At 37.1% G+C, this 55,924-nt stretch carries 68 protein-coding genes (2 of these 68 only partly in view); 52 read left to right on the top strand and 16 right to left on the bottom strand.

The window, feature by feature from the left end; all coding sequences use genetic code 11:
- From ACFYKT_RS05390 to ACFYKT_RS05420, 7 genes are all read left to right on the top strand, one after another.
- Positions 1–992: the 3' portion of a YceG family protein gene (locus ACFYKT_RS05390; RefSeq protein WP_389216527.1), read on the top strand. 646 nt of this gene lie to the left of the window's left edge; 992 of the gene's 1,638 nt are visible here — the last part of the coding sequence; its start codon lies beyond the left edge, outside the window; it ends in the stop codon at positions 990–992.
- A 13-nt stretch (positions 993–1,005) separates the two neighbouring features.
- Positions 1,006–2,106, top strand: coding sequence for a toxic anion resistance protein (locus tag ACFYKT_RS05395; RefSeq protein ID WP_389217055.1), 1,101 nt, complete (start codon positions 1,006–1,008; stop codon positions 2,104–2,106).
- Positions 2,107–2,191: 85 nt separating this feature from the next.
- Positions 2,192–2,809 (top strand): TerD family protein, encoded by a 618-nt coding sequence (locus tag ACFYKT_RS05400; RefSeq protein ID WP_389216529.1) that lies wholly within the window; start codon positions 2,192–2,194, stop codon positions 2,807–2,809.
- A 275-nt stretch (positions 2,810–3,084) separates the two neighbouring features.
- Positions 3,085–3,786: an anthrax toxin lethal factor-related metalloendopeptidase gene (locus ACFYKT_RS05405; RefSeq protein ID WP_389216531.1), complete on the top strand. Its 702-nt coding sequence runs from the start codon at positions 3,085–3,087 to the stop codon at positions 3,784–3,786.
- 70 nt (positions 3,787–3,856) lie between these two features.
- Positions 3,857–4,651: a thymidylate synthase gene (locus ACFYKT_RS05410; protein ID WP_389216534.1), complete on the top strand. Its 795-nt coding sequence runs from the start codon at positions 3,857–3,859 to the stop codon at positions 4,649–4,651.
- Positions 4,648–5,133 (top strand): dihydrofolate reductase, encoded by a 486-nt coding sequence (locus tag ACFYKT_RS05415; RefSeq protein ID WP_389216537.1) that lies wholly within the window; start codon positions 4,648–4,650, stop codon positions 5,131–5,133. The genes ACFYKT_RS05410 and ACFYKT_RS05415 overlap by 4 nt, the downstream gene beginning before the upstream one ends.
- Positions 5,134–5,239: 106 nt before the next feature.
- Entirely contained in the window at positions 5,240–5,971 is a 732-nt protein-coding gene (locus tag ACFYKT_RS05420) for a lysophospholipid acyltransferase family protein (RefSeq protein WP_389216540.1), read from the top strand.
- A gap of 303 nt (positions 5,972–6,274) precedes the next feature.
- On the opposite strand, the gene ACFYKT_RS05425 is transcribed toward ACFYKT_RS05420, so the two are convergent.
- Positions 6,275–6,511 carry a hypothetical protein gene (locus ACFYKT_RS05425; RefSeq protein ID WP_389216543.1) on the bottom strand — a complete coding sequence of 79 codons (237 nt, stop codon included), beginning with the start codon at positions 6,509–6,511 and terminating at the stop codon, positions 6,275–6,277.
- 185 nt (positions 6,512–6,696) lie between these two features.
- Between ACFYKT_RS05425 and ilvA the strand changes: the two genes are divergently transcribed.
- From ilvA to ACFYKT_RS05445, 4 genes are all read left to right on the top strand, one after another.
- A complete protein-coding gene (ilvA, locus tag ACFYKT_RS05430; protein WP_389216546.1) occupies positions 6,697–7,965 on the top strand; it encodes a threonine ammonia-lyase IlvA in 1,269 nt (422 codons plus the stop codon).
- 218 nt (positions 7,966–8,183) lie between these two features.
- A complete protein-coding gene (locus ACFYKT_RS05435; protein ID WP_389216549.1) occupies positions 8,184–8,381 on the top strand; it encodes a twin-arginine translocase TatA/TatE family subunit in 198 nt (65 codons plus the stop codon).
- An 82-nt stretch (positions 8,382–8,463) separates the two neighbouring features.
- On the top strand, positions 8,464–9,222 hold the full coding sequence (tatC, locus tag ACFYKT_RS05440) for a twin-arginine translocase subunit TatC (RefSeq protein ID WP_389216551.1): 759 nt from the start codon (positions 8,464–8,466) through the stop codon (positions 9,220–9,222).
- Between the two features lie 91 nt (positions 9,223–9,313).
- A complete protein-coding gene (locus tag ACFYKT_RS05445; RefSeq protein ID WP_389216554.1) occupies positions 9,314–9,565 on the top strand; it encodes a DUF2535 family protein in 252 nt (83 codons plus the stop codon).
- A gap of 86 nt (positions 9,566–9,651) precedes the next feature.
- Here the strand turns inward: ACFYKT_RS05445 and ACFYKT_RS05450 are convergent, their stop codons facing one another.
- Positions 9,652–10,161 (bottom strand): PCYCGC motif-containing (lipo)protein, encoded by a 510-nt coding sequence (locus ACFYKT_RS05450; protein WP_389216557.1) that lies wholly within the window; start codon positions 10,159–10,161, stop codon positions 9,652–9,654.
- 204 nt (positions 10,162–10,365) lie between these two features.
- On the opposite strand from ACFYKT_RS05450, the gene ACFYKT_RS05455 reads away from it, so the two are divergent.
- From ACFYKT_RS05455 to ACFYKT_RS05475, 5 genes are all read left to right on the top strand, one after another.
- Positions 10,366–11,982, top strand: coding sequence for an ATP-binding protein (locus ACFYKT_RS05455; protein ID WP_389216560.1), 1,617 nt, complete (start codon positions 10,366–10,368; stop codon positions 11,980–11,982).
- A 74-nt stretch (positions 11,983–12,056) separates the two neighbouring features.
- A complete protein-coding gene (locus ACFYKT_RS05460) occupies positions 12,057–13,037 on the top strand; it encodes a nucleoside hydrolase (protein WP_389216562.1) in 981 nt (326 codons plus the stop codon).
- Positions 13,038–13,151: 114 nt separating this feature from the next.
- Entirely contained in the window at positions 13,152–13,730 is a 579-nt protein-coding gene (locus ACFYKT_RS05465) for an SCO family protein (RefSeq protein ID WP_389216565.1), read from the top strand.
- Between the two features lie 177 nt (positions 13,731–13,907).
- A complete protein-coding gene (locus ACFYKT_RS05470; RefSeq protein WP_389216568.1) occupies positions 13,908–14,738 on the top strand; it encodes an SGNH/GDSL hydrolase family protein in 831 nt (276 codons plus the stop codon).
- A gap of 2 nt (positions 14,739–14,740) precedes the next feature.
- Positions 14,741–15,325 carry a YpmS family protein gene (locus ACFYKT_RS05475; RefSeq protein ID WP_389216571.1) on the top strand — a complete coding sequence of 195 codons (585 nt, stop codon included), beginning with the start codon at positions 14,741–14,743 and terminating at the stop codon, positions 15,323–15,325.
- A 26-nt stretch (positions 15,326–15,351) separates the two neighbouring features.
- Here the strand turns inward: ACFYKT_RS05475 and ACFYKT_RS05480 are convergent, their stop codons facing one another.
- Positions 15,352–16,116: a DUF4397 domain-containing protein gene (locus ACFYKT_RS05480; RefSeq protein WP_389216573.1), complete on the bottom strand. Its 765-nt coding sequence runs from the start codon at positions 16,114–16,116 to the stop codon at positions 15,352–15,354.
- Between the two features lie 325 nt (positions 16,117–16,441).
- On the opposite strand from ACFYKT_RS05480, the gene rsgA reads away from it, so the two are divergent.
- From rsgA to ACFYKT_RS05500, 4 genes are all read left to right on the top strand, one after another.
- Entirely contained in the window at positions 16,442–17,506 is a 1,065-nt protein-coding gene (gene rsgA / locus ACFYKT_RS05485; RefSeq protein ID WP_389216576.1) for a ribosome small subunit-dependent GTPase A, read from the top strand.
- A gap of 228 nt (positions 17,507–17,734) precedes the next feature.
- Complete coding sequence (locus ACFYKT_RS05490; protein ID WP_389217058.1) at positions 17,735–17,902, top strand: YjcZ family sporulation protein; 168 nt, start codon at positions 17,735–17,737, stop codon at positions 17,900–17,902.
- Between the two features lie 234 nt (positions 17,903–18,136).
- A complete protein-coding gene (locus ACFYKT_RS05495) occupies positions 18,137–18,358 on the top strand; it encodes a YozE family protein (protein ID WP_389216580.1) in 222 nt (73 codons plus the stop codon).
- 118 nt (positions 18,359–18,476) lie between these two features.
- A complete protein-coding gene (locus ACFYKT_RS05500) occupies positions 18,477–19,184 on the top strand; it encodes a hypothetical protein (protein WP_389216583.1) in 708 nt (235 codons plus the stop codon).
- On the opposite strand, the gene ACFYKT_RS05505 is transcribed toward ACFYKT_RS05500, so the two are convergent.
- Positions 19,181–19,351 (bottom strand): hypothetical protein, encoded by a 171-nt coding sequence (locus ACFYKT_RS05505; RefSeq protein ID WP_389216586.1) that lies wholly within the window; start codon positions 19,349–19,351, stop codon positions 19,181–19,183. The genes ACFYKT_RS05500 and ACFYKT_RS05505 overlap by 4 nt on opposite strands.
- Positions 19,352–19,528: 177 nt before the next feature.
- Here ACFYKT_RS05505 and ACFYKT_RS05510 point away from each other — a divergent pair, with 177 nt between their 5' ends.
- Together ACFYKT_RS05510 and ACFYKT_RS05515 are read left to right on the top strand one after the other, a co-directional pair.
- Positions 19,529–19,702, top strand: a complete 174-nt coding sequence (locus tag ACFYKT_RS05510; RefSeq protein ID WP_389216589.1) for a YozD family protein — start codon at positions 19,529–19,531, stop codon at positions 19,700–19,702.
- A 137-nt stretch (positions 19,703–19,839) separates the two neighbouring features.
- Positions 19,840–20,610 (top strand): sporulation protein, encoded by a 771-nt coding sequence (locus ACFYKT_RS05515; protein ID WP_389216592.1) that lies wholly within the window; start codon positions 19,840–19,842, stop codon positions 20,608–20,610.
- A gap of 69 nt (positions 20,611–20,679) precedes the next feature.
- On the opposite strand, the gene ACFYKT_RS05520 is transcribed toward ACFYKT_RS05515, so the two are convergent.
- Positions 20,680–21,531: a glycerophosphodiester phosphodiesterase gene (locus ACFYKT_RS05520; RefSeq protein ID WP_389216595.1), complete on the bottom strand. Its 852-nt coding sequence runs from the start codon at positions 21,529–21,531 to the stop codon at positions 20,680–20,682.
- Positions 21,532–21,729: 198 nt separating this feature from the next.
- Here ACFYKT_RS05520 and ACFYKT_RS05525 point away from each other — a divergent pair, with 198 nt between their 5' ends.
- Entirely contained in the window at positions 21,730–22,038 is a 309-nt protein-coding gene (locus tag ACFYKT_RS05525; RefSeq protein ID WP_389216598.1) for a hypothetical protein, read from the top strand.
- A gap of 36 nt (positions 22,039–22,074) precedes the next feature.
- On the opposite strand, the gene ACFYKT_RS05530 is transcribed toward ACFYKT_RS05525, so the two are convergent.
- Both ACFYKT_RS05530 and ACFYKT_RS05535 read right to left on the bottom strand, forming a co-directional pair.
- Positions 22,075–22,224 carry a hypothetical protein gene (locus ACFYKT_RS05530; protein WP_389216599.1) on the bottom strand — a complete coding sequence of 50 codons (150 nt, stop codon included), beginning with the start codon at positions 22,222–22,224 and terminating at the stop codon, positions 22,075–22,077.
- Positions 22,225–22,241: 17 nt separating this feature from the next.
- Positions 22,242–22,376 (bottom strand): hypothetical protein, encoded by a 135-nt coding sequence (locus ACFYKT_RS05535; protein WP_389216602.1) that lies wholly within the window; start codon positions 22,374–22,376, stop codon positions 22,242–22,244.
- 132 nt (positions 22,377–22,508) lie between these two features.
- On the opposite strand from ACFYKT_RS05535, the gene deoD reads away from it, so the two are divergent.
- From deoD to ACFYKT_RS05565, 6 genes are all read left to right on the top strand, one after another.
- Positions 22,509–23,213, top strand: coding sequence for a purine-nucleoside phosphorylase (gene deoD / locus ACFYKT_RS05540; protein WP_389216605.1), 705 nt, complete (start codon positions 22,509–22,511; stop codon positions 23,211–23,213).
- Positions 23,214–23,370: 157 nt separating this feature from the next.
- Positions 23,371–24,207 carry a D-alanyl-D-alanine carboxypeptidase family protein gene (locus ACFYKT_RS05545; protein WP_389216608.1) on the top strand — a complete coding sequence of 279 codons (837 nt, stop codon included), beginning with the start codon at positions 23,371–23,373 and terminating at the stop codon, positions 24,205–24,207.
- 181 nt (positions 24,208–24,388) lie between these two features.
- Complete coding sequence (locus ACFYKT_RS05550) at positions 24,389–25,795, top strand: lmo1851 family serine protease (RefSeq protein ID WP_449257593.1); 1,407 nt, start codon at positions 24,389–24,391, stop codon at positions 25,793–25,795.
- A 117-nt stretch (positions 25,796–25,912) separates the two neighbouring features.
- Entirely contained in the window at positions 25,913–26,314 is a 402-nt protein-coding gene (locus ACFYKT_RS05555; protein ID WP_389216614.1) for a hypothetical protein, read from the top strand.
- Positions 26,311–27,228 (top strand): CobW family GTP-binding protein, encoded by a 918-nt coding sequence (locus ACFYKT_RS05560; protein ID WP_389216617.1) that lies wholly within the window; start codon positions 26,311–26,313, stop codon positions 27,226–27,228. Before ACFYKT_RS05555 ends, ACFYKT_RS05560 begins: the two co-directional genes overlap by 4 nt.
- A 138-nt stretch (positions 27,229–27,366) precedes the next feature.
- On the top strand, positions 27,367–28,203 hold the full coding sequence (locus tag ACFYKT_RS05565) for a hypothetical protein (RefSeq protein WP_389217061.1): 837 nt from the start codon (positions 27,367–27,369) through the stop codon (positions 28,201–28,203).
- A 29-nt stretch (positions 28,204–28,232) separates the two neighbouring features.
- Here the strand turns inward: ACFYKT_RS05565 and ACFYKT_RS05570 are convergent, their stop codons facing one another.
- Positions 28,233–28,475: a DNA alkylation repair protein gene (locus tag ACFYKT_RS05570; RefSeq protein ID WP_389216620.1), complete on the bottom strand. Its 243-nt coding sequence runs from the start codon at positions 28,473–28,475 to the stop codon at positions 28,233–28,235.
- A gap of 108 nt (positions 28,476–28,583) precedes the next feature.
- Between ACFYKT_RS05570 and ACFYKT_RS05575 the strand changes: the two genes are divergently transcribed.
- The 6 genes from ACFYKT_RS05575 to ACFYKT_RS05600 all read left to right on the top strand — a co-directional run bounded on the left by ACFYKT_RS05575 (position 28,584) and on the right by ACFYKT_RS05600 (position 33,761).
- A complete protein-coding gene (locus tag ACFYKT_RS05575) occupies positions 28,584–28,859 on the top strand; it encodes a hypothetical protein (protein ID WP_389216623.1) in 276 nt (91 codons plus the stop codon).
- Positions 28,860–28,945: 86 nt separating this feature from the next.
- The gene (locus ACFYKT_RS05580) at positions 28,946–29,926 is read left to right on the top strand and encodes a YncE family protein (protein ID WP_389216625.1); all 981 of its coding nucleotides are present in this window, start codon (positions 28,946–28,948) and stop codon (positions 29,924–29,926) included.
- Positions 29,923–30,606, top strand: a complete 684-nt coding sequence (locus ACFYKT_RS05585) for a response regulator transcription factor (protein ID WP_389216627.1) — start codon at positions 29,923–29,925, stop codon at positions 30,604–30,606. Before ACFYKT_RS05580 ends, ACFYKT_RS05585 begins: the two co-directional genes overlap by 4 nt.
- Entirely contained in the window at positions 30,603–32,000 is a 1,398-nt protein-coding gene (locus ACFYKT_RS05590; protein ID WP_389216630.1) for a sensor histidine kinase, read from the top strand. The genes ACFYKT_RS05585 and ACFYKT_RS05590 overlap by 4 nt, the downstream gene beginning before the upstream one ends.
- A 70-nt stretch (positions 32,001–32,070) precedes the next feature.
- A complete protein-coding gene (locus tag ACFYKT_RS05595; protein WP_389216633.1) occupies positions 32,071–32,526 on the top strand; it encodes a FixH family protein in 456 nt (151 codons plus the stop codon).
- 425 nt (positions 32,527–32,951) lie between these two features.
- Positions 32,952–33,761 (top strand): CAP domain-containing protein, encoded by an 810-nt coding sequence (locus ACFYKT_RS05600; RefSeq protein WP_389216636.1) that lies wholly within the window; start codon positions 32,952–32,954, stop codon positions 33,759–33,761.
- 66 nt (positions 33,762–33,827) lie between these two features.
- Here ACFYKT_RS05600 and ACFYKT_RS05605 read toward each other — a convergent pair whose 3' ends face one another.
- On the bottom strand, positions 33,828–34,301 hold the full coding sequence (locus tag ACFYKT_RS05605; RefSeq protein WP_389216639.1) for an Hsp20/alpha crystallin family protein: 474 nt from the start codon (positions 34,299–34,301) through the stop codon (positions 33,828–33,830).
- A gap of 213 nt (positions 34,302–34,514) precedes the next feature.
- On the opposite strand from ACFYKT_RS05605, the gene ACFYKT_RS05610 reads away from it, so the two are divergent.
- From ACFYKT_RS05610 to ACFYKT_RS05620, 3 genes are all read left to right on the top strand, one after another.
- Positions 34,515–35,294: an SDR family oxidoreductase gene (locus ACFYKT_RS05610; RefSeq protein WP_389216641.1), complete on the top strand. Its 780-nt coding sequence runs from the start codon at positions 34,515–34,517 to the stop codon at positions 35,292–35,294.
- Positions 35,295–35,364: 70 nt separating this feature from the next.
- A complete protein-coding gene (locus ACFYKT_RS05615) occupies positions 35,365–35,517 on the top strand; it encodes a DUF2639 domain-containing protein (RefSeq protein ID WP_389216644.1) in 153 nt (50 codons plus the stop codon).
- A 186-nt stretch (positions 35,518–35,703) separates the two neighbouring features.
- Complete coding sequence (locus ACFYKT_RS05620; protein WP_389216647.1) at positions 35,704–35,862, top strand: hypothetical protein; 159 nt, start codon at positions 35,704–35,706, stop codon at positions 35,860–35,862.
- Between the two features lie 62 nt (positions 35,863–35,924).
- Here ACFYKT_RS05620 and ACFYKT_RS05625 read toward each other — a convergent pair whose 3' ends face one another.
- The 4 genes from ACFYKT_RS05625 to ACFYKT_RS05640 all read right to left on the bottom strand — a co-directional run bounded on the left by ACFYKT_RS05625 (position 35,925) and on the right by ACFYKT_RS05640 (position 39,471).
- Positions 35,925–36,488, bottom strand: a complete 564-nt coding sequence (locus ACFYKT_RS05625) for a GNAT family N-acetyltransferase (RefSeq protein WP_389216650.1) — start codon at positions 36,486–36,488, stop codon at positions 35,925–35,927.
- A gap of 310 nt (positions 36,489–36,798) precedes the next feature.
- A complete protein-coding gene (locus tag ACFYKT_RS05630; protein ID WP_389216653.1) occupies positions 36,799–37,923 on the bottom strand; it encodes an amidohydrolase in 1,125 nt (374 codons plus the stop codon).
- A gap of 149 nt (positions 37,924–38,072) precedes the next feature.
- Positions 38,073–38,654 (bottom strand): DedA family protein, encoded by a 582-nt coding sequence (locus tag ACFYKT_RS05635; RefSeq protein ID WP_389216656.1) that lies wholly within the window; start codon positions 38,652–38,654, stop codon positions 38,073–38,075.
- Positions 38,655–38,691: 37 nt separating this feature from the next.
- Positions 38,692–39,471: an undecaprenyl-diphosphate phosphatase gene (locus ACFYKT_RS05640; RefSeq protein WP_389216659.1), complete on the bottom strand. Its 780-nt coding sequence runs from the start codon at positions 39,469–39,471 to the stop codon at positions 38,692–38,694.
- Between the two features lie 267 nt (positions 39,472–39,738).
- Here ACFYKT_RS05640 and ACFYKT_RS05645 point away from each other — a divergent pair, with 267 nt between their 5' ends.
- From ACFYKT_RS05645 to ACFYKT_RS05665, 5 genes are all read left to right on the top strand, one after another.
- Complete coding sequence (locus ACFYKT_RS05645) at positions 39,739–40,062, top strand: DUF4870 domain-containing protein (protein WP_389216662.1); 324 nt, start codon at positions 39,739–39,741, stop codon at positions 40,060–40,062.
- Positions 40,063–40,174: 112 nt separating this feature from the next.
- Positions 40,175–40,378 carry a PLD nuclease N-terminal domain-containing protein gene (locus ACFYKT_RS05650; protein ID WP_389216665.1) on the top strand — a complete coding sequence of 68 codons (204 nt, stop codon included), beginning with the start codon at positions 40,175–40,177 and terminating at the stop codon, positions 40,376–40,378.
- Positions 40,378–41,286, top strand: coding sequence for an ABC transporter ATP-binding protein (locus tag ACFYKT_RS05655; RefSeq protein ID WP_389216668.1), 909 nt, complete (start codon positions 40,378–40,380; stop codon positions 41,284–41,286). The genes ACFYKT_RS05650 and ACFYKT_RS05655 overlap by 1 nt, the downstream gene beginning before the upstream one ends.
- The gene (locus tag ACFYKT_RS05660) at positions 41,283–42,059 is read left to right on the top strand and encodes an ABC transporter permease (protein WP_389216671.1); all 777 of its coding nucleotides are present in this window, start codon (positions 41,283–41,285) and stop codon (positions 42,057–42,059) included. Before ACFYKT_RS05655 ends, ACFYKT_RS05660 begins: the two co-directional genes overlap by 4 nt.
- A gap of 91 nt (positions 42,060–42,150) precedes the next feature.
- Entirely contained in the window at positions 42,151–42,996 is an 846-nt protein-coding gene (locus ACFYKT_RS05665) for a patatin-like phospholipase family protein (RefSeq protein ID WP_389216674.1), read from the top strand.
- Positions 42,997–43,073: 77 nt separating this feature from the next.
- Here the strand turns inward: ACFYKT_RS05665 and ACFYKT_RS05670 are convergent, their stop codons facing one another.
- A complete protein-coding gene (locus ACFYKT_RS05670) occupies positions 43,074–43,634 on the bottom strand; it encodes a YdcF family protein (protein ID WP_389216676.1) in 561 nt (186 codons plus the stop codon).
- Between the two features lie 126 nt (positions 43,635–43,760).
- Here ACFYKT_RS05670 and ACFYKT_RS05675 point away from each other — a divergent pair, with 126 nt between their 5' ends.
- The gene (locus ACFYKT_RS05675) at positions 43,761–44,537 is read left to right on the top strand and encodes a hypothetical protein (RefSeq protein ID WP_389216679.1); all 777 of its coding nucleotides are present in this window, start codon (positions 43,761–43,763) and stop codon (positions 44,535–44,537) included.
- A gap of 119 nt (positions 44,538–44,656) precedes the next feature.
- Positions 44,657–45,226, top strand: a complete 570-nt coding sequence (locus tag ACFYKT_RS05680; RefSeq protein ID WP_389216682.1) for a TlpA disulfide reductase family protein — start codon at positions 44,657–44,659, stop codon at positions 45,224–45,226.
- A 351-nt stretch (positions 45,227–45,577) separates the two neighbouring features.
- Here ACFYKT_RS05680 and ACFYKT_RS05685 read toward each other — a convergent pair whose 3' ends face one another.
- Positions 45,578–46,369: an EcsC family protein gene (locus ACFYKT_RS05685; RefSeq protein WP_389216684.1), complete on the bottom strand. Its 792-nt coding sequence runs from the start codon at positions 46,367–46,369 to the stop codon at positions 45,578–45,580.
- A gap of 177 nt (positions 46,370–46,546) precedes the next feature.
- Here ACFYKT_RS05685 and ACFYKT_RS05690 point away from each other — a divergent pair, with 177 nt between their 5' ends.
- Together ACFYKT_RS05690 and ACFYKT_RS05695 are read left to right on the top strand one after the other, a co-directional pair.
- The gene (locus ACFYKT_RS05690) at positions 46,547–47,848 is read left to right on the top strand and encodes an NCS2 family permease (protein ID WP_389216686.1); all 1,302 of its coding nucleotides are present in this window, start codon (positions 46,547–46,549) and stop codon (positions 47,846–47,848) included.
- Between the two features lie 190 nt (positions 47,849–48,038).
- Entirely contained in the window at positions 48,039–49,283 is a 1,245-nt protein-coding gene (locus ACFYKT_RS05695; protein ID WP_389216688.1) for an EAL and HDOD domain-containing protein, read from the top strand.
- Positions 49,284–49,314: 31 nt separating this feature from the next.
- Here ACFYKT_RS05695 and ACFYKT_RS05700 read toward each other — a convergent pair whose 3' ends face one another.
- On the bottom strand, positions 49,315–51,144 hold the full coding sequence (locus ACFYKT_RS05700) for a DNA ligase D (protein ID WP_389216691.1): 1,830 nt from the start codon (positions 51,142–51,144) through the stop codon (positions 49,315–49,317).
- A gap of 163 nt (positions 51,145–51,307) precedes the next feature.
- On the opposite strand from ACFYKT_RS05700, the gene ku reads away from it, so the two are divergent.
- From ku to ACFYKT_RS05725, 5 genes are all read left to right on the top strand, one after another.
- Positions 51,308–52,144 (top strand): non-homologous end joining protein Ku, encoded by an 837-nt coding sequence (gene ku, locus ACFYKT_RS05705; protein WP_389216694.1) that lies wholly within the window; start codon positions 51,308–51,310, stop codon positions 52,142–52,144.
- Between the two features lie 118 nt (positions 52,145–52,262).
- The gene (locus ACFYKT_RS05710) at positions 52,263–52,820 is read left to right on the top strand and encodes a glycerol-3-phosphate responsive antiterminator (RefSeq protein ID WP_389216697.1); all 558 of its coding nucleotides are present in this window, start codon (positions 52,263–52,265) and stop codon (positions 52,818–52,820) included.
- 182 nt (positions 52,821–53,002) lie between these two features.
- The gene (locus ACFYKT_RS05715; protein ID WP_389216700.1) at positions 53,003–53,824 is read left to right on the top strand and encodes an MIP/aquaporin family protein; all 822 of its coding nucleotides are present in this window, start codon (positions 53,003–53,005) and stop codon (positions 53,822–53,824) included.
- A gap of 32 nt (positions 53,825–53,856) precedes the next feature.
- Complete coding sequence (glpK, locus tag ACFYKT_RS05720; RefSeq protein ID WP_389216703.1) at positions 53,857–55,347, top strand: glycerol kinase GlpK; 1,491 nt, start codon at positions 53,857–53,859, stop codon at positions 55,345–55,347.
- Between the two features lie 202 nt (positions 55,348–55,549).
- On the top strand, positions 55,550–55,924 hold the start of the coding sequence (locus tag ACFYKT_RS05725) for a glycerol-3-phosphate dehydrogenase/oxidase (protein WP_389216706.1). The gene runs 1,287 nt beyond the window's last position; 375 of the gene's 1,662 nt are visible here — the first part of the coding sequence; it begins with the start codon at positions 55,550–55,552; the stop codon falls past the right edge of the window.

Here is a 55,924-nt window from a genome sequence, read left to right on the forward strand (position 1 = left end):
TTTCCCCATCTGGAGAGGATATGATGTTTGATATTAACTCAGAGGGAAATAGGCCGTTTGTTTATAATTATCCAGAAAACAAGCAGCCAGAGCCATTCCCAACTGAAAAAAGCCGAAGAACAGCAACAGTTGCCTACCGTGCATCAAAAGAAATTGAATCAATATTAAACCATGAAGGCTCAGGTTTATATAAACCATGGCAGCTTCGAGAATATACACCGATATCTGTTACTTTAAAAACAACCTATGATGAACTATTTATTTTGATAAAAGAGCCTTCAATGGTTCGCCCTAATTTCGAATTAAATCATGGTCAGGTGAAAATTCCGGCGATATTTGCAAAAGTTCAAGGGGTAAGCAAAAACAGGAAAGAATACTGGGATCGCTTACAGACAATTAGTCAGTATGAACACTCCCTTCTTATTCAAAGATTTCCTTTCACGAATAATGTCAATAATGATTTCCGTTTTCACTATCGAAATGCGCTAGGTAAAGATGGCCTTCTTGATCCGCAAAAAATGGTGTCAGCCCATTATTGGAAATATCAGCATTTGCCAACAGGCCTCCAAAATGGTATCGCAACCGCGATCCGAAATATTTGTGCACGGCCTTATATCAAACCTGCACACCATGAGGATATAGAGGAAATTAAGACATATCTCTTTACCCAAGGCATGCAAATACCTGCAAGTATTCTACAGCTTCTGCAGAAGTTTGACTACTCACAGGATGTGCCTAAATTAGTTCTTTATAATAATGAATTAAATGGGACGATGACAAGAACGGATGCGGCATTATTATTATTATTAAATCAGTTTGGGATTGATATCGTTTTATATAACCCGTCAGGACATAATGATTTAGAAAACTTTATTGATGAAGGCCTATATGATATTCATTGGTTAGAGGATGTTGTTTTTGAACAGGAATTCAAAGAACCATCTTTATTAAATAGAGTGAAGGGCCTTTTCAAAAATTTAAGAGGAGATTGAAGCGATGAATCAAATGCAGCAAACAAATCTTGAACTTACATTAAATAAAGCTTCAGAAGACAAGCTTTCAGAAGCAACTGTCTCTGAAATAAAGCTGGCACTTCGCCAAGATCCTGAAGTGCAGAATCTAGCACGTGCAATCGATGAAAGGGATCAAATTCAGATTCTCGAATTTGGTAAAGAACCCGCGACCCAAATTTCCCGTTTCTCTGATCAAATTTTGAGTAATATGAGAACAACAAAGGTAGAAGATTCAGGGGAACTTTTGAAGCAGCTTGGCCGAATTATGGATAAGTTTGATAAAAAGGATTTTGAAAAGACATCAGGTGGACTATTCGGTAAACTATTCAAAAAAGGCGAGAAGCTCATTGATAAGCTTTTTGGAAAATACCAGACAATGGGTCAAGAAATTGATAAGGTGTATGTAGAAATCTCGAAATATCAAAATGAGATGGTTGACTCCACTACCATGCTTGATCAAATGTATGAACAAAACTACCAATATTACTTAACACTTGAAAAATATGCGGTTGCTGGACAAATGAAGGCAGATGACTTAAAAGCTAATCAGCTGCCACAGCTCGAATCGCGCTCAGCAGCTGGTGACCAAATGGCATCTATGCAGCTGGACACCCTACGGAATGCCATTGATTTACTTGAGCAGCGTGTGTATGATCTCGAGATGGCCAAGATGGTTTCCTTGCAGACTGCTCCACAGATTCGCCTTCTGCAAAGAGGGAATACAAAGCTCATTGGGAAAATTAACTCAGCATTTGTTACGACCATTCCAATTTTCAAGAATGGGTTAATCCAAGCTGTCGCAGCAAAAAGACAGAAGCTTGTTGCTGACTCGATGAATGAGCTTGATCGACGAACAAATGAAATGCTTCTCCGCAATGCTCAAAATATCTCTACTCAAAGTGCGGATATTGCTAGAATTGCAGGAAGTCCAAGCATTAAGATCGAAACGATTGAAGAATCTTGGAACATTATTATCAAAGGCATGCAGGAAACAAAGGCCATTGAAGATGAGAATAAACGCATGCGTGAAGAAGGCACAAGAAGATTAGAGCAGCTTCAGGATAACTTCAAGAAAATTAAGCAGCAAGGCTAATAGACATTCAGTCTTTTGCCGTTTGTTTAAATAAATACTAAAGTAGTAGAAATTTGCTACACTAAAACTTTATGAGGTGAAAATAATGGCTATTAACTTACAAAAAGGGCAACGTGTTGATCTAACAAAAGGAAATCCAGGACTTTCAAAAATCATGGTTGGCTTAGGCTGGGATCCTGTCCAAAGTCGCGGAGGTGGCGGTGGATTACTTGGTTCACTGTTCGGCGGCGGAGGCGGCGGGGCGAATATCGACTGTGATGCTTCTGTAATTATGCTTGGTGAAAATGGGAAAATAAGAAATAATAGTGATGTTATTTACTTTGGCAATCTAAAGAGTCAAGATGGAAGTATCCAGCATACAGGAGACAACTTAACAGGCGATGGAGATGGCGACGATGAGCAGGTACTTGTCGATTTAAGCCGTGTGCCTTCTCAAGTTCATAAGCTTGTGTTTGTTGTAAACATTTATGATTGTGTGAAGCGTAAGCAGCATTTCGGTATGATCCAAAATGCTTTCATCCGTATTGTAAACTCAGCTAATAATCAAGAAATTATTCACTTTAACCTAACAGATAATTATAGTGGCCAAACATGCTTAGTTGTTGGGGAAATATACCGTCATGGGAACGAATGGAAATTCGCGGCAGTTGGAACAGGAACATCAGCACCAGGCTTAGGTGATGTTGTACGTTCATTCTCTTAATACTTTGGCTTTGTTAATCTATGTATAATGAACCATTTGTGTAAACAAAAGCAGGGACCAGATACTTTTATCTGAGTCCCATTTTTTATGTGTGAAAATATCTGGCCGGTCCGATTAATTGAACAATTTCATTCGTCCTATTTTTGGTTAACCTCCTATATTCTTCTAGATAACTATCATCCTATGAGAGAATCTCACATGATATAATAAATATATTCTATTAAAACTTCGGCAATTACACATAACCTCTATGAATGACAAAAGGGGCACTTCTAATGCGAAAACCATTCTTATTTTTATTTATCCTGACCATTTCTCTTGCATTAATGGGCAGCTCTCAAGCAGCAATGGGCGGTATCTTATTGAAGGATTATCCTAGTCATTCGCTTTTAAAAAAATCACTTGTTCTTAACTCTTCCAACCTGTTAGGGAGCATCATTCTTCTGCCGACCGACCCTTTTGATGAGCAAGAAGCAGTGCAAATTATTTCTCGAGTAGATAATTTGCCGTTTTCCTTATTATCAAAAGTAGGAGAAGAAAATATTAAACTCAAACTTTTCATTGGCAGATTGACAGATAATCCGACTGCAGCACATCTTGAAGGAGTCATTCCAAGAGGATATAAGAGTGGAACGACATGGGATGATGTTCCAGGCATCGGAGGATCCAAAGTCGTCCTAGTTAAGATTGGCTTCAGTGAGAAGGGAAGAGGTCATGGTTCAGTTAATTTAGAACTCCATGAGTTGGCACATTCTATTGATCGTTATGTCTTTAATGGCGTTCGGAATAACCGAAAATTCCAAGCCATTTGGAACAAGGAAAAAGCGATATTATTCCCTGGTCAGGATTATTTCTTAGCCTTTCCTGAAGAGTATTTTGCTGAAACATTTGCCATGTATTTTCTTGGTGGCGATTCACGTAATCTATTGAAAAATAAGGCGCCTGAGACCTATCATTTTATCAAAAGTTTAAAGTAGATGAAGGTATGTTGTTCCCCCTCCTAATTTGATACAATAAAAACAATGTGAAAATAAAGGTTGGGTTGAAATGAAACAATATTTAGAGCTATGCAAGCATGTGCTTGAAAATGGAGTGAAAAAGGAAGATCGAACAGGGACGGGTACGATCAGCACATTTGGTTATCAAATGCGTTTTGATTTAGCAGAAGGTTTCCCGCTCTTGACAACTAAGAAATTGCATTTGCGATCAATCATTTATGAATTGCTTTGGTTTTTAAATGGAGATACAAATGTCAAATATCTTCAAGATAATGGGGTAAGAATATGGAATGAATGGGCCGATGAAAACGGAGAGCTAGGTCCAGTATACGGCCATCAATGGCGTTCATGGACTGGTGCGGATGGGAACACGATTGATCAGATCAGTGAGCTTATTCAGCAAATAAAGACAAATCCTGATTCAAGACGGATGATCGTGAATGCATGGAATGTAGGGGATATTGATAAAATGGCTTTGCCGCCATGCCATTGCCTATTTCAATTTTATGTTGCAGATGGGAAGCTATCATGCCAGCTCTATCAGCGATCAGCAGACGTTTTTCTTGGTGTTCCATTCAATATCGCTTCCTATGCACTGCTTACTCTCATGATTGCACAGGTTTGTGATTTGGAGCCGGGCGAATTTATCCATACATTTGGAGATACGCATATCTATCAAAATCATTTCGAACAAATTCAGCTTCAGCTAAGCCGTGAGCCACGGGCACTGCCAAAATTGAGAATCAATCCAAAAGCAAAGGATCTATTCGGTTTTCAGTTTGAGGACTTTGTCTTAGAAGAGTATGACCCACATCCACATATTAAAGGAGTGGTAAGTGTATGATTTCACTCATGTGGGCAATGGATAATAACCGTGTGATTGGTTATAAGAATCAGCTTCCCTGGCATCTTCCAGAGGATTTAAAGTTTTTTAAGAGAATGACGATGGGGCATCCTATTGCTATGGGCAGAAAAACATGGGATTCCATTGGACGGCCGCTGCCTGGAAGGGAAAACATCGTCATCACCCGTAATCCTGAATTCACTTGTGAAGGATGCACGGTGTTGAATTCAATTGATGCCCTTCTTGAATATAGCAGGCAAAGAGACGATGAAATTTTTGTGATCGGCGGGGCAGAAATTTTCAAGCTCATTTTGCCTCATTCGGACAAGCTTTATTTAACTCGTATATACGATGAGTTTGAAGGAGATACTTTTTTTCCAGAGCTACAAATGGAGGATTGGTCCCTGCTTTCGCAGGAAAAAGGGATTAAAGATGAGAAAAATCCTTATGATTATGAATTTGAAATTTACAAGAGAAAATAGACATTTTTCATGCAGCCTGTTTTAGGGCTGCTATTTTTCTCTTATCTAGTTATCATGACTAATCTATTATATAATGAAAAAGTACAGATAGATTGGGAGGAACAGCATGATTCGATTAATCGCATTTTTAGTATATATGATGGGCTATTTAGTTTATAGCTTACCAACCTTAACAAAAATGAAGAAGCTAAATCCTGAAATGCCAGTTTCTGAAAGGGATCAACTCATTCATCAAACACCTAATAAATGGTCAAGTACGATTATGAAAATTACAGGCTCAACGGTGGAAGTGAAAGGGCAGGAATTCTTGCCTGATGGACCAGTCGTATTCGTATGTAATCATGAAGGAGATTTTGATATTCCTGTTTTATTGGCTTCTATCAATAAACCGTTTGGGTTTATTTCAAAAGTAGAAGTGAAAAAGGCACCAATCATCTCATCGTGGATGGAAGTGATGAACTGTGTCTTTATTGATCGGAAGGATCGGAGAAGTGCAGTTCAATCGATTCGTGATGGAGTAGAGAAATTAAAGAATGGGCATTCCATTGTTATTTTTCCTGAGGGGACAAGAAGCAAGGGCGGACCAATTGGTGAGTTTAAGGCAGGTGGCTTGCGGCTAGCAAAGGATGCTGGAGTGCCAATCGTACCAATTGGCATAAAAGGCACAGCTGATATTTTTGAAAAGAATAACCGGCTCGTTCGTCCGGCGAATGTTCAAATTAATATTTGTCAGCCGATTGAACATGAGAAGATAGTGGCGAAGGATATGAAGGATATTGCAGCGGATGTTAGAAAGATTATTATTGAAAGTTTCGAGAAAGAAAGAATCGCTTCTTAATATTGAACAATGGCTCACTAAAGTCAAAAGACTCCTGATCAGAACAGGAGTCTTTTCTTTTGCTACATTGGAAATTAGATAATCCGATGTTGTGGATAACGTTGTGACGAGTTAGTCTACGTTCAGCTCCAGCGCCTACCCCCGAAGTACAGGACTTACTAGTGTCGACAATGCGACAGGACGTCGCGTTTTTGTCGACCTCGAGGTCACAAGCCAAGCCTCACTAAAAAGGTAAAGGACACCTTTTTAGTGAGGCTCGTCTTGTGCTTGTCGGGGGTGATCAAGGCGCTTACGCATTTGTTCTTAGTAGCTTGGATTAACTAAATAATTTGTCAGCTCGTTCAGCATCCCTTGAAACTCATTCGGGTCACAAAATTCCTCAGGAGAAAAATTACTCTTTACCCATTGGATTAATTCATGAGGTGTATTGAAAAACTCTCCGCTTGAATCACTTTTTCGAATCATATAGCGCCCATTATCCTCATCTAAAGTTACTTCAACTGGTAAAGCACAGTCGAGACTGCATAATGAAAATTCCATTTCTCCACCTCCCGGGAATAATTTAAATCAGATTTTTCTAAATCTTCTATTATTATATAACAAATTTCCTCTTTGTTGTTCAAATAAATATCGGAAAAATTGAAATTTTTAAATTATATGATTGAAAACGAAATTTCACATGGTATAATGAACAAATTATAACGGATAAGAAAAGAGGGTGACAGATGGAACAGAAAGTTATGAAGAAAAAATGGGTGCAGTTGGAGGAGATTTTAATTGCATACCAGCAATTAAAGGATATCGTTGCCCATACACCATTGCAAAAAAATGAATATCTATCGGAAAAATACGAATGCAATCTCTTTCTAAAAAGGGAAGATTTACAGCATGTCCGATCATTTAAACTTCGAGGAGCCTATTATGCTGTAAAATCCTTAAGTGATGCAGAAGTCAAAAATGGGGTTGTCTGTGCAAGTGCAGGCAATCATGCACAAGGTGTTGCCTATGCTTGCCGCCATTTAGGCGTCCACGGGAAAATCTATATGCCAACAACAACACCTAGACAAAAGGTTAGTCAGGTTGAAATGTTTGGCAGGGGATTTGTTGAGATTATATTAGTTGGGGATACATTTGATGATTCCTATGAAAAGGCAATAAATTGTGCAAATGCAGAAAAGAGCGTATTTATCCATCCATTTGATGATGAGAGAGTGATTGCTGGGCAAGGCACCGTTGCAGTTGAAGTATTAAACGATTGCGAGGAACCTGTTGATTATATCTTTGCAAGTATTGGCGGCGGAGGCTTGCTTGCAGGTATTAGTACATATGTAAAAAGTGTGTCGCCAAATACAAAAATGATCGGTGTCGAGCCTGCTGGAGCAGCTTCGATGCAAACATCTTTACAGAATGGAGCTGTAACCACCTTAAATAAGATTGACAAGTTTGTAGATGGTGCAGCAGTTAAAAGTGTTGGAGAAAAGACTTTTGACATCTGCCAGGAGCTTGTTGATGATATTTTGCTCGTTCCTGAGGGAAAGGTTTGCACAACCATTCTTGACCTGTATAACAAGCACGCAATTGTTGCAGAGCCTGCAGGTGCATTGCCAATTGCTGCATTAGATTTTTATAAGAATGAAATCAAAGGGAAAAATATTGTATGTGTCATAAGCGGTGGAAATAATGATATTGGACGGATGCAGGAAATGAAGGAGCGCTCCTTATTATATGAAGGACTTCTTTGTTATTTTATTGTTAATTTTCCACAGCGTGCAGGGGCATTGCGCGAGTTTCTTGATGAAGTGCTCGGGCAAACAGATGATATTATCCGTTTCGAATATACGAAAAAGAATAATAAAGAAAATGGCCCAGCTTTGGTAGGAATTGAATTGAAAAATAGAGAGGATCACGCAAGTCTCATTCAACGTATGGACAAAAAGGGATTTTCCTATACTGAAATAAATAAAGACAGTAACCTTTTCCATTTGCTTGTTTAGGGTGATTAGGGGTAATATTGTATTTGTAAGTAGGGTTTATTGTGAATTGGCGGGGGAATTACGATATTTCACATTAGAAATGAAAAAAGTCACATAATATAAAAAATGTTTTTTTTGTGAACTTAGTATGAATTTTATTATTCTTTTCCCACAAGGAGCATTTAAACCATTATAATGAAACTAGATTTACTAGTAAGTACTTTGAGGAGGATGTTTTTATGCTTTCAAACATCGGTGTTCCTGGATTAATATTAATTCTTGTATTAGCATTAATTATATTTGGTCCAAAAAAATTACCTGAAATTGGTCGTGCTTTTGGGCAAACACTTAGGGAATTCAAAAAATCTACACGTGAATTAACAAGTGATGTCATGGAAGAATTTGAAGAGGACGATAAGAAAAAAACTATTAAATAAGGTGCAAGATATATGTCTTGCCCTTTTTTTATCGTTTGTAGTTTGAACTATATTTTTGACTTGAAATTGGCAGGAGAAAATTATGGGAGATAAAGAACTGAATTTAATTGACCATTTAGATGAATTAAGGAAAAGGCTTATTATATCAGTAGGTGCTTTTTTAGTATTTTTTGTAGTAGGATTTATTTATGTAGAAGATATCTACAAATGGTTTGTTCGTGATCTCGATGTTAAATTAATCGTACTTGGTCCGAGCGATATTATTTGGGTATACTTTATGATTGCATCTGTAATTGCCATTGCAGGGACAATACCGGTTCTAGCGATACAGATTTGGTTATTTGTAAAGCCTGCATTAAAACCAATTGAGCGAAGGATTTCACTATCTTATATTCCAGCCCTTTTTATCTTATTTATTATTGGTTTATGTTTTGGCTATTTTGTTATTTTTCCAACCGTTCTAGGCTTTCTTGTTGAATTGGGCGGACAAATGTTAGCAACGAATTTTACAGCAGATAAATATTTCCGTTTTATCATGAATATGACAATTCCATTTGGTGTCCTATTTGAATTGCCAGTGGTTATTATGTTCTTAACATCTCTAGGGATAGTTAATCCATATGCACTGCAGAAAATTAGAAAATATGCATATTTTGTTCTGATTGTTATTTCTATTGTCATCTCACCGCCAGACTTTATGTCAGATATTTTAGTCGCTATTCCATTGCTGTTTTTATATGAAATCAGTATTAATTTATCGAAGATTGTCTACCGACGTAAATTGAAGAAAGAAAAGGAATGGCAAGAGAGCGGCGAGTATGATTTAGTGGAAGAAGATTAGAAAAAATTTTTATCAGCTACATTTTCAGACACTTTTCTATCTTTATTTGGGTTATACTATAGTCAATCGGGTGAAAAAGAGGATTGATATTTTGCTATTCAAAAGCCTAGAGTTCAAAAATGCTGTTGGACAGAAGGTAAAGATTACAGAAATTCCTGTATTGAACAAAAATAGCCCATATTATTTCATGATTCAAGTCCGTTTGCGTGTCTTTATTAGAATAGTTAATGAGGACAAAAAAAGTAACAGAAGCTACTCATTTAGGGAGTATCTTAAGCAGGTTTTAAAATGGCCTGACTATATACAGTTATTTAAGACTCCTGAATTAAAGAACAACGCTTAAAGTATCGGTTAATTACCGGTACTTTTTTTTGCTGGCAATAAACAAAATAAGCCTGAGCTGTTTTTCGCTCAGGCTTACAAAGAATCTTATGCAGGAAAAGGTGTGCTTGTTGGATCTGCATATCCTTCTTTATATTTCTCATCAATATATTGTCGTATTTCTTTCATTGATTTTCCTTCATTATATAAATTGATACTTTCTGCTGCAGTATCTAGACATGTACCACATCTTGTTCCGTGGTCATCCCAGACGACTTCCCCATTTTCTTTGTTCTCATAAATAAAGCAATCATAATTATCTTTATGTGCAGCAGAGTCTTTACAGCCACAATAACAAGGAATATATTCTAAAAGGTCCTGATAGTCACCGACAGCTGCGTAAACCATTTGTATTTGTTCGTGTTTGTCATTTAAAAATGTTGGTGCTGTTTCAAGTGAAGCTGTTAACTCTCTTAAATCACCATTTTCTGCATGGAAGGAATGTTCATTTTCTTCATTTCCAGGGTTGGCTGTTTCCTTCTCTGCAGAAGAACAAGCAGATAACAATAGTAATATTGTAGCAATAGAAAGGAAATACATGCTTATCGTTTTCTTCATTCAATCACCTGTTTTCTAAATAATATTTGCTTCATAAATATAATAGCATAATTATAGCTTTTCATTTTGTAAAATGGATCACAAATGGAAAGGGATAGTAGCAAATGTGCTAAAATCGTAAAAATTTATGCATTTGAAGGAATTTTGTCCATTGTTGTCGAATGAAAAGTCTAAAAAGAGGAAAAAGGATACGGTGAATGGAAGATGATGGAACAATTTAACAACTTGCCTTTGTTCAGAAAGATATTATTATTCTCCTTTTTTATTAGCTTAATACTTGTTGTCTCTACTGCTGGGATCAGCCTTATCATTCAAACAAAGCAAATGGAACAGCAGCTAAGATTCCGCATCATTGAACTTTCTTCAGTATGGGGGACAACCATTGATGTGGAGGACATCAAAAAAGTAAGTATGAACAAAGAACACAGCAATCCTTCTTTTCAAAAATTAAAACAAAGTCTTACACTATTAAGTGAAAAGGCTCCATATACTAACGGTTCCATCATTGCTCCAGAGATTTCTAAAGAGGATGAAGTCTTTATTCTTGTTAGCTCAGACAACCAGAAAGAGTTAGGGATTGAATCCTTTTCTACCTTCCAAACCGAGAATACATTCTTAAAAGGATTTAATGAAGCAATTTTTAAACAGAGTGTAACGTCAAGCAGCATATACCGCGGGAAATCAGGTCTATGGATTGCCGCTTTTGTTCCGATTATGGATCATGAAGGCAAGATTGCAGGCATACTAAGTTTAAATATTGATGCGAAAATTATTGAAAAATATCAAAATGAGATTACTCTATATCTCATTGGCATTTTTTTGATCATAATTATTTTTGTTTATTTTATTTTAAGAAGAGGGTTGGAGAAGGTATTAAATCCGGTTAATGAGATTATTTCTGGATTTAATGAAGTTAGTAATGGGAATTTTTCTGTGCGTTTAAAGTCCTCTGATCAGAATGAGCTGGGTATTTTGGTTGAACGTTTTAATAATATGACAGATAAGCTGTCAGTGCTGTTTGAGCGATTATCAGCAACCTCTGAAGAATTTGGAACAGGGAATGGGAAGGTGGCTCCAATACATAGGTTTGAAGATGCGATTGGTGAAATGGAACAAATCCTACAGAAGTCAAAAGTTCAACGTGAGCTGCAAAGAGCTGAGAAAATGAATGCGATTGGGCAATTGGCTGCTTCTGTTGCCCATGAAATTAGAAATCCAATGACTGTTGTAAAAGGATTTCTGCAAATCTTCTTGGCAAAGGAACAGATGAGTGATGAAGAGCGCATGTATATTCGACTCATGATTGAAGAAATGAATAGAGCAGAAACAATCATTAATGATTATCTGTCACTAGCAAAGCCTGACATTGAGCATTTAGAGATGGTGGATGCTAGTGAACTAGCTTCAAAAGTAATGGATTTAATGAATTCATATGCGATGATGTCGAAGAATATTAAATTAGAGACCGTTTTACATAAAGGAGTGCATATTAAATGCAATCCAAGTGAATTAAAGCAAGTTTTAATAAATATCGTGAAAAATGGAATTGAAGCAATGAGAGATGGCGGAAATTTAAGTATCTACATCTATAAGGAAAAGGGATATGGGGTTATTGAAATAGGTGATACAGGCATTGGAATGTCTGATGTAGAGCTAGAAAGGCTTGGAACTGCCTTCTATTCCTTAAAAGAAAAAGGGACAGGCATGGGGATGATGGTCTGCTATCAGATCATTGAGAGAATGAAAGGGAAAATTGAAGTGAAGAGCCAAGTCGGAAGAGGAACGATATTTAAAATTTATGTTCCATTAGCTGAAATTTGATTGCTTCTAATTCGTAAAATATGCCATTTCCTTATTCTACCTTGAATAGGATATATTAGGGAGGATGGTAGAAGATGAAAATGAAAAATGTCCTTATTTTCAGCGACTTTGGCATTGATGATGTTGTTGCGGTTATTTTCGCACTCTTTGCCAAAGAAATAAATACAGTGGGCATTGTCGCGGACTATGGCAATGTATCAAAGGAGGATGCATTAAGGAATGCAGCTTTCTTACAGGAGATCATTGGAGTAAAGAATATTCCAACTTTTGGCGGTGCTGAACTGCCTTTGACAGGTGAAAAGCCTATTTATTACCCTGAAGTTCATGGGTTTGAAGGGCTTGGCCCAATCGATCCTAGTCTTGAAGTGAATCCTGATCTATTTGAGAATTTTAACGAGATTAAAGATTTGATTGAACAATATGAAGATAATTTAATCATTGTAAATATAGGAAGGCTATCTTCTTTAGCAACGGCGTTTATTTTATATCCTAATCTAATGAAAAAAGTGAGTGACTTTTACATTATGGGTGGTGCATTTAATGTTCCAGGAAATGTGACGCCTATTGCCGAGGCTAATTTTTATGGGGATCCGTATGCAGCAAAAATCCTCATTAATGAGGCGCCGAAGAAAATTCATATTATTCCGTTAGATGTAACAATGTCCGCCATCATTACCCCAGCTATTCTCGAATCTCTTCAAACACTTTATGAATCAACACAAAACAAAATAGGTTTAATTGTTAAGCCAATGGTTGATTATTACTATTCGTTTTATCAAAAAACGAATCCAGGGATTAGTGGCAGTCCTTTACATGATGTATTTACGTTATGGGCTCTATTGGATGAAGCTGATGTTGTATATAAGGAAGTTCCCGTTCAGGTTGTTGTGGATCAGGGAATTGCTTTTGGAGAAAGCATTGGCGATTTCAGAAAGGCACCTGATTTAGAATCAAAAGATTACCGAATTCACAAAGTGGCTATTCAGTTTAATTATGCCACATTCATTAAGTCTTTTTATGATATTATGAAAAATATGAATAATAATAAGCATTAATCATTCGTTTATGAATTGAAAGGGTGTTCACAAGTTTGTCACCGTTTTTTCTTTCTTCTTTCTTATACGTCTGCTAAAATTAGTGACGTATATGAATAGGAGCGGATGATAAAAATGAAAACACGAATGATCATAATAATAAGTATCCTTACAGTACTTCTTCTATCAGCATGCAGCAAGGGTGAATTAAAGGATGCAAAAAATTGGCCGGTCCCTGACTTTAACTATACTGACCAAAATAATAAATCATTTGGTTTGTCAGATCTTAAAGGCAAGGTTTGGGTAGCAGACTTCATCTGGACAAATTGTCCAGACGTATGTATGCCAATGACATTTAATATGGCCAAATTACAAAAGATGGCGAAGGACGAAGAGATTGAAAATATTGAATTTGTTTCATTTAGTGTTGATCCAACTGTTGATACTCCCGAAGTGTTAACAAAGTACAGTGAGTACAATCATGCGGATTTAAAGAACTGGCATTTTCTAACGGGATATGAGCAGAAGGAAATTGAAACGTTTGCTATGGAACATTTCAAAACTATTGTACAAAAACCTGAAAATGATGACTATGTGATCCATCAATCTTATTTTTATTTAGTTAATCAAGAAGGGAAAATTCAAGAGATATATAGTGGATTTGAAGATGTCCCATATGAAGAAATAATCGATGATATTAAAACATTACAATAGACCGTTTTTATAGGTCTATTTTTTTTCCTAACAATGCGGATTATTGTTAACTAATTATACGGATGTAGATCGAATCGTCATGTTATTAGGTGAACGTGTTATAATAATCTATACAAAGAGTGAAATAACCCCCACAGCAAGAGTGCTCATTTTTTTGAAAAAGGCGGGTGAAAAACAATGAAAAAGATACTCTCGATATCCGTACTATGTACCATATTATTAGCATCATGCAGTACACAGGCCTCTATTAGCGAGAGCATTAACCAACCGAAGGAAGTCGCATTGATGGCAAAAGAGATGGTGCCAGAGGACTTTATTCCAAAAGATATCACCATTGTTTCTGTGGGTGATTCATTAACGCAAGGGGTTGGAGATAGTACGAATCGAGGTGGCTATGTGCCATATCTTGAAGCGTTACTTGAAGAAGATAAAGGGATAAATGATGCGACTTTTTATAATTTTGGGATAAAAGGGAATCGATCAGACCAGCTTCTTGATAAACTGGAATCTAAAAAGGTTAAGGCAGCAGTTAAAGAAGCAGAGTTTGTCATTGTAACAATTGGCGGGAATGATGTCATGAAGGTCGTACGAGATCATTTCTCAAACTTAAATCTTAAAGCATTTGCTCAACAGAAAAAAGTCTATGAAAAGAATTTAAAAGCTGTATTAAAGAAAGTCCGTGACCTAAATCCAAATAGCAGCATCGTACTAGTAGGCTTGTACAATCCATTTTTCAAATGGTTTGCTGATGTAAGAGAAATTAATGAAATTATTAATGATTGGAATCAAACAAGCCAGGACACTTTAATGAAATATCCAAATACTTATTTTGTAGAAGTGGCTGATCTCTTTAATAAGAGCAGCGAGAATCTGCTTTTTACTGATTATTTTCATCCCAATGATAAAGGCTATGAGCTAATCGCCAATCGGGTATTTGAAACAATAAATGAGGAAGAGCTAGAACAGCATTCAGCAAATCAGCTTACAGCTAAAAACAAGGAGAATTAAAATTGAAGGATCAAAAATGGAAAAAGCTATTTTTCCTCTTGTTAGGGGTAATTGTTGCTTGTATAGTGGTGTTATTTGTATTAATGAATATCCCAGCAACAGATAAAGAGTATATTTTAGAAAATATTAAAGAAGAGAATTACGTCCCTTTTAAGATACAAACTGACAAACAGGATTTGAACAAACTGATCAATCATTACTTGAAGAAGGAAGGATTGACAGGTGGAATTGACTATCAAGTTATTTTAAATGAAGAAGTAGAGCTTTATGGTTTGATACCAGTATTCAGTCAGGATATCCAGCTAAAGCTTACTTTTGAACCTCGAATTCTAGATAATGGAGATATTGAACTTCAGCAGAAATCCATTTCAGTTGGACAGCTTCAATTGCCTGTATCGTTTGTTCTAAAATTAATTGAGGATAAATATAAACTTCCAGAAGGGGTGACTATTCACCCTGGTGAAGAAAGAATCTATGTTTCACTACAAAAAATGAAGTTGAAAAGTGATGTCAAGGTGAAGGTTGATGAATTCAATTTAAAGACGGATGATATTCGCTTTAGTTTATTTGTTCCTGTAAAGGATTGAAAAAGGCGTGACGAAAGTCAAGCCTTTCATCCTAATATTAATATGGCTTCAAGCTCAGGGTCATCTGTCACAGAACCTACGATTAGAATAGAATAAATTTTGTTTTTCTCTAATTTCAATTGAGGTATGGAAAGTGCGATATTATTGGATCCTGCCACTCTAGCTTCAAGATCGACGGTCATTGGAAAAAGCCCAAGATAACTAGTGAATTTTCTAAATGAGATATTTGAAAAGATGATATCTCTATTTTTTACAGCAATGTCAACTGCAGGAGTGTCACTTGATAAATGAATAAATCTTATCTTTGTTTCCCCATGTGGTACATGCGGTTCGTCTTCAAGTACGACCCATTTTAGATTTTTTACAACTCCCGTGGCGATGAATGTATAACACTTCCCTTGTGCAATGATTATTTTTCTACTAAGAATAGTTGAAACCATTGTACCAGCTGGATAGATATCGACTTGGTATTTTCCAGTTGGAAGTGTTAAGTAGTCGCTTACTTCTTTATAGGGCAAGTCCTTTAACACTTTTATGCTATTAACATAAATATCAACATTTGATGCATCAGTGGAAGCATGAATGAAGCGTACTTTAGCAGGGTACATAGCCCCGTTAGGCTGCGGCAGCGAATTTGTCCGCATGGAATGTGCAGCTAAATGGATGTATTTTAAGTGTTTTTGATAATAAGCGATATGTTTATTAGGATCTGAATACTTATAGTAATTAGCTAATAAGTCATATATCCCTGCTTTCTGAAAGTGATGGTGCTGATCTTTATTTTCAGACATACCTCTCGCTCCTATCTAGATGGTATACTTTAGTAACATATGCATCCAGATATAGGTCGGTGTCATGAGTATTTAAAAAGGCTTTACTTTTGGCTGTATATTCCATATAATATAATTAAATCATTGGAAGGTGGGTGAAGTGTAATGAGTATTTCATTAATTGTTTATACGTTAATTGTAGATAACACTTGCACAGCCCAAATCCATTCCGTTTGATATTGTAGAATTCTGTTTGTTTTCTATGCTTATTAAACCATGGGCTGTGTAGCCTATGGTTTTTTTGTTGTATTCAAAAATAATAAAATATAGCATGGAGGAACAAACATTGAATTTACAATCATTTGGTTATAACGATTTTTTTGAAAAAGCATTTGAACAATATAAAGAATTAGGGTACACGGTTGGTCGTATTGCCCTTGAACATAAAAGAATGTATCGGGTCTGGACAGAAGAGGATGAACTATTGTGTGAAGTGTCCGGTAAGTTTTCCTTTATAGCTGCTTCAAGAGATGATTACCCAGCAGTAGGGGATTGGGTTGTGATTAAGACGAGAGAAGGAGAGAACCGCGGTACTATTCATGCTGTCCTGCCTAGAAAGAGTAAGTTCTCGAGAAAGGCAGCAGGGACAAATACAGAAGAACAAATTGTTGCAGCAAATGTGGATACTATTTTTCTCGTCAATTCTCTTAATGATGATCTAAATTTACGTCGAATAGAGAGATATTTGCTCCTTTCTTGGGAAAGTGGTGCAAATCCAGTAATCGTCCTAACAAAAGCTGATCTATGCAGTGAGTTAGAAGCGAAAGTAGCTGAGGTTGAAGCGATTGCGATGGGAGTACCCGTTATTTCTGTCAGTGTTCTTGGTGAAGGCGGGCTTGATGGACTACAGCCATTTCTTCTGCCAGGAAAAACAATAGCACTTCTTGGTTCTTCAGGTGTTGGAAAATCAACAATGACTAATTACCTTCTAGGGGATGAGAAGCAAAAGGTTCAGACCATTCGTGAAGATGATGCCAAGGGAAGACATACAACGACACATCGGGAATTAATATTGCTGCCTCAAGGAACAGTTTTGATTGATACTCCAGGAATGCGAGAGCTTCAGCTATGGGATAGCGATAACGGGCTGGCTGAAAGTTTCACAGATATTGAAGCACTGGCTGATGAGTGTAAATTTAGGGATTGTGGACATGATAATGAGCCTGGCTGTGCAATTATTCAAGCCATTGAAAATGGGCTGTTTGACAAAAATCGTCTAACTAGCTATAAAAAGCTCCAAAGAGAGCTTGCTTATCTTGAGAGAAAACAGGATAAACGTGCGCAGACAGAGGAGAAAAAACGCTGGAAGAATATAAGTGTTGAAATGAAACAAAAATACAAAAAAGTATAGATTTAGATTTGGAGCCTCTTCGACCTGAAGAGGCTCAATTAATGTTAAGAATTAGTGCATTACATTCGCTTTCAATACTCAGCTTTAATTCCTTTATTCCTACAAATCACTTCTCCGCAAATTGAACTTTTCCAATTTAAATGGGCAAATACCCGTACAGGTCAAGCACCTATTACATAATTTAATATGGAAAATGCCCTAAAAATGATGAGGAGTGAATTTTTTATGATGCAATATGGATATGGCTGTGGTTTTGATCCTTGCTTTTCAGGTTATAGTTATCCGGTAGCTGGAACTTGTGGAGGAACTGGCGGATTCTCAAATGGTTTTGCTTTGATCGTCGTGTTGTTTATTCTGTTAATTATTATTGGTGCAAGCTGCTACGGTGAGTGGTAATTAAAATAGTTGAGAACAGCGAACTGCCTCCTACATAGGAGGCAGTTTTTTTGGCGGGAAAATTTTAATTAGAAAATAGTGCAAGCTCTACATATTAGATTTAGAGGACATAATGGTTGAAGCGTTGCTATGGACGAATACATTAGTTACCGCTATAGTATACGATATAAAATAATTTCAATTGAACCGATCAATCGTTAATTAACGATCATTCTAATAAAGGCAGGGATATTTATGGCAAAGACCTTCTACCACTTCTTGATGAAATTTCGTCATCCCAATCCGAAAGACTCTATCAGTATGTTTGCTAATCATGCATACGAAGACCACAGCTTTCCAAAGATTTCAATAGATTACCATGAAATCAGCTCGTATTTAGAGTTAAACGGCTCTTATATGGAGAATATGGCCGTATTTGATGAGGCTTGGGATATTTATTTAATGACTGAAGGGTAAGATGCATTCATTCTTCTTTTTAAAAACTGAATCCCCTACACCGGAGCGATTTTTCGTTTGCCTGCATATACTAATGTATAAAAGAACTCACGACTGAATTCTTGAGAGGATGGAGGAAATGAGCGATCGAAAAAAATCAAAGTATAATATCGGTGATACAGTCGTGATCACGATGTATGGGACAGTTGGGAAAATCACGGATGTAAAATGGCTAGATGGTATGTACGTATATGAGGTAAATAAAAGTGAAGGGCTATATATGGAATCCAGTCTTCAAATGTTATCTGAATATGAAGGGGAAGTACTGGAGAAAGAACATATTGATATAGAATATAAATACTTCTTCGGTGATTTAGTGCAAGTGAAGGGCTATGGTTCGGATCTTTTCAAGATTATTGGATTTAGAACTGAAATTTGGCGTTATAAAGAGGATGCTTGGGAAGATGTGATTTACGAGCTTTCAAGAATTAATGATGCAGAATGGCTAGAAGCTGGAGAAGAAGAATTAACCCTTGTTGCTGATGCGGAAAGTGCTGATGCCTTTATCAAAAAGCTTGGTCTCCTTTATTTGATCAATAAAAAGGAAAAGCTTACTGAACGGAAGGAATCAAAAGAACAAAAAGGAAACACTTTCCGGAGGGCAGAAAAGGAATTGCTTTCAAGTTTAAAAGAAAAAAGATTATTAATTGATGGGTTGCTAGATATATATAATGACTACCGAATTTTATATGAAATGTTTCATGATGAGGAATATAAGCATATTATGCGTGTGATTGTAAGAAAGCTGAAACAAATTGTTAATAATGACGGAAAAAGTATGGTTTAAATAAGGCCAATAAACTGTATCATTATATATGCGATGAAAGGTATTCCCAACCATAATATAAGCTTAAATAAGCTGGATAAAAATCGGCTATATATGTCAAGGACCATACTCTCATCCTTATTCACATCTTCTTTGAATTCTGCTACTAGTCTAGAGATACCAGTCATTTCTTCTCCTCCACTCAGATAAATATTTTCTTATGTTCATATGTATGCTCGTCCACAAATTTAATGCCTCGAAAGAAATAGAATTTTGGGCAGATAGCCAAAGAATTTCTGTTTTATTAGATGGTCTGCATGAAAAGGTGCAAGACATCATACATTCTCTACAAAGGGGGCGGTGCAGTGAGGGAAATTGAGGTTTTTATTGATACAGAAGAAATTGCAGAATTTTTCTTTCATGAGCTGACAAAACGAGGATATGTGCCTGCTGAAGGGGAATTAGATGAGCTCGCAGATATTACATTCGAATACTTATTGCAAAAATGTATTATTGATGAAGAAATTGAAGAGGAATAATATAGAAAAATGACGAGGCTGCGCTCGTCATTTTTTAGTTCTAACAAAAATAAAAATATATAAATAATGAAACTTTTAAAATATATGGCTCGTATAGTTTTTATAAAGAAAAAAAGATGTAATGGGAGGATTATCTTATGTCATTTTTTAATAAGATGTTAGCTAGTGTTGGAATTGGTTCTGCAAAGGTGGATACGAAACTTGAAAGTGATACGGTGGCACCGGGAGGAGAAATTCGTGGTGTCGTTGAAATTCAAGGTGGCAATGTAGAACAACGAATTGACGATATATATTTATCCCTAAATACAACGTATGTGAAAGAATCGGATGATAAAAAATATACAGTTTCAGGCTTAATTGACCGTTTTCGTTTAACAGAGTCATTTGTTCTTATGGCCAATGAGAAAAAAGTAATTCCTTTCTCATTTCTTCTGCCTATTGATACACCAATTTCCATTGGAAAAACAAAGGTATGGATTGCAACAGGCTTAGATATTAAAAATGCGGTGGATCCAACAGATAAAGATTATCTTCGCGTAGTGCCGAATGAACTGATGGATTCCGTTTTGCAGGCGATGGGTGGACTAGGCTTTAGATTAAGGGAAGCTGAATGTGAACAAGCACCACATCGCCTGCGCCGCCGGCTTCCGTTTATACAGGAATTCGAATTTATTCCAACATCAGGGCCTTACCGCGGCCGCTTGGATGAATTAGAAATTACCTTCCTCCCGATTTCTAACACGGATACGGAAATATGGATGCAAGTCGATAGAAAAGTAAGAGGCTTAGGAAGTTTATTCTCTGAGGCTCTTAATATGGATGAATCCAATATTCGTTTCACTGTTAATCGAGGAGATATTCCATATATGCAGCAAAAAATCCAGTCCATTATTCAAAGTTATGCATGATATCCTTTTATTCCTAAAAAAATAAGCCTGTCATGGGCTTATTTTTTTTGAATTGAACCGGCAAGTGGATTATCTGTAAATGAAAGGAGGAATAAATGTATAAAGAGCAGTATCTGTGGATCTAAAGTCTTCATCTGAGATGATGCCGTGCACACCAAGCCGTTGCATGGCCTGTAATACATATGCATCTTTAATCGTCCACGAAAAAATTTCAAAACCGTATTTTTTTGCATAGCGGATAAATGGCTGTGTGAGTAACTGATGATGAATGGAAAGGAAGGAGGCGAATGAACGGTAGGAGTCTAAATGAAAAAGGTCGAGCGGTTCGTTTAATAGGAGTCCAGTTGAAATATTTGGTGTTATCGTATGAAACTTTTCCATCTCATTTGTATTAAAGGATTGCACCTTTAGTGAGCTTGGCTTGAGTCCAATTTCAATATAGGATTTCAGGATGCTAGATAATAATTCAGTCATTTCTGGTTGATTTTCAGGTGACTTCATTTCAATTAGTAATCCGATCTTTCCACCGAATTGAAGGAGTATTTCTTCGAGTAATGGTACTTTTTCATTGCTGAACTCTGGAGAAAACCAGGAGCCTGCATCGAGCATTTTTATTTCCTGAATCGTTAGATCACCGATATAACCCTCCCCATTTGTCGTTCTTCTTACATCTGCATCATGAATGACAACTAAATGTCCATCCTTACTGACTCTTACATCAAGTTCAATATAATCAAAACCAAGATCAATTGCTTTTTGGAAAGAAGCAATTGTGTTTTCTGGAGCATATAAAGAAGCGCCTCTATGGGCAATAGATTGGAAAGGCTGAAGCGGGTGGAAGAAATAAGTTAGGCTAGAGATCATAAACCAAATGGCAAGTGATAACAAAAAGGGTTTTTTGAAAGAAGTTGAAACCCACAATATCCATCCCTCCATTAGATTGTTTTTTATAGTATATGAGAGATCGAACGAAATGTAAGCGCTATCATTATAAAAACCTCAAATTTCGACAAAAATCGTTGTTTTTCATTGAAGGAAATAACATAGGAGAACACGAAAGAGAAGAACTAATGTCAATTTTGTCAATTGAATTAAAATGTCTTAAGGAGGGATTGCAAATTGCTGAAAGAGCTAACCAAGACTAAGAAAAAAGAGTATGATGTGACTATTTTTCAAACGCCAGAATTTCGGCAGAACAAAGGATTTCGTGAAGTGTATCGATTGTCGATTGAAGGAACTGACCATGAAGAATGTATGTATTCAGTGTTTGCAATATTCAATGTTAATGACCTCATCCCTGATGATTTTAAGGGGCGTTATATTACGACTGGAGACATTCTATTCATCGATGAAGGACGTGGGGGCCAATATTATTACCAATTGAAGCCTGGTGGCTGGAAACCTGTTAATCGAGTTCTCATTAGATAACAAATGTGTAAGAGAAAGGAGAGCGGTATGCTCCCCTTATTCAGTGTTGGAACCAGGATTTCCTTTTCTGCCACCTTGTGCAGAAAACTCTTTTCCATGGGCTTCCTGTTCAGCAATAATTGCTTCTGGTGGAATGTGATTATTTTTTTTCGGCGAATTGATTCGATTTCGATGTTTTTTACCCATATGCATCCTCCTCTTACTTACTGTTTTTTATTCTTCGTTTTTAGCGCTTTTGAGGTATTAGGTGGATTACCATCAGAGCTTGCTGTTGGATTTGTTTCATTCGCATGCTGCACTGCCTGACGTAACTTCTTGCTCATTCTTTCCTGTGGCATGATTACACCCTCCTTTGGAAAAGCTATTGATAGCATACCCGTGTAAACGAAAATTCATGCTAGAACTTGAACGTATCTAGGGAAATGGATATTATGGTATAATGGCTGGAGAAAATATTGGAGGTTAGACAAATGAGTATTCATATAGGTGCAAAGGAAAATGAAATAGCTGAAACGGTTCTCTTACCAGGAGATCCACTTAGAGCTAAATATATTGCAGAAACTTTCTTGGAAAATGCAACATGCTATAACGAAGTACGTAATATGTTTGGATATACGGGTACATATAAAGGGAAACCAATTTCTGTTCAAGGTACAGGGATGGGTGTTCCTTCAATCTCCATCTATATTAATGAGTTAATGAACAGCTATAACGTGCAGAATCTGATTCGCGTAGGAACATGCGGTGCAATCCAAAAAGATGTGAAGGTACGTGATGTTATTCTTGCTATGACAGCATCAACAGACTCGCAAATGAATCGTTTGACATTTGGAGGTGTTGACTTCGCACCAACAGCGAACTTTGACTTATTGAAAAAAGCTTATGATACAGGTACAGAGAAGGGGCTAAATCTAAAAGTAGGAAATGTCTTTACAGCAGATATGTTCTATAATGATAATTCCGAATTAGAAAAATGGGCAAGCTATCAGATTTTGGCAATTGAAATGGAAACGGCCGCACTATATACTTTAGCTGCTAAGTATGATAGAAAAGCATTATCAGTCTTAACTGTAAGCGACCATATCCTAACAGGCGAAGAAACAACAGCTGATGAAAGACAATCTACATTTAATGAAATGATCGAGGTTGCACTAGAAGCAGCAATTAAAGAGTGATTTTGAGTGGGTGAACTGGTTCAGTAATTTGAACCAGTTTTATTCTTTTCTGTGTAAAAAAATCGTTGATCCTCAGGAAAGTTTTTAACTCTGAAAAAAATTTCTATTCGTGTTAAAATATTTATGCTTCATAGTTTGATAGAAATAGGTGGGAAAGATGAAAAAAGTTATTGCTGTATCAGCAACTCTATGTTTACTGCTTTCAGGATGCAGTCAGGTGGACTCTTTATTAGAAAAAGTTCCGTTTTTACAAAAAGATAACGAGTCTGAGAGTACAATAGATAAAACTGATGCTAATAAAGAGCAACAAGATCTAAATCAAGAAACAGATCAGGCTGAGGAAGATGTACCAACCCTTGATGCAAAATTCTTTAATGAAGTGAAAGTGGTTGATGGAAAAAATGTAATCCAAAACCCAACAAACTTTTTGGTTTTGGTTAATAAGGAATTAAGCCTTCCTGATGGCTATATACCGGAAGATCTAGTTAGGCCAAATGTGTTATTCTCCTTTGGGGATCAAGATATTGAAAAAAGCTATATGCGTCAAGATGCTGCCACAGCACTTGAAATAATGTTTGAAGAAGCAAAAAAGGCAGGAATTCATCTATTTGCTGTTTCTGGATACCGCTCTTATACTAGGCAATCGCAAGTATTTAGTGCAGAGGTAAGTAAATTTGGTGAAGAAAATGCATCTTTGTCTGTTGCAATTCCTGGGACCAGTGAGCATCAGACAGGCTTATCGATGGATTTATCCAGCCAAAGTGCACAATTTGAACTATCTGAACAATTTGGTGAAACGACTGAAGGGAAGTGGATGGCAGAAAATGCCCACCATTACGGTTTTATTCTGCGCTACCCGAAAGGCAAGGAAGGAATAACAGGCTATAAATATGAGCCATGGCATTTCAGATATGTAGGTAAAGAGGCTGCAGCAGTTATCTATGAAAATAAGTGGACATTAGAAGAATACTTTGGAACAGTGAAGAAAATATAGGGGTTTTAGACTTTGTAGGAATGAACAGGTGCCTGCGCTTTTCTTTGTTCTTTTGATAATAAAAATGGTATTCTAAACAGTAAGGATTTGAGGAGTTATACGGTAGACGAAAGTGGTGAGGATTTTGCAAAGCGAGGAAACAAATCAGGATAAGCCTGAAAAGCAGCCGAGATTAATCCGTATGAAAAAGCTGCAATTTATTATCTTACTGTTTGCAGTTGTCATTATTTCTGCAGGGGTACCAACTTTTGTATTTATGTTTGGTAACGAAAAAGCAGTAGGAAATGATGGAGAACGAAGCGAATTCCAAAAATTATATGCGGCGTTTGATTCATTAAAAGACTCCTATTTCAAGGAAGTCGATCAGGATAAGCTCATAAATGGTGCGATCAATGGTATGGTTGACGCACTTGAAGATCCATATTCAGATTATATGAGTGTAGATGAGGCGGAAAGCTTCCATCAAAGTATCTCTTCTTCATTTCAAGGAATTGGAGCAGAAATTCAGGAACAAGAAGGCTTCATTGTGATTGTTTCGCCTTTAAAAGGCTCTCCAGCTGAAGAGGCTGGGTTAAAACCAAATGATAAGGTGTTAGCAGTTGATGGGAAAAGCCTTCAAGGAATGAGTTCGACTGAGGCTGTTCTATTAATTAGAGGAGAAAAGGGAACAAAGGTAGAGTTATCCATTCAAAGACCAGGGGTGGAAGAAGAAATGACTGTTCCGATTATACGTGATACTATTCCAATCGAAACGGTCTATGGTGAAATGCTTGAAGATGGGATTGCTAAAGTACAAATTACTTCTTTCTCGGAACATACTTCCGAAGAACTTGTGAAAGTGTTAAATGACATGCAGGGAAAAGGGATGAAGGGACTGATCCTTGATTTAAGACAAAATCCGGGCGGTTTATTGAATCAGGCAGTTGATATCTCAAGTATGTTTGTACCTAAAGGTGAGATTATCTTCCAAATTGAGGATCGCAATGGAAAAAGGGAAGAATTTAAATCAAAAGGGTCAAATAACCCCAATATTCCACTCGTTGTTGTCATTGACAAAGGAAGTGCAAGTGCATCAGAGATTCTTGCTGGTGCTGTAAAAGAATCGGCTAATATTTCACTAGTAGGAGAAAAATCATTTGGAAAAGGAACTGTTCAGAGAGCACAGGATTTTTCAGATGGTTCAAATATGAAGTTCACAACGGAAAAATGGCTAACGCCAAATGCCAATTGGATTCATGAAAAAGGCATTGTTCCTGATTATGAAGTGGCATTGCCAGAATATGCTTCTTTGCCATTTATTAATCCAGATTTGGAATTAAAGCTTTCTTCTTCTTCAAATCAAGTAAAAACAGCACAGCAAATGCTTAAGGCAATTGGTTATGATCCAGGAAGAGAAGACGGTTTCTTTGATGAAAAAACGAAACAAATAGTTGAAAAGTTCCAAGCAGCAGAAAAACTCGATGTTAATGGTGTGCTAACGGGTAAATCTACGCTTGTTCTTATGGAAAGATTGCGCGAGAAGCTAGATAAAGACGATACACAAATCAAAAAAGCGGCAGAGATTCTAAAGCAGGAAATGGGTTCTTAAGATAGATAAGTAACTTGCACGCAAGTACAGAAGCGCTCTCCTAAATCAAGGTGAGTGCTTTTGTTTAATTGCTGAAAGAAATCATTCTAGAATAGTTGAAGCAAAAGAGGTGTTACCTTGAAACAAATCATTCACCTGAATGAACAAATAAGACAAGAGATTATCTCCATTGAAGCAGAATGCGAGCGTTTAGGAGAAAAGCTTAAAGAAAAATACAAAAATGATTTTGAAATAATAAATGAACGAATTGTGATTGAATTAATTCGGGAAATAAAAGGAAAAGCAGCAGCGAGGGATGATATATTTATCGTTAACTATGAATCCTATCTCGAATTAGGTGTTGAAAAAGAAAATATGTATTTTCCTAATGTATATATTCCAGTTTGGAAATGCAAAAATGAAATGTTCCACAATATAGGTCTGTTAATGGAAGGAAATATTCAAGCCTTAGAAAAGAAAATACAGAAAATTATTTCCGAAATGTGTGAAGATCACAAGAGAGAAAGGAGTCTTAAATGATTAAAACAGAAATCTATATTCTGGCCGGTTTCTTAGGCAGCGGGAAAACGACATTACTTAAACAACTGCTTACTGACGAAAAGAAACAGGGCCGAAAAGTGGCAGTCATGATGAATGAACTAGGAAAAGTATCTATTGATTCAGATGCTGTTGATGAGGATGTCCCACTAAAGGAATTGCTTGATGGATGCATTTGCTGTACGATTCAAGATAAATTAGAGGCCCAACTTCAAGGCTTGCTAGTGATGGAGAAGCCTGATGTTATTTACATCGAAGCAACCGGTGCTGCTCATCCTGTCGAAGTATTGGATGCAGTTTTGTCTCCGCTTTTTGCAGATCGGATGATTGTTAAAGGAATTCTTTCTATTGTTGATGGAAAACGCTGGCTTGATCGGAAATTACTCAGCCCTCAGGTACAGCAGCTGTTAATTGAGCAAATTCGGCATGCTGATTTAATCGTACTCAATAAAATAGATGAATTAACAGAAGGGGAGCAAGCGAGGCTGACAATGGAAATACAGGCGATAAATGCCCATGCTTTTTCAATATTAACCTCCTATGCGAAAGTGCCTATTCAGCAGATTCGAAAGTTATCTTTAAGTGCAAAAACAGATCAAGTACGCTCTCATGTGGGTATTGACCTGAAATTAAGCACCTTTGTTTATCAATTTAAACACCCAATTGACCAAACAGACTTTGAATCTTTTTTAAGAAATCTGCCAGATACGATTTATCGGATCAAAGGCTATGTGAAATTCCATTCCTCTAGATATCCTGATCTTTTTCAGTTTTCCTATGGGATGCCATTATTTATGAAGGAAAACATGAATATGCCGCTAAATATGGTATTTATTGGGGAAAATATTGATTGGAATCATGTAGATGCTCAGCTTAGTGCTTTGGAAAACCATTAATTTCATATTACATGATGAAAAACGTGTTCAATTGAACACGTTTTTTTGATGAATACTATGGCTGGCTTTTTGGAAAACTTTTTGGAGAGAGGGTGGAGTTTTTTTCAAGAAAATAAATGATGAAATTGAGTGGACGAAATGAAATCTTGTCTTGCAATACTACTATCAATTATTATCCTTTCGAATGGAGCAATTACTTTTGCTAAAGAAGATGGGGTAGGTATACAGATTGAAATGCTCGAATGGGATAAGGTTAACCAAGTGCTTCCGAAATACAGCAAATTTACTGTTATGGATGTAGAAACCGGTAAGAAATTTAAGGTGCAAAGACGTGCAGGAAGTAATCATGCAGATGTACAGCCATTAACTTCGAAAGATACAAAGATCATGAAAGAAATATATAGCGGGAAATGGAGCTGGAAGAGGCGAGCAATTATTGTCATCCATCATAATCAGTGGATTGCGGGTTCTATGCATGGGATGCCTCATGGAGCTGGTGCTTTAGAAAATAATTTTCCGGGACACTTTTGCATTCACTTTTATGGAAGTACAACACATCGGACAAACTTTATGGATTTATCGCATAAATTAATGATTCTTAAGTCGGCGGGGAAACTTCAGTCGTATGTAAATAAGGCAGATCCGTTTGAAATCATTCGTGCATACGTAGCTGGATTAAAGCAGCAGGACAATCGAATAATTTCTGCGATCTCTTTACAGCAGCGCAAATGGAAACAGGATCTTCAAACGATTGAAAATATTCATCTGAATCGAATGGCTGTTCTTCCTGTTGAAGATCTTTCTGGGGAACTAAGTTTAGAGGTGCCAGTAGAATTTGATATTCAAATTGAAAATTATGGGAGAGTGTTTTATAAAGGAAATATTTATTTAATCAGATTCTCACCTGCTGATGCATGGAAAGTAGATCATATTCAATTCCTAAAGGATAGTAAGATTTTTAAAGATAAGCATTGAAAAAAGCTTGAGAAAAAACTTCTCAAGCTTTAATTCTTTTCGCCAAACTTTATGAATGTCTTTTCATCCTCTACTAACCCACATGCACCGCATTGCACTTTATATTCTGGTCCCCTATAGGCCATATGGAAAGGGCTTAAGTTTTCACTTGTATACTCTTCGATAATTACCCCTGAATGAGGATCCATTTTAACTGATTGTGGAATTTGCTTAATAAGGTTAAACCGACTTTTGTTTGTTTTACAATTGGGACAGCAATAAGGTGTGCTCATACAAAATAGGTCTCCTTTCACAATAATTATCTCTATTCTTTGTACAAATGTTTCTATTTATGTAAAAATGGGTTAGATGAAAGAATTGATTAATGGAGGAAAGATAAATTGAGTACAGAAGTTAATTATAATTACTTATTAAATGAATATCGAACACTGTGGAATAATCGCTTACTTCCTGCTGACGAGGATGCCAAAATGATTCTTAATGAAGCAATTGCAAGAGAGTTGAAAGATGAAAACTCCCATCCAAGAGTACGAAAATCCTCATATGAAAAATTTTATTTAGCTGTGAATAGAATAATGGAATCAAATTTACTAGAGATGGATAAACAGCAATTGATTCAAATTCATCTAGCCGAAATGAAACGAATAGAAAAATAAATCCTCCACACTCCTTTCACAGTTTTATCACAAATCAAGTATAAAATAATAGAAACTAGAGTGTAAGAAGGGGATTTGTTGAAAAAATGTCAATTTCACATAGAATAGTGATTTTCTTGATAGCAGCTACTTTACTTTCCGCTTGTTCGATGAAAAGCTACCCGCCTATTCAAGAGAATGTCTCCATTGCAGCAACAGTAAATATTAAGGATAAGTCCATTACTTTCATTGATATTGATTCCCAAGAGAAGCTTGCAGAATGGGAAATGGAGAAGCCATACACAGGAGCTGTTATTTTACCTGACAAGGATACGATTTTATTATATGGTAAGCATGTTGAAACAGCTGATCTCTATTCATTAAAAATGGGGAAACTAATTGATACCTGGGAAACAGGCGAGGGAATTATTAACGGAAAAATGCTGCAAACCAATGCAGAAATTGCGTTAGTTGACCAAAATTTAGATAAAATCCGCTTCTTTAATATCGATGGAGAAGAACAGTGGCAAATGAGTACAGAGCGGGACCCGTTGACGATCTTAGAAGCTGAAAAGAGCAAACATCTATTTGTTCTCAGTTTTAACAGAGAGAAGTTGACTGTTATTGATTTAGATAAAAAAGAAAAGTTAAATGGGTACCCAATCCATCCATCTGCTGCTGGTGCATGGCTGAATGAAAACTTGAATGAGATCTGGATTGGCGGACATGGATCAGGGGCAGAAATTGAAAAGGATATTCATGTGTATGATTCACTATCTGGCCAATTTAAAAGGAAGATTCCTGCTCCATCCATGCCAGTTAACTTCTTAGGGATTAACAATCAAGTTTTCGTCCTTAGCCATGGAACAAGCATGCTTTATAAGCTGAATGAAATGGGAGAGGTGATCAATTCTGTCATTATTGGGGCCAATCCGTTTGATTGTGTATATATCAATGGTCAATTATTAATTGCAGGCTATGACAGTAATGATCTTCATATTGTTAACCCAGAAACTTTAGAGATCATTAAAACTATTCCAGTTGGAAGCGGGCCATTTCAAATTGTGCTGAGGGAGAGGAAATCATGATGCAATCTACTATCTTAATAATCGATGATGAGGAAGATATGAGGCATCTCACCGAAATGTATCTTGAAAACTCAGGCTATCGCTGCCATCTTGCTGCAAGTGGAAAAGAAGCTTATGAGCTTTTGAAACATACACCCATTGATCTAATCATTCTTGATATTATGATGCCTAATGAGGATGGTTTTCAGGTTTGCGCAAGAATTAGAGAGAAATACAATACGCCCATTATCTTTTTGTCAGCCAAAGGGGAAGAGTGGGATAAGGTGAAGGGCTTAAAGCTCGGTGGAGACGATTATATCGTAAAGCCATTTAGCCCTGGTGAACTAATAGCAAGAATAAGTGCTGTATTGAGAAGAACAGGAATGGTAAGTAATGAAGCTCAGTCACAAATACATATAGGAAAAATCTTTATCGATCGTATGGCAAGAACAGTTGTTGTTGAAGGAGAAGTCATTGCTCTAACACTTAAAGAGTTCGAATTACTGATTTTTTTAACCGATCACTATGCCCATGCTTTAAGCAGAGAACAGCTCCTGGAACATATATGGGGGATGGACTATTTAGGCAGTTTACGCACTGTGGATACGCATATAAAGACATTGAGGATGAAGCTTGGTGTTGGAGATTATATTCAAACTGTATGGGGAATCGGCTATAAACTAGAGGTGCCAGCGGAATGAAGTTCTTCATGGACAGTCTTGCCAAGAAGCTGTGGCTGACGATAACAGCTGCCATAGTTGTGACCATCGTGTACTCCTATTTTTTATCCTACCTCTTTTATGAAAAGCTATATGTTGAAAATGTGGAGAAAGCATTGCTTGAAGAAGGGAACCGTCTAGCTCTTGATTATGAAGGTGGCCCATTGACGAATGAACTGAAGGATAAAATTGATTGGTACAGTTCTAAATCGGAAACGGAAATATTCATCGTCAGTAATCCCCGTGAGTTAAGTGCCTGCTTGCCTTTTGATATTGATTATGAAACATTAATTAGCGGGGAAGAAAGAGAGAAGTTGCTTAATGGTCTGCCTGTTCAAAAGGTAGGGTTTGAGGAGAGATTTGACCGGAAGATAATGGCTGTTGTAATTCCCTTATTAGATGAAAATAGATTGGAAGGAATTATTTATTTATATATCCCATTAGCAAAGATTTCTGAGGTGACGACGGACTTTGCTTACTTGTGGCTGATTGCAGCTATTGTATTTTTGATTATTGCTATATTCTTAGGGACGATGCTCGTTAAGAGGCTGACAAAGCCGCTTCTGGATATGAAGCTGGCAGCAGGAAGAGTATCTAAGGGAGACTATTCAGTGAAAATTGCCAATGAATCAATGGATGAGATTGGCCAGCTCGCCCGTGCGTTTAACCAAATGTCTCTCTCGATTCAAAAGGAAGATGAGCGTAAGAAGGAATTTCTAGCAAATGTCTCTCATGAACTAAGAACACCGATTAGTTATGTTAAAGGGTATAGTGATGCATTACACTCAGGTATTGTACAGCAGGATGAGAGGAATAAATACTTAACGCTCATACATAGAGAAGCAGGTAGAATGGAGCGGCTTGTGGATGACCTTCTTGATCTATCTAAGCTCGATTCAGATGAATACAAAATGGTGAAGACCCCACTCCCTCTTGCTCAATTAATTGAAGATGCACTCCAAAAGTATATGCTTATAATGAAGAAGAAAAATGTATCTCTTCATTTAGAATTAGATCCCGACATTATTATTAATGGGGATGAAGGCAGGATTGAGCAGGTGCTTCAAAATATAATCGATAATTCTATTCGCTATACGGATACAGGAACAATTCATCTCAAAATGTTTAAGACAATAGATGGCTGTTGTATTGAAATTAAAGATACGGGTATTGGAATACCTGCTGAAGATTTGGATAAAATCAAACAGCGATTCTTCCGAGTCAATAAGGCAAGAACGAGAAAAGATGGGGGAACGGGTTTAGGACTTGCTATTGCTGAGAAACTAGTTAATCTGCATGGGGGCAATCTGCAAATTGATAGTAAACTTGGTAAGGGGACAATTGTTCAAATACATCTTCCAGTCCTAGATATTTAAAGAAACTTTCACATTCCTCACACAATTTCGGTCAATTATTAAGTGAATCATACTAAAGGAGATTATTCATATGAGAAAATTGCTATTCATTCTATTTCTGCTGGGGACTGTTTTATTTGTAGCGGCATGTTCTTCTGAAAGTAAAGAAGAAGAGGTTGCATTTCTTGAAGTAGATTTAACCATCAATCCTGAGAAAGCAGAAGTAAATGAGCCAGTTACTTTTGAAGCAAAGGTTACATATGGGGATGAAAAGGTAACAGATGCAGAGGATGTTAATTTTGAAATTTGGCGGGCAAATGATGAGCATCACGAGAAAGTAGTGGTTGAACATGCGGAAGATGGCATTTATCGCTTGGAAAAAAGCTTTACGGAAGAAGGCACCTATTATATTTATTCACATGTGACAGCTAAAAGCATGCATAGTATGCCTAAAAAAGAGTTCATTATCGGACAGCCAAGTGAACCAGAAGAAGATTCCTCATCTATGGATATGGATGAGAATGAAGGCGAACACGGCAGTCATTAAGAAAAAGCAGCCAGCTGGCTGCTTTTTCAGTTTAAAGATCTGCCCATATCTCTCCTGATTTTCTATCATTTAATATTCACATATGTAACATCCTCGTAATATAAGTAAAAGAAGAAGGCTATCCAAAAACCTGTCAATAGTCATTTAGTAGTTTTAATATGGAAGTACCCTCAATAGCTCTCCAAAAATACCAAAATTATCATTTCCGGTTTCTTCCAAGCTGTAGAAGGGAAAAGCCAAATAAATAAAGGGTTTATTCCAATTCTAGCAGATTTCCATTCTTTAAATTTTCTAATAATAACTAGTAAAATAGGTAAATGTAAATCCCTTCCTGAAATATTACTAGAAACCCCATGTTATGATGTGTGTACAAGTTACACAGCAACACAAAATTCAAAAACATACATCAGGGAGGATTTTCATAAATGAATAAAAAAGTGATTTTTTCAGTAGCAGCCGCAGCAGCATTATTAGTTTCAAATCCAGTGGTTAACAAGGCAGACGCAGCTTCTAATTGCCCGACGCCAAAACAAGTTAAGGTTCAATTCAATCAAGCTACTATTATTAATAATGATCAATTAAATAGCACACTTCAAAAATTGATGAAAGAATACAATATTAATTGGAATTTTAATCAAGTAAATAAACAACCAGTACAAAAACCAGTACAGAAGCCGGCAGAAAAGCCAGTACAGAAGCCAGCTGAAAAGCCGGTACAAAAGCCAGCTGAGAAACCAGTACAGCAACCAGCAGAAAAGCCAGTACAAAAGCCGGCAGAGAAGCCAGTACAGCAACCAGCTGAAAAGACACCTGTACAAACAGATCAATCTAAACCATCAACATCTGCATCATCAGCAGTAAGTGCTTATGAGCAAAAAGTATTAGAATTAACAAACCAAGAACGTGCAAAAAATGGCGTACCTGCTTTACAGCTTGATGTAGAATTAAGCAAGGTTGCACGTACAAAATCAGCTGATATGAAGGCTAAAGGATACTTTGATCATAACAGCCCAACTTACGGATCTCCATTTGATATGATGAAACAATTTGGTATCACATATAAGTCTGCAGGCGAAAATATTGCTATGGGTCAGCGTTCACCTGAAGAAGTAGTAACTGCATGGATGAATAGTGAAGGCCACCGTAAAAATATCTTAAATGCTAGCTACACACATCTAGGAGTAGGTCATGTAGCAGATGGCAACTACTGGACTCAAATGTTTATTGGTAAATAAATTAGAGTAGACAAAACGAGCAGTTCCAAGTAATTGGGACTGTTCTTTTTTATGGATAGATTTATGTTAATCTATATCTGTGACATCAATTTCTGAAAACTGCATATCAATATTTTTAGGGATTTTTACTTCGAGTATTCCATCTTTTATTTGTGCAGTCGTTCCCTTTTTTTTCACAAGAGCAGGGAGTGTGATGATGTGCTTATCATCGTATTCTGGAATATGCTCAATAATCATCTGATTTGATGTATGATAGAGCTTCATATCCTTCCGCCATTCCTCATTCTTAATCGGCACCCTTACATAAACAGAATCATGTGTCTCAAATACAGAAGAAGGGAGAGAAGAAGCTTGGCCTTGGGGTTTTTGCCCTGTCTGGAAGCCCTTTGCTAAATCTTGCGGGTTCATCATCCCCTGCATTTGTTCGGGGATCATTTGTCCCATCATGTTTTGGATATATTTATTGATATCTTCAGGATTCATTTGTTGCATTTTTTGCTTCGTATCCTTATGAAAAGGGAAGAGATTCCAAGGAAACATGAGGCATCATCCTTTCAAATACAGGAAAATTTTAAAAAAATCAAAGCTTCCATTCATAATATGCGGAGAAGGCTGCAACCGTTAAGAAAAGTTCAAGAGATGACGCAAGGAATAATGATGCAGTAATACATTTCATTTGCATAACGATAAGGTTCTTAATAATATATTGGTAATAATACATTAAATAAAATGCAATTACTGTGGGGTATGTCTGTGAGAGAGAAAACAGCCTTAATAACGGGAGGGGCAGCTGGAATCGGAAGAAAGACAGCCTTTCTTCTAGCTGAAAACGGAATTCATTTAGCAATTAATTACCGAGAAAGCAAGGAGAAAGCCGAATCTCTAGCTAGTGAGTTAACGAATAGGTTCGGGACAAAGAATATTTGTATTAAAGGTGATATTACTTCATTAGATGACTGCCGTAATATTGTCCAAAAAGCACTTTCAACCTTCTCAACGATCGATATTCTTGTTCATAATGCAGGCCCTTACATACATGAAAGAATAGTAATGACCGATTATCCATTTGAAAAGTGGAATGAATTGATCAATGGAAACCTAAATGCAGTGTTCTATTTATCAAAATTATTGATTCCAAAAATGCGCGAGAAAAAGTGGGGCCGAATAATAACCATTGGTTTTGATCGAGTAGAGACAGCTCCAGGCTGGATTTACCGCTCCGCATTTGCTGCTGCAAAAAGTGGAGTAGTCTCCTTAACAAAAACAATGGCACTCGAAGAAGCTGAAAATGGGATTACTGCTAATATGGTTTGTCCTGGGGATATCACCGGAGAATGGAAAGAGAAGGAAATTATTCAAGCGGTAGAAAGAATTGATAGTGATTCGCCAGTTGGCAGACCTGGAACAGGAGAAGACATTGCAAGGGTTATCACCTTTCTTGTTGACGAAAAGTCGGATTTCATAACCGGCAGTGTTATTTCTATTACAGGTGGTAAAGATGTCTTAGGAAAGGCATTCAGAGATCTGAAATAATGATGTCATGAATATTTTTCTCCCAGCATATATTGTTGTAAATCGGACAAGTATTAGGAGGGAAATTGGAATGGCTTATAAAGGGTCAAAGGGATGGTATATCCAGAAACTGAAGGAAACTGGTATTAGTAAACACCCAATCGAGCTAAGAAAACTTGAGCTGTACAAAACATTTATCGTTAGAAATTTATATCTTGAACTTATAGATAAGAACGAAAAGTAAAGAAAAACTCCCTTTCTGAAGGGGGTTTTTCTTTATTTTTTAAAAAGTATTAAATTTGTCATAACAATTTTGCAATTATGTGAACTTTTAAAAATCATGAATGAAATTAAATTCTTATGTGAAATATAGGTAGTAAAGAAATTTATCCACGGTATGACGTACAAAAATAACAAAGGAGCGAGAATCATGAATTTTAATTTAAACAGGATTAATCCGAATCAGACCCAAGTTTTATTTCACGATGGCCGCTTTGAAACACTTACGAATGAAGAGTTGGAGGAGTTAATGGGGCAGTTCGGTATAAGTGATAAACCAGATGAGTTTGAAGCGAATGTAACAGATTAATGGTTGTGCGAAATTTTCCCAAAATAAAAGAAGCCAATTAAATAATTGGCTTCTGCTAACTTTCATGCTTCTAATAAATGAGAAGCCTCTTGGATATCGGCAGCACCACTTCGTAAAACATGAAGGGTGTATAAATCCTTCGGAATCTCATATAAATTATATATCGGGCCATTTACATTTAATTGCTCATAAATGGATTTTCTTGATTCATTTGCTAGAACGACATAAGGCAGCTTCTCTGCCGCTTTTTGTGAACGAATATTTTCTTTTCTTATTTTCATAAAAATCGTTTCAATTCCAGCATCGTAAAAAAGTTCTTCAAAAAAAGCATCTTTTGCAATCTTATTATAGCCTTTCCCATGAAATGGCTTCCCAAGCCAAGTACCTAAAAATCCTGCATGATCCTGAATATCAAATAAATTAATGGTCCCGATCGGGGCTCCCCATTCATCAAGAATCGTGCGTGAAATAAGCTCTCCACGTTCTTCGGCTTCAATGGTTTGTTTAGTCATAAATATAAATTCATCATATGAATAGGCTTTATGGCGCACAAAAGGGAAGACATCTGGGTGTGTCATTAAATCGTACAGTACATGGCATTCATGGAAATCACGTTTCTTGAGCATAGGTTATCCCTCCAAGCTTGAGGACGTTCCTACTCCATGCCAAATAGAGTCTTTCGGTCCACCCTCGAAATTTTTTGTATGTTGCTAAAAAATTTCGGGGTGGGAATCGAACCCACTAGAACCAGTATGACTGGTGGCGCACCATTTGCCTTCCCTATTTCTATCGTTTCTGATATTAAATTTTTTATTTTCGCTAAAAAAATGATTTCACATTCGTATAATACTAAAAAACAATAAAAAAGGAAATAGTTTTTTAACTTATTTTTTTAGCGATTTTGTGTCAATTATCAACAGCGAATTTCTACAAAATTCAGGATTCTTCGTATGCAAAATCTCCATTTATCATCGTCCATTTTGGCTTTGCAAGATAATGGAAGGGGTGATGACTCCAAAGCACTAAATCAGCATCCTTTCCTGCTTCAATACTTCCAAGTTGATGATCGATCCGAAGGTTCTTAGCTGGTAGAATAGTAATGCCCTCTAGTGCCTTTTGTTCATTTAACCCCTCACGAACAGCGATGGAAGCACATAGATTTAGATACTGGATTGGTGTATATGGATGATCGGTCGTGATTGAAACTTCCACCCCATGATTGGTAAGTTCCTGATAGGTTTTCCACGTTTTATTTTTTAATTCAACTTTAGACCTTCTTGTTAATGTGGGACCGACCGAAACTTTTAGGTTAAGCCCGGCTAATTCTTCAGCAATGAGGTGCCCCTCTGTGCAATGTTCGATACGCAGATCAAGATTGAATTCCTCAGCAAATCGAATGGCTGATATGATATCATCTGCACGATGAGCATGTATTCGAACGGGGATTTCTCTTTTTAATGCTTGCATAATGGCAGCTGTTCTTAGTGAATCCGGGTGATATAAATGACTAGCTTCATAGAATGCTTCTCTAAGCATCCCCATGATTCCCATTCGGGTAATTGAGTCTTTATTTCCTTGGCTATGTATTCGCTTTGGATTTTCGCCGAGAGCAATCTTTAATCCTGCTGTTTCTTGAACGAGCATTTTTTTGATGTTTTTTCCAGCTGTTTTGATGACGGATGTTGTCCCGCCAATTACATTGGCGCTGCCAGGCATAATATGAGTTGTTGTAATCCCGTGTCTTACAGCGTCAGTAAATGCTGGGTCGAGTGGATGAACACCATCCATCGCACGAACATGGGGGCTCATTGCTTCAGCGGTTTCATTCGCGTCATTGCCAGCCCAGCCTGTCCCTTCATCATATAATCCCAAATGGGTATGGACATCAATAAATCCTGGCATTAAAAAATTGTAGCTGCAATCTATTATTCTTACATTCGGGTCGGCCATGATGAATTTTCCTGTCTTTACAATTTTTCCTGCATCTACTAATACATCACCATGAAAGGGTGCAGTTGTTATTGGATGGATGTAAGCATTTTTTAATAAAATTTTTGTCATAACAATCCTTTCCCCTACCTAAGATAAAGTGAAACTTTAATCATCGAAAGTCTCCCTTCATCTACACTAAGTGTTAGTAGAATCATTCTATGTTTGAGTGTTTCTCATATTTTAACAGGGTATAAGTGGATAAGGAATACAAATTTTGCTTACTGTCTTTTTTTATATAGAAAGTAAATAATGATTGAAGCAAAGGCAAGAAGAATGATTGGGATAATGACGGGTTCTGCATATTCTTTAATCTCTCGCCAATGATCCCCAAGTTCAATTCCAAGTAGTAAAAATAAAACGGTCCATGGGATCATGGCCGCTATTGTATAAATGCTAAATGTGGAAAGCGGCATTTTTGATATTCCTGCGGGGATAGAAATGGCATGGCGAATGATAGGAACAAAGCGAGCAGTAAAAATGACTCCTGTTCCATATTTCTGAAACCATCGTTCGGATGCGTCTAAATGAGAATGCTTAATTAATAGGAATTTCCCATATTTATCAAGAAAAGGTCTGCCGCCATAAAGTCCAATCCAATATAGGAAAAGCTGAGCAATTGTTCCACCAGCCACCCCAGCAATTAGTGCGCCCCAAAAATGGATTTTCCCTGTACTAACTAAATAGCCTCCGTAGCTCAAAACAACTTCACTTGGAATGATTTCAGCCATTAACCCTAAGGCAATGCCCAAATAGCCAAGCTGTGACAAGATCTCGAAAAAAGAAAGGATCCATTCTTTCAATTAAAAAGCCCCCTTACTTTAGGTATCATTTACTTAATTAAAAAACTCCTGTTATTTGTAGCACGAGTATGGAAATACCAAGAATCCAAACGTATATAGCAAAAATTCTCAATGAATTTTTCTTTAGGTAGTTGATCATCCAGACAACAGCCATATAGCCAAATAATGCGGAAGACAAGGTAGCGATAAATAAACTGCTGAGGGAAATAGCTTCTGTATGGCCTGATACCATTTCTCCAAATTGAAGGATGATTCCGCCCGCAATGGCAGGAATTGAAAGCAGAAAGGAGAAATAAGCGGCAGTTTCCCTGTCCAGCTTGCGGAAGAGCCCTGCAGCAATCGTAAGCCCAGATCTTGATATTGCTGGAAATATTGCGGCAGCTTGAAAAGTTCCGATAAATAATGCATCACCATAACTAATCTTGTCCATTTTCTTTGCTCCGTTTTTAATGCTGTCTGCCATCCAAAGAATGAATCCGGTAATTAAGAACTCCCATCCGATCGTAACCCCTGTTTTTGAAATTGAGTCAAACATGTCGCTAAAAAGATATCCAACGATTACAGCAGGGATGGTTCCAATCACCAGCAGCATCGAGAGCTTTCCAAATGGGTTCTTCAAGACTTGCAGCAGTTCATTTTTATAAATAACAAGAACAGCGAGCAATGTACCAACATGAAGCATAGTATCTAAAAACAGCCCAGCATCATCCAGACCGAATAAATGCCGGCCTAAATACAAATGACCTGTACTGGAAATGGGGAGAAATTCGGTAAGGCCTTGAATAATTCCGAGAATAAATGCTTCTAATTTAGACATCAAATCACATCATCCTTTATGAAAAAATATAATGATAATTAAGGTTGTCTTTACCAAGTTTATTCAAGTTGTCCTATTCAAGAACTGAAAATAGGTAAAGAATAAAAGGAAGTATTTTTAGATATCCGTCAAAATGTACGAAACTTTATCGAGTTTCAAGCGTACATAATATCATAGGAGAACTCATCCGTTTATAATTAAACGAACACTTACTAATAGAGGAAGTTTCCGAAAAAAGAGTTCATAAATAAATAGGGGGAATGACAAATGCCATCCAATGATGAAAGATTGCTGGCTGCAGCTATTTATGTATCAAGTTTTTTCACAACGATTATTGGTCCGCTTGTGATCTGGCTTTTAAAGAAAGATGAATCAGCGTATATTGATAGTCATGGAAAAGAGTATTTTAACTTCATCATTTCGTATGCAGTGTACTCAATCATCAGCATGATATTAATGATTGTATTAATTGGTTTTATTACGATTTGGATTGTCGGTGTTGCTGCTTTTGTTTTTACAATTATTGCAGCGGTGAAAGCATATGAAGGCAAGGAATACCGATTTCCGCTTGTATTTAGGCTTATTCGATAATAGGAAAGTCCTAGAGTTTGTATACTCTAGGATTTTTTTATTTTCTTTTGAACGAAATTCATTCTTATGCGTCATATAGGTGTAGATGAAATAAAAAAGGAGGAATCATAAAATGTCTGAAATCAACTGGGCAGTTATTGTTCCAATTATTGCTCCCATTATTCTTATTCAATTAATCCTTATGTTAATTGCCATCATTGATTTAGTCCGTAATGATAAAACAAACGGTCCGAAATGGCTGTGGATTTTATTAATTCTATTTGTGAATATTATTGGCCCGATTCTTTACTTTGTGGTCGGAAGGAGAAACAATTAATGGTTGTTGTAAAAGTAAAAGGGCTCAAGAAAAGCTATCAAAAACATGAAGTAATTAAAGGACTGGATTTTGAAATAAGGAAAGAGAAATGTATTGCATTGCTTGGGGCAAATGGTGCAGGGAAAACAACAATCTTGCAAATGCTTTCTGGATTAATAAAGGTCTCATCAGGCAATATCTCATTTACTGGGATTGAAGAAGGTGAGGATTTTCGAAAGTTAATTGGTTATCTCCCACAACATCCTGTTTTTTATGAGTGGATGACAGGTCGAGAGTTTTTGGAATATGCCGGAAAAATTGCGGGATTATCAAAACAAGATTCAAAAGTAAGAACAGAAGAGTTACTTGAACTTGTTGGCATTATGGAAGCGAAGAATCGCCGAATTGGGAAATACTCCGGTGGAATGAAGCAACGATTAGGGATCGCACAAGCTCTCATTCACCGTCCCCAATTGGTTATGCTAGATGAACCGGTTTCAGCATTGGATCCTTTTGGGCGCAGAGAAGTTCTGGAACTGTTGGAACGTTTGAAAAAGACTACGACAATACTTTTTTCGACTCATATTTTGAATGATGCGGAAGAAGTATGTGATGAAATCTTATTCCTTCATAATGGAAGATTAGTAGAATCAGGAACAATGGAACAGCTGCGTGATAAACATCAGCAGGCAAAAATTGACCTCGTATTTAAAGGGAAGGAAGATAAGTATATCGAGCATTTATCATCACTTGTAAAGGTTCAATCTGTCACCATAGAGGGGAGCAAAATTAGTTTTTTTGTTACAGATATCGAGCAAGCGAGAACTGTGTTTTTGAAGGAACTGGCAGAATTGAACTGGCCGCTTGTCAAATTTGAGATTAGCAGAACAAGTCTGGAGGATGTTTTTATGAAGGTGGTGGAGAAATGAGCCAGTGGATTACATTATTAAATAAAGAAATCTTAGAGATGTCGCGTAATTTTAAATGGATATGGGTTCCGATTGTCTTTATTCTAATCGCAGTAACAGAACCATTAACAGCCTATTATATGCCGCAAATCATTGATTCTCTAGGTGATTTGCCAGAAGGTGCGGTTATTGAATTGCCAGTTCCATCTGCACCTGAAGTATTAGTAGCATCTTTGAACCAATATAATACATTAGGCGTACTAGTCATTATATTAACCTCAATGGGTATAATTGCTGGAGAAAGAAAGAGTGGAGTAGCAGGACTTATTCTGGTTAAGCCAGTTTCTTACGCTGCATTTGTAACAGCAAAATGGGCTGGTGCAATGCTGTTGCTTTGGATTGCATATTTCATTGGGTATCTTGTTTCCTGGTATTATGTTGTTATTCTTTTTGAACCTATTGCATTCTCGGATTTTATCTGGTCCTTCCTTATATATGGGATTTGGCTATCATTTGTACTTACAATTACGGTTTTCTTTAACTCATTTCTCAAATCGCCAGGGGCTGTCGGCTTTATTTCAATGGCAGTTGTGATCGTATTAAGCCTTTTCAGCAGTATGTTTTCAAGATGGTTTGAATGGAGTCCATCGGTTTTGCCTTCGTATGTGAGTCAGTTTATTATTAATCAGGAGTTTCCATCAGATGCGTGGTCAGCAATCATTTTGTCTGTAGTTGGAATGATCATTCTATTGGTCGGAAGCATTGCTGTATTCCGCAGAAGAGAGCTAGCTTGAGCATGTAAATGAGCAGAAGCAAATTCATTCCCTCCTCCTTAGAAGATTTGGTAAGATAATAATGATAATCATTATGGGAGGAAGACGAACGGTGATGAACAATATTGGACTTGTTTTGGAGGGAGGAGGCATGCGCGGCGTCTATACGGCTGGCGTCCTAGAATATTTCTTGGAGCAGGAAATAAATTTCCCTTATGTGATAGGTGTTTCCGCTGGTGCTGGTGTCGCTGCCTCCTATTTATCCAAACAGAAGGGTCGGAACAAAATTGTAAATATTGATTATGTAACAGATCCTCGCTATATATCATGGCGAAACTTCATGAAGTCAAGGCAGCTTTTTGGAATGGATTTTATTTTTGATGAGATTCCGAACAAATATGTTCCCTATCATTTTGATGATTTTTACAGTAACAACGCCGAATTTGTTATCGGAACGACCGATTGTCAAACGGGGGAACCTGTCTATTTTGGAAAAAATGATTATGGAGAAGAAATGCTTAAAATTGTTAGAGCATCAAGTTCTTTGCCTTTTATTGCTCCTGAAGTCCATTTTCATAATCGGACCTTACTTGATGGAGGAATTAGTGATCCCATTCCAATTAAAAAGGCTCAGAATGATGGGTTTGATAAATCAGTAGTGATTTTAACTAGAAATAAAGGGTACAGAAAGAAGCCTTCGAAATTTCATTTCCTTGTCAAAAGGAAATACTCGCAGTATGACGGTCTGCAGCGAGCATTAGCAAGCCGTTATCAAAAGTACAATGATACAATCCGCTATCTTGAAGAAGAAGAGAGAAATGGCAGGGTGTTAATCATTCAGCCACAAGAACCATTAGAAGTAGGAAGAATGGAAAGAGATCCACGTAAACTTGAAAAGCTATATTTAAAAGGGTTTGAAGATGCGAAAAAGTATAAAGATAGGATTTGCAATTGGTAAGCAATGATAGTCATTTGACAAAATAGGGGCAGTCCAAAAGTCTAGAAAACGACGAATTGGGCTGCCCCTATTATTATTTATGTGCCGAGGAGCTTCATCTTTAAGACTGCTGCATATTCGCGGATAAATAGCGTCGCCTTTACAACTTTTGGTGTTTCAGCCGCTAAAGGGTATCCGTTAATTCCAACTTTATTTGCAAGAGTGGCTGCCCGATATAGATGGAAATTATTACTGACAATGACGGCTTCATCAATATCATAAAGCTCCTTTGTGAATTTTACATTTTCATATGTGGAAGTAGAACGATCTTCAATCAGGATACGTGTTTCATCAATATGATTCTCAACGAAGAATCGCCGGAGGGCCTCTGCTTCTGTTATATTTTCTCCTTTTCCTTGGCCGCCAGTAACAATAACAACGGTCTTGGGATTGTCTTCTAAATAAGAAAGGGCCATTTTTGCCCGGTAAAGCAAGCTTAGAGACATTTCTTCTCCATTTACTTTTGCTCCGAGAACGATGAGATAAGGAATATTGGCAGGAGGAGACTGATTGGCGGTCTTAATTATCTGTATATGAATAACCGAAATGATGATAACGGGAACGATTATTAATACACCTAAAAATATGAATTTTTTCATGTTTTCCCTCCTAAAAATCATGTTTTGGGAAGTTGATTAATAGAATAAAAGAGACTCTATTAATTAATAGCATATTCTCAGCCGATTAGGAAGGATTTCCCTTTTAATATAATAAGGAGTTTTTTCATGAATATTAAACAGTATTACAAAAAAACAGCCTCCATTTCATTGAGTGCCAGTCTTGCTTCACTTATTCCTCCGTTCTTTCTCATTATTTATGGAATCATGATTGCAAGAGATGGAAGAATGGTCCTGATTGTTCTCCCATTTCTCGTATATAGCTTTTTTTGTTATCAATATTATTTGGTTTGTGATCGGCGTTCAAAATCAATTATAGAAAACCCGACTGAACATATAAAGATGAATCAGACATTATTGAATGCAGATCATCTCCTTATTCATTTTCTGCCAGCACCCTCATTAAGACTGCTATTTTTTAGTCATGAGGGACAATTATTAGGAGAGCTCAAAGAAATGAAACAGCTATCTTTTAAATGGTTTTTGCCTCGTTTCTTGGACAAGTTTTTCGAAAAAAGATATGGACTTTACGATGAAACAAACAATTTGATAGCCACCTATATAGTAAATAAGAGTCAGATAAATGTAATGGATAAGAATAAGAAAATAGTAAACTTAATAAATCATATGGAGAGTGAAAGACGGTCGGAATCTATCTTTGAAAGCAGCAGGGAAGAGATTGTTGTTAAACGTTCGTTATTATTTATGGATTATCAATTTTTCCATAATCAAAAAAGAGTCGGCAGACTGCAAAAGGGCATGATGCCTGTGGAATGGGAAAGAAAGATTAAAGACCCGAATACCCCTGTCCTCTCCTTTGAAACGAAAGAGGATGAAGGACTAAAGATAACTATCCTTGCTATCCTTTCAAAAATCCTCCATTAATTAGTGATGTCAGAATGGAATATGGTTAAAGGGGTACAGAAGCATGCACGATTATAGTCTTTAGATGAATTATTATGTATGATAAGGCATATAGGATTTAATCTAAAGAGGGTGTATGCATGAAAAAATGGGCAGCGGGAGTAGCGATTGCCGTCGTTCTCTTATTCATTGCTGATAAATTTATTTTAAAAGATACCAGTAATCAAGTTGAACAAGTAGAAAAATACGAGAAAATAGAGAATGCTGGGGAACTGCCGATTGGTTTAAATGAAGGCAAAAGAGCACCTGATTTTGAATTGGTTGATTTAAATGGAAGGTCAGTGAAGTTAAGTGAATATAATGGGAAGCCTGTTCTTCTGAATTTCTGGGCAACCTGGTGTCCGCCTTGCATGGATGAAATGCCCCATATGGAAAAGCTCTATAAAAAATACAATAAAGAGGGATTTGAAATCCTTGCTGTCAATGTGACAACATCTGAAAAGGATCCAAAACATGTGGGGCAGTTTGTAGATGAATATAAACTAACTTTTCCCATTCCATTAGATGAAAAAGGGACTGTTTTTCATGAGTATGCCATAATTGGCTATCCAACAAGTTTTTTTATAGATTCTGATGGAGTGATTCGGAGAAAAGTAATGGGGCCGGTAATAGAGGAAGAGTTGGAAAAAGAAATTCTGAAACTACTTTAAAGAATAAACGATGAAGGACAAAAGTAGGTTGGAAAACGGGAGGACAGTCCTTCATCGATGGTATGAAGGACAAAGTACGTTCGATTAACAAAAAAATGTCCTTCATCGATGGTATGAAGGACAAAGTACGTTCGATTAACAAAAAAATGTCCTTCATCGATGGTATGAAGGACAAAGTATGTTCGGTTAACAAAAAAATGTCCTTCATCAATGGTATGAAGGACAAATCTCATTCAGCTAACTAGAAAAATGTCCTTCATCAATGGAATGAATGCCCCACTCAATTAGATAATGGAGGGGTAGTTTGTTCTGAATAGGGTTCGGCAAAATGTTGGTTACGACCCTGTTATTTTAATCAGTTAACCGTTCTTTAATTCTTCTCTTTCGGTACAGCATCATGCCTGCCTCGGCGATATCATTAACAGCAGAACGATTGATGAAAGCGCCAAAGAGCAAACCTGCAATTGGAATCATTTGAAAGAGTTTTTTCCAGCCAACCTGATCTCGATAGGTAAATACGACTTCGCGCCAGCCTTGAATTTCTGAAGCAACTTCTCTTTTTGCCCCTTCATCAGGTGAATCGATAAGGGAAAGCTGGTTCAAGATTGCCTTCTTCCCAACAATATCTGAAGAGACAAACTGGAGAACTTTGACAATATACATTCTTTCTTTTTTATCATTTGGATTATAGCCATAGCAAATCGCAATATCTTGAAGAGTTTTTAACTGCATGCCAAGCAGCAGTGGGATATCAATGGTTAAAGTAAAGATTCCGCCAATTCCTGTGCTTGCTCCTTGTACCGTTGCCAATCTTTTCCGATTGCTTGTTAGCTTTGTTACCGCCTGATCCATTTCCGTAATCGGAATCGAAGCAACGTCCTCTAAATTTTCCACTTCACGATTTGGGTAATATGACTTTATGGAAGAAACGGAGCTTAAATATCTCCCCCCGGATTGTACATACTGTCCTAGTTCGTCTAAGATAACACCGATCTTATTTTGTAAAAAAGCTGGAGTGAACTTGTCCAATAATTTAAAAGGAAGACGGCCAATCTTCTCCCAAAACCATAAATCACTTTGGTCTTTTTCCCAATCCTCGCTCTTTTTCAATTCTGTAAGCAATTGTTCTCTTGTTTCAGTCACAGTGCATGTATCCTTCCATTTCTAAGATATATTTCTATACGTGACAGCATACAAAAAAGATTCATACCTATTGGCAAAGTAATAAATTTTTGCTAAAATAATTCTTTGTGGCTCACCTGAATTTTTCAGGGGGAGCGGGTAGGGAGAGGGCTAATTGAATAGTTAGGTCGTTTCATCATGAAGAAAAACTGGTTTAACCATTTCTTTCAGCTTGAAGAAAATCAGACTTCGATTAAACGTGAGGTACTGGCAGGAATGATTGGTTTCTTTACAATCGTGTATATTATTGCCGTTAATTCACTTATTTTATCAGAAGCTGGAATTCCAATTGAAGCAGCTATTTTTGCAACAATCATTACATCTGTTGTTGGCTGTTTATTAATGGGATTTTGGGCAAATGTACCGATTCTCCTTGTGCCAGGTATGGGGATTAATGCATTATTCTCTTACACCATTGTTCAATCAATGGGGATGACATGGCAGGAAGCATTAGCAGTGGTCTTTGTTTCTGGTTTAATCTTTACTTTTGTTGCGTTTTCTCGTTTTTCGACCGTTTTAAGTGAATCCATTCCACAGTCATTGAAGGAAGCAATCACAGTGGGACTAGGTTTATTTTTAATGTTGATCGGATTGGAGAAGGGTGGAATCGTTGAGAAAGGGACAAACTCAATCATTGCACTTGGTGATCTTGGGGATCCGCAAGTACTTGCGACTGTCCTTACCTTCCTCATAGCGATCGTTCTTTTCATGCGCAATACACCAGGCAACTTTTTGATTACCGTTATTGCGGGTTCAGTAATTGCATGGCTATTTGGCTTGATCGATTTTACACCTTCACAAGAGAAAGCATTTATGTTGTCTGATTACATGGACGTTTTCGGTGCGATGTCATTTGATAATATCTTATCGATTACTTTCTGGATTGCGGTCTTTTCATTAACGATGGTCCTTGTATTTGAAAATATTGGACTCGTTCATGGACATGTTTCATTCATTAATCGTTCTGAACAGTTTCCTCGTGCCTTTCAAGCAAACTCCATATCAGCTATGCTGTCTGGTGTGTTTGGAACTAGTCCAACGGTGGCAACGGTGGAAAGTACTGCGGGCATGGCTGCTGGGGGAAGAACAGGTCTGACGACAATCATAACAGGCTTGCTGTTCGTAGTTTCAGCTTTTTTTATCCCAGTCATTAAACTGATCCCAAACAGTGCGATTGCACCGATCTTAATGATTATTGGCGGATTAATGCTGCAAAATATTCGTAATCTAGATTTGAAAGACTTAAGTGAAAGCTTTCCGGCATTTTTCATTATCGCAATGATTCCATTTACGTACAGTATCGCCGATGGAATAGCAGTTGGCTTTATTCTTTATCCGATACTCAAAATTGCGATCGGCAAAGCAAAGGAAGTTTCATTATCATTATATGTGATTGCAGGACTCTTTCTTTTCAATTTTGTTTTTCATGTAATAGGTTAATTAAGTAATTTTATATTGTAATAGGGAATAGGAGAGTGATCCTATTCCTTTTTTTAATCTATGGTTATTCAACTCTAGCTATTACATTACTTGTGAAAGTATTTCTTATTTCGCCCCCCTTAATGCTATAATTCATATATAATAAAGAAATATAAGAAATTTGCTAATCTTTTGTCGGAGGTATAACAATATGGAGGTTTTTGTTGCAAGGCAGCCGATTTTTAATGTGAAGGAAGAAGTGTTTGGCTATGAGCTTCTTTACCGCAGCAATCAAAAAGAGAATGCTTTCCCAGAGATAGATGGAGATCAGGCAACCACTGAACTCATTATCAATAGTTTCTTGAACATTGGGATTGATAAACTTTCAAGTGGTAAGCCTTGTTTCATTAATTTTACTGAAAATTTACTTAAGCTAAGGCTTCCGACTTATTTTAGACCACGTGAAATAGTGGTAGAAATACTAGAAACGGTTGAACCCAGTCCAGAGTTAATTGAGATATGTAAGGAACTAAAGGTGCTGGGCTACCAGATTGCACTTGATGATTTTGTACTGAATGAATTAAACCCATATACTTATGATTTATTGAAATACGCAGATATCATTAAGGTGGATTTTCTGAATACACCAATTGAAATGCGGGAGAAAATTGAAGCGATTGTTAGATCATTAGCGTTGGAATTGGTAGCAGAAAAGGTCGAAACGAGAGAGGGATTTGAAGAAGCCAAAAGGCGAGGCTATCATTATTTTCAAGGCTATTTCTTTGCTAAGCCGATGATTATGTCTACACATGATGTACCAGCCTATTTTCATTCCTATTATGAAATGATTCAGAATTTATCGATGACAGAACCGAGTATCGACCGAATTACTGAGTTGATCGAAAGGGATATTTCATTATCATATAAATTGCTAAAATTAATCAACTCCCCTGCCTATAGGCCGAAACAAAAGATTAATTCCATTCGGCAAGCTGTCGTCCTTCTAGGATTAATTGAGCTGCAAAAGTGGATTTATGTTCTTGCTGTTCGAGAATCAACGATTGGAAAAAAAGTAATCTCTCAGGAAATGATTCAAATCAGTCTTACAAGGGCAAAGATGTGTGAGGAGATTGAAAAAATCAGATTTAATCAAATTTCATCGCCTAGTAATTTTATGACTGGTATGTTTTCGATGGTTGATACCCTTTTAAGTGTTCCGATGGATGTGATTTTGCAGGAGCTGCCACTTGATGAAGAGATTTGTGAAGCTTTAGTAGGAAAGGATAATCCGCTAAAGAAAGTTTTAGACCTTGTTCTAGCTGTTGAAAAGGCGGAGTGGACTGTAATCAGCGAGAAATGCAGAGAATTAAATATTGATGAGAAGGATTTATTTAAGATCTATGCAGAATCATTAAACTGGGCAAATGAGCTTGTTGAAGTAGAAAAATTAATTTAAATAAACAAACCTGCTATTTTAGATGGCAGGTTTATTTATTTTTCAAGAAATCCAACACTGGGCCAAACTTCTGATTAGCCTTTGCCTCAAAAAAACGCTGAAATGGATCACCGATCCTATTTATTCTTTGAATGATATCGGGAATTTGAAAATCAACGATTGATAACTGCTCATTCACTTCCTCCCAGTAAAGTGGTGTGGCGACAGTAGCCTCTTTTGTTCCCCGTGGCGAGTAAGGTGCAATGATTGTTTTCCCCTCAGCATGCTGAATATAATCAATATATAGCCGGTCTCCGCGTTTTTTTTTCATTCGTTCAATTGTAAAAGAATCGGGATCTTTCGAAACTAAATAATTCGCAATAAAAGTGGTGAATAATCTTGTCTCCTCATAAGAATATGTATTCTCAGGCAGGGGGAGATATATTTGCAGCCCTTTATTCCCTGATGTTTTTACAAAGCCGATTAAATTCAGCTGATCGAGAATTTCCTTGATATAGCCTGCTGCTTTAACGGCAAGTCCAAAGTCATCTCTTGATGGAGGGTCGAGATCAAACACAATTTCACTTGGTTTATGATTATTTATCGTTTGAAATGGAATATGGTATTCGAAGGCAAGCTGATTTCCAAGCCAAAGAAAAGTTTTTAATTGATTGCAGACAATGTATTCGATTCCTTCCGCCATTATTGTTTCAACAAAATCTGGTGCATAATCAGGGCAGCTTTTTTGATAAAATGACTCTCCAAAAACCCCGTGTGGATAGCGAATGACTGTCAATAATCGATCCTTTAAAAAAGGCAGAATATAAGGTGAAATCTCACTTAAATAGTGAATGAAATCAATCTTCTGAATGGCTGGAGATTCCCATAACGGTTTATTTGGGTGGGTAATTTCTATGCCAGGAGGGAGATTCCTTTGTCCATGAATAAATTGGTTCATGGTACATGCTTCAGGTTTTAAATCAAATCTGAACTGGTGAAAGTGCGGTTCCCTCATCTGCCCCTCATATAATTCTAAATATTTTACTTCAATACAAATGGCCGGATCGACTTTTATAAAGCGACTGTCTTCTTCTGTTTTATTATCTTTAATAATTTTAAAAAGGGCATTTTTTTCTTCAGGCTTTAATCCAAAGATAAAATGGCCAATTGAGATAATTTCTTCATTTTGAAAAACCCCAGTATAGAAATAACTATTTGACTTTTCGTAGGCTGTGATAAAACAAGTTACATATTTCCAGTTTTTGTATTTTAACCATGATGTTGTTCTTTTTCCTTCTTCCCATTTGTTATTTACTTGTTTGGCGACAATCCCTTCCCCATCGTATAGAACAACCTTTTCCCATACATCATTGAAGCTTTTATAAGAAGGGAGGAATTGTATTAACTCAGAACTATCTTCATTTGGTTGAAGAGGGAGGGAACATCTGTTAAAAAAAGAAGTTAATTGTGCTTTTCTCCATTCGTATTGTTTATTTATGATTGTCTTTCCTCTCAGTTCAATTACATCAAATATGAGAAATCTGCATGGGGAAGCAGTAGCTTTCTCTGCTATTCGATCTTTTGACCGCATCCTTCCCCTGACTTGAATCGATCCAAAGTTTGCTTTATATGCATTTTCTAGAAGAACCAATTCTCCATCTAAAGTAAGTGGAAGGAACGGGGCGAATTTCGATTTGTTTGTTTCAAGGTATGAAATTATTTCAGGGAATAATTCAGATAATGACTTGCCATTTCTGCTCTCCAGTTTCATTTCATTTTTGTTCCAATGCAAAATGGCCCTAAAGCCATCATACTTAACCTCGTACAGCCAATCCTCCCCTTTGGGAACCTCAAAGGTTAGGCTGGGCAACATGGGCTTCATATTTTTATCCTTCCTTTCGAAGCATACTATGATTATTTTTTCCAATTCCATTTAAACTACTCAATATCTGCGTGATAATGACGGATACTGATTTACCAAATGTTTTTACGTATGCATCCTATCAAATCTCATAAATTATAAACAAAAAGATTGGAGAATCACTATGCATACCATATGGAAAGGAAGCATTAGCTTTGGTCTCGTGAATATCCCGATTAAGCTACATGCAGCTACAGAGGATAAGGACATTAAGCTTAGAAATCTTCATAAAGAATGCCATTCCCCAATTAAATATGAAAAGGTCTGTCCTATTTGTGATGTGGAGGTTAAGACAGAAGACATTGTTAAAGCTTATGAATACACAAAAGGGAAATTTGTTGTTCTCGACGATGAGGAATTGGAAAAGTTGAAAAAGGAAAAAGAGGATAAGGCAGTTGAAATCATTGACTTTGTAAAGATGGGGCAGATTGATCCGATTTATTATGATCGTACCTATTATATGTCTCCTGGTGATGGCGGAGGAAAGGCTTATTCTTTATTAAGGAAGGCATTAGAAGAGTCTGAAAAAGTGGGGCTTGCAAAAATAATTATCCGCTCAAAGGAGCAGCTGGCTGTCCTTCGCGTTTATAAAAATACGCTTGTGATGGAAACCATTCATTATCCAGACGAGGTTCGAAATTCTGAAGATGTGCCGAATGTCCCTGAAGTTGATAAAGTAACGAAAAAGGAAATTGATACAGCCATTCTGTTGATTGACCAATTAACAACAGACTTTGAGCCTGAGAAATATACGGATGACTACCGGACAGCATTGCTTGAACTAATCGAATCGAAACGAACGGGCAAGGAAATGGTTACACCTGTTGAGAATGCGCCTGCTTCAAACGTGACCGATTTAATGGCGGCGCTACAAGCATCAATTGATAATACGAAGCCGAAAAAGCCTGCAGCTAAGAAGAAACGGGCAACAGCGAAAACGAAAGAGAAGAAGGAAGCATAATAGGGCAGACTCGAACGATAAGCAGCTAATTGGATTCTAGTACATTGTCTTTTTATTCTTGTTATGGCAGCTATTTCAGCATATGATTAAGGGAAACCAATTAGTCGGAGTGAAAAAAATGGAACAAAAAATACTGCCAGCTTCATCAACTATGAAAGAGTTTGAGCAATTTTTAGATAGTCCATATCAAATAGGTGTATTCCTGGGAATGCATATTGCCCAATTGAAACATATTAACCAGATGGCAAAAGAACAGGGGAAAAAGATGATCTATCATGTGGATATGATCCACGGATTAAAAAGTGATGATTTTGCAGTGGAATATATTTGTCAGGAATTTAAGCCATACGGTTTAATTTCCACAAAATCTAGTGTTATTCTAAAAGCGAAGCAAAAAGGAGTAGTGGCTGTACAGAGAATATTTCTTCTGGATAATCATGCACTTGAAAAAAGCTATAAGCTAATTGAAAAGACAAGACCAGATTATATAGAAGTATTGCCAGGTGCTATGCCATGGATGATCAAGGAAGTATTTGAGAGAGTCAATACACCTATTTTTGCGGGTGGACTTATTCGGACGAAGGAAGAAGTGCAAAATGCTTTAGATGCAGGAGCTTCAGCAATTACCACTTCGAAAGTTGAGTTATGGGACATGTTTGAGAAAATAGACAGATAATAGAAAAAATATTCACAATAACGTTGACAGCGTTTTCAATCGATTGTATACTTCGAGTACAAGTTAATTTGATTTGTGTCGGAGACAAGGAGATTCACACAGTGTAACCTTTTTAAGGTTTATTCTGTTGTGGGTCTCTTTTTTTTCGTCTAGTATTTTATTCATATGGAGGGGGAAAAAGTATGTCAGCTTTTATGGGAGAAGTTGTCGGGACGATGATTCTTATCTTATTCGGGGGAGGAGTCGTCGCTGGGGCAAACTTGAAGAAAACATTTTCTTTTAATGGCGGATGGATTGTTGTTACACTTGCATGGGGACTTGCGGTAACAATGGGCGTCTTTGCTGTGGGTTCTATTAGTGGTGCCCATCTAAATCCAGCTGTTACGATTGGTTTAGCACTAAACGGTGATTTTCCATGGGGGGACGTTCCAGGGTATATCACTGCTCAGTTAATCGGTGGGTTTTTAGGAGGCGTGCTTGTATTCCTTCATTACTTGCCACATTGGAAAGAAACGGAGGATCAAGGTGCGAAATTGGCTGTTTTCTCAACAAGTCCAGCGATTCCGCATACCTTTTCAAACCTTTTAAGTGAATTGATTGGTACCTTTATCCTTGTTCTAGGATTATTATTTATAGGTGCAAATAATTTTACGGAAGGTTTAAATCCGATTGCGGTAGGTCTATTGATCGTTGTTATTGGGATGTCTCTAGGCGGTACAACAGGCTATGCAATTAATCCTGCACGTGATCTTGGCCCGCGGATTGCTCATTTTCTCTTGCCGATCCACAGAAAGGGCAGCTCTAACTGGGGATATGCGTGGATTCCGGTGGTCGGCCCAATTATGGGCGGCTCACTAGGTACTGTATTCTATCAAGGGATATTTAAAGAAAATATGACAAATATGTTATGGGGAGTATTAGCTGTTAATATAGTGATACTAATCCTGGTATATGTATTTGGAAAAAAACAGACTTCAGTCGTATCTTCAAATGTGGCTGCTTAATATAACATAAATATTGAATGGGGGAGATCAGGATGGAAAAATATATTTTATCTTTAGATCAAGGGACAACCAGTTCACGTGCGATTTTATTTAATAAAAAAGGGGAGATCGTACATATAGCCCAAAAGGAATTTACTCAATATTTTCCGAAGCCGGGTTGGGTGGAGCATAATGCAAATGAAATTTGGGGATCAATTCTCTCTGTGATTGCCGGAGTCCTTTCTGAATCTGGTGTAAAGCCAGAACAAATAGCAGGAATTGGAATAACCAATCAGCGTGAAACTACAGTTGTCTGGGATAAAGAAACGAGTCTCCCGGTTTATAATGCGATTGTTTGGCAATCCAGGCAGACGAGTGAAATTTGTGAAGAATTAAAGGAGAATGGCCATAATGATGTATTCCGTGAAAAAACTGGCCTTCTTATTGATGCGTATTTTTCCGGAACAAAGGTGAAATGGATATTAGATCATGTGGAAGGTGCACGTGAAAAGGCTGAACAAGGCAAATTATTGTTTGGGACAATTGATACTTGGTTAATTTGGAAGCTTTCAGGCGGGAAAACACATGTAACTGATTACTCAAATGCTTCCCGTACCCTGATGTTTAATATCTACGATTTAAAATGGGATGAAGAGTTACTGAATATCCTTGGCATTCCTGCATCCATGCTTCCTGAAGTCAAACCTTCTTCCGCGATTTATGGACATACGGTTGATTATCATTTTTTTGGAAAGAATATCCCAATTGCAGGAGCAGCTGGTGATCAGCAAGCAGCTTTATTTGGTCAAGCATGCTTTGAAAAAGGAATGGCCAAAAATACTTATGGAACAGGCTGCTTCATGTTGATGAATACGGGTGAAAATGCAGTGCGTTCTAACCATGGGCTTCTTACAACAATTGCTTGGGGAATAGATGGGAAAGTGGAGTATGCACTTGAAGGCAGTATTTTTGTTGCGGGGTCTGCTATTCAATGGCTCCGTGATGGGATGAGAATGCTGAAGGATGCTAGGGATAGTGAGGGTTATGCGAAAAAGGTAGTTTCAACTGATGGTGTTTATGTGGTTCCGGCATTTGTTGGATTAGGGACACCTTATTGGGATAGTGATGTTCGCGGAGCTGTATTCGGACTGACAAGAGGTACATCTAAGGAGCATTTTATTCGTGCAACGCTAGAATCGCTTGCCTATCAGACGAAAGATGTGCTGTCTGCAATGGAAGCAGACTCAGGTATTCAATTGAAAACGTTAAGAGTTGATGGTGGAGCGGTGAAGAATAATTTCTTAATGGAATTTCAGAGCGATATATTAAATGTACCTGTAGAAAGACCCATGGTAAATGAAACAACTGCTCTTGGTGCTGCCTATCTTGCAGGGCTTGCTGTCGGCTACTGGGATAACAGAGAGGAAATTTCAAAGCAATGGGCGATCGATAAGTCATTTGCTCCTGCAATGGAGGAAAAAGATCGCGAAACATTATATACTGGCTGGAAAAAGGCCGTACATGCAGCAATGGCTTTTAAATAAGAAAAAGGCGAAGATCCTTATTTGCAATTAAGGCTATCTATGCTAGAATAGAAGTAAGTTAATAGCTCGGCAGGAGATTTGGAGAGACCACAAAATCATTATCGACGATATCGATAGTGTATTTTGTGGTCTTTTTTATGCCTTCTGTTCATTAAGGGTATAACAGGATTATAGACCCTTTTACAAAAAGGAGGACAATAGAATGAACTTCTCAAATCAAAATCGTAATGAAATGATCAATAAACTTAAGAGTGAAAAATTTGATGTACTCGTAATTGGCGGAGGAATTACTGGAGCAGGAATTGCTCTGGATGCTTCTATGAGAGGGATGAAAATAGCGCTTGTAGAAATGCAGGATTTTGCAGGAGGTACGTCCAGCCGGTCGACAAAGCTTGTCCATGGAGGTCTGCGCTATTTAAAGCAATTTGAAGTACAAATGGTTGCCGAGGTTGGAAAAGAACGGGCCATTGTGTATGAGAATGGCCCGCATGTAACAACCCCAGAGTGGATGCTGCTGCCGATGCATAAAGGAGGAACCTTTGGTAAATTCAGCACATCAATTGGACTTAAGATGTAT

Source organism: Cytobacillus mangrovibacter, assembly GCF_042865275.1.
GTDB classification, from domain to species: Bacteria; Bacillota; Bacilli; order Bacillales; family Cytobacillaceae; genus Cytobacillus; species Cytobacillus mangrovibacter.

Bases quoted from the DNA above. Each gene is read 5' to 3' on its own strand.
- ACFYKT_RS05395 (WP_389217055.1), top strand. From the start codon at position 1,006: ATGCAGCAAACAAATCTTGAACTTACATTAAATAAAGCTTCAGAAGAC.
- ACFYKT_RS05400 (WP_389216529.1), top strand. From the start codon at position 2,192: ATGGCTATTAACTTACAAAAAGGGCAACGTGTTGATCTAACAAAAGGA.
- ACFYKT_RS05405 (WP_389216531.1), top strand. From the start codon at position 3,085: ATGCGAAAACCATTCTTATTTTTATTTATCCTGACCATTTCTCTTGCA.
- ACFYKT_RS05410 (WP_389216534.1), top strand. From the start codon at position 3,857: ATGAAACAATATTTAGAGCTATGCAAGCATGTGCTTGAAAATGGAGTG.
- ACFYKT_RS05415 (WP_389216537.1), top strand. From the start codon at position 4,648: ATGATTTCACTCATGTGGGCAATGGATAATAACCGTGTGATTGGTTAT.
- ACFYKT_RS05420 (WP_389216540.1), top strand. From the start codon at position 5,240: ATGATTCGATTAATCGCATTTTTAGTATATATGATGGGCTATTTAGTT.
- ACFYKT_RS05425 (WP_389216543.1), bottom strand. From the start codon at position 6,511: ATGGAATTTTCATTATGCAGTCTCGACTGTGCTTTACCAGTTGAAGTA.
- ilvA (WP_389216546.1), top strand. From the start codon at position 6,697: ATGGAACAGAAAGTTATGAAGAAAAAATGGGTGCAGTTGGAGGAGATT.
- ACFYKT_RS05435 (WP_389216549.1), top strand. From the start codon at position 8,184: ATGCTTTCAAACATCGGTGTTCCTGGATTAATATTAATTCTTGTATTA.
- tatC (WP_389216551.1), top strand. From the start codon at position 8,464: ATGGGAGATAAAGAACTGAATTTAATTGACCATTTAGATGAATTAAGG.
- ACFYKT_RS05450 (WP_389216557.1), bottom strand. From the start codon at position 10,161: ATGAAGAAAACGATAAGCATGTATTTCCTTTCTATTGCTACAATATTA.
- ACFYKT_RS05455 (WP_389216560.1), top strand. From the start codon at position 10,366: ATGATGGAACAATTTAACAACTTGCCTTTGTTCAGAAAGATATTATTA.
- ACFYKT_RS05460 (WP_389216562.1), top strand. From the start codon at position 12,057: ATGAAAATGAAAAATGTCCTTATTTTCAGCGACTTTGGCATTGATGAT.
- ACFYKT_RS05465 (WP_389216565.1), top strand. From the start codon at position 13,152: ATGAAAACACGAATGATCATAATAATAAGTATCCTTACAGTACTTCTT.
- ACFYKT_RS05470 (WP_389216568.1), top strand. From the start codon at position 13,908: ATGAAAAAGATACTCTCGATATCCGTACTATGTACCATATTATTAGCA.
- ACFYKT_RS05480 (WP_389216573.1), bottom strand. From the start codon at position 16,116: ATGTCTGAAAATAAAGATCAGCACCATCACTTTCAGAAAGCAGGGATA.
- ACFYKT_RS05490 (WP_389217058.1), top strand. From the start codon at position 17,735: ATGCAATATGGATATGGCTGTGGTTTTGATCCTTGCTTTTCAGGTTAT.
- ACFYKT_RS05495 (WP_389216580.1), top strand. From the start codon at position 18,137: ATGGCAAAGACCTTCTACCACTTCTTGATGAAATTTCGTCATCCCAAT.
- ACFYKT_RS05500 (WP_389216583.1), top strand. From the start codon at position 18,477: ATGAGCGATCGAAAAAAATCAAAGTATAATATCGGTGATACAGTCGTG.
- ACFYKT_RS05505 (WP_389216586.1), bottom strand. From the start codon at position 19,351: ATGACTGGTATCTCTAGACTAGTAGCAGAATTCAAAGAAGATGTGAAT.
- ACFYKT_RS05515 (WP_389216592.1), top strand. From the start codon at position 19,840: ATGTCATTTTTTAATAAGATGTTAGCTAGTGTTGGAATTGGTTCTGCA.
- ACFYKT_RS05530 (WP_389216599.1), bottom strand. From the start codon at position 22,224: ATGGGTAAAAAACATCGAAATCGAATCAATTCGCCGAAAAAAAATAAT.
- ACFYKT_RS05535 (WP_389216602.1), bottom strand. From the start codon at position 22,376: ATGCCACAGGAAAGAATGAGCAAGAAGTTACGTCAGGCAGTGCAGCAT.
- deoD (WP_389216605.1), top strand. From the start codon at position 22,509: ATGAGTATTCATATAGGTGCAAAGGAAAATGAAATAGCTGAAACGGTT.
- ACFYKT_RS05545 (WP_389216608.1), top strand. From the start codon at position 23,371: ATGAAAAAAGTTATTGCTGTATCAGCAACTCTATGTTTACTGCTTTCA.
- ACFYKT_RS05550 (WP_449257593.1), top strand. From the start codon at position 24,389: ATGAAAAAGCTGCAATTTATTATCTTACTGTTTGCAGTTGTCATTATT.
- ACFYKT_RS05560 (WP_389216617.1), top strand. From the start codon at position 26,311: ATGATTAAAACAGAAATCTATATTCTGGCCGGTTTCTTAGGCAGCGGG.
- ACFYKT_RS05565 (WP_389217061.1), top strand. From the start codon at position 27,367: ATGAAATCTTGTCTTGCAATACTACTATCAATTATTATCCTTTCGAAT.
- ACFYKT_RS05570 (WP_389216620.1), bottom strand. From the start codon at position 28,475: ATGAGCACACCTTATTGCTGTCCCAATTGTAAAACAAACAAAAGTCGG.
- ACFYKT_RS05580 (WP_389216625.1), top strand. From the start codon at position 28,946: ATGTCAATTTCACATAGAATAGTGATTTTCTTGATAGCAGCTACTTTA.
- ACFYKT_RS05585 (WP_389216627.1), top strand. From the start codon at position 29,923: ATGATGCAATCTACTATCTTAATAATCGATGATGAGGAAGATATGAGG.
- ACFYKT_RS05590 (WP_389216630.1), top strand. From the start codon at position 30,603: ATGAAGTTCTTCATGGACAGTCTTGCCAAGAAGCTGTGGCTGACGATA.
- ACFYKT_RS05595 (WP_389216633.1), top strand. From the start codon at position 32,071: ATGAGAAAATTGCTATTCATTCTATTTCTGCTGGGGACTGTTTTATTT.
- ACFYKT_RS05600 (WP_389216636.1), top strand. From the start codon at position 32,952: ATGAATAAAAAAGTGATTTTTTCAGTAGCAGCCGCAGCAGCATTATTA.
- ACFYKT_RS05605 (WP_389216639.1), bottom strand. From the start codon at position 34,301: ATGTTTCCTTGGAATCTCTTCCCTTTTCATAAGGATACGAAGCAAAAA.
- ACFYKT_RS05615 (WP_389216644.1), top strand. From the start codon at position 35,365: ATGGCTTATAAAGGGTCAAAGGGATGGTATATCCAGAAACTGAAGGAA.
- ACFYKT_RS05620 (WP_389216647.1), top strand. From the start codon at position 35,704: ATGAATTTTAATTTAAACAGGATTAATCCGAATCAGACCCAAGTTTTA.
- ACFYKT_RS05625 (WP_389216650.1), bottom strand. From the start codon at position 36,488: ATGCTCAAGAAACGTGATTTCCATGAATGCCATGTACTGTACGATTTA.
- ACFYKT_RS05630 (WP_389216653.1), bottom strand. From the start codon at position 37,923: ATGACAAAAATTTTATTAAAAAATGCTTACATCCATCCAATAACAACT.
- ACFYKT_RS05640 (WP_389216659.1), bottom strand. From the start codon at position 39,471: ATGTCTAAATTAGAAGCATTTATTCTCGGAATTATTCAAGGCCTTACC.
- ACFYKT_RS05645 (WP_389216662.1), top strand. From the start codon at position 39,739: ATGCCATCCAATGATGAAAGATTGCTGGCTGCAGCTATTTATGTATCA.
- ACFYKT_RS05650 (WP_389216665.1), top strand. From the start codon at position 40,175: ATGTCTGAAATCAACTGGGCAGTTATTGTTCCAATTATTGCTCCCATT.
- ACFYKT_RS05655 (WP_389216668.1), top strand. From the start codon at position 40,378: ATGGTTGTTGTAAAAGTAAAAGGGCTCAAGAAAAGCTATCAAAAACAT.
- ACFYKT_RS05660 (WP_389216671.1), top strand. From the start codon at position 41,283: ATGAGCCAGTGGATTACATTATTAAATAAAGAAATCTTAGAGATGTCG.
- ACFYKT_RS05670 (WP_389216676.1), bottom strand. From the start codon at position 43,634: ATGAAAAAATTCATATTTTTAGGTGTATTAATAATCGTTCCCGTTATC.
- ACFYKT_RS05675 (WP_389216679.1), top strand. From the start codon at position 43,761: ATGAATATTAAACAGTATTACAAAAAAACAGCCTCCATTTCATTGAGT.
- ACFYKT_RS05680 (WP_389216682.1), top strand. From the start codon at position 44,657: ATGAAAAAATGGGCAGCGGGAGTAGCGATTGCCGTCGTTCTCTTATTC.
- ACFYKT_RS05690 (WP_389216686.1), top strand. From the start codon at position 46,547: ATGAAGAAAAACTGGTTTAACCATTTCTTTCAGCTTGAAGAAAATCAG.
- ACFYKT_RS05695 (WP_389216688.1), top strand. From the start codon at position 48,039: ATGGAGGTTTTTGTTGCAAGGCAGCCGATTTTTAATGTGAAGGAAGAA.
- ACFYKT_RS05700 (WP_389216691.1), bottom strand. From the start codon at position 51,144: ATGAAGCCCATGTTGCCCAGCCTAACCTTTGAGGTTCCCAAAGGGGAG.
- ku (WP_389216694.1), top strand. From the start codon at position 51,308: ATGCATACCATATGGAAAGGAAGCATTAGCTTTGGTCTCGTGAATATC.
- ACFYKT_RS05710 (WP_389216697.1), top strand. From the start codon at position 52,263: ATGGAACAAAAAATACTGCCAGCTTCATCAACTATGAAAGAGTTTGAG.
- ACFYKT_RS05715 (WP_389216700.1), top strand. From the start codon at position 53,003: ATGTCAGCTTTTATGGGAGAAGTTGTCGGGACGATGATTCTTATCTTA.
- glpK (WP_389216703.1), top strand. From the start codon at position 53,857: ATGGAAAAATATATTTTATCTTTAGATCAAGGGACAACCAGTTCACGT.